General features: G+C 39.0%; 29 protein-coding genes, 1 pseudogene and 2 riboswitches. Of the genes and pseudogenes, 28 read left to right on the top strand and 2 right to left on the bottom strand.

What is annotated here, in order from left to right; genetic code table 11:
- The 15 genes from E7276_RS12140 to E7276_RS12070 form a co-directional block, all read left to right on the top strand.
- The coding region (locus E7276_RS12140; RefSeq protein ID WP_294218012.1) for a valine--tRNA ligase at nt 1–2157 on the top strand (2157 nt) is incomplete at its 5' end.
- 300 nt (nt 2158–2457) lie between these two features.
- On the top strand, nt 2458–3135 hold the full coding sequence (deoC, locus tag E7276_RS12135) for a deoxyribose-phosphate aldolase (protein ID WP_294218009.1): 678 nt from the start codon (nt 2458–2460) through the stop codon (nt 3133–3135).
- Between the two features lie 141 nt (nt 3136–3276).
- The gene (locus tag E7276_RS12130; RefSeq protein ID WP_294218006.1) at nt 3277–4689 is read left to right on the top strand and encodes a DUF342 domain-containing protein; all 1413 of its coding nucleotides are present in this window, start codon (nt 3277–3279) and stop codon (nt 4687–4689) included.
- Nucleotides 4686–4832, top strand: coding sequence for a hypothetical protein (locus tag E7276_RS12125; RefSeq protein WP_294218003.1), 147 nt, complete (start codon nt 4686–4688; stop codon nt 4830–4832). The genes E7276_RS12130 and E7276_RS12125 overlap by 4 nt, the downstream gene beginning before the upstream one ends.
- Before the next feature lie 24 nt (nt 4833–4856).
- Nucleotides 4857–6254 carry a tetratricopeptide repeat protein gene (locus E7276_RS12120; protein ID WP_294218000.1) on the top strand — a complete coding sequence of 466 codons (1398 nt, stop codon included), beginning with the start codon at nt 4857–4859 and terminating at the stop codon, nt 6252–6254.
- A gap of 14 nt (nt 6255–6268) precedes the next feature.
- Entirely contained in the window at nt 6269–7366 is a 1098-nt protein-coding gene (locus tag E7276_RS12115; RefSeq protein WP_294217997.1) for an HD-GYP domain-containing protein, read from the top strand.
- Between the two features lie 200 nt (nt 7367–7566).
- Nucleotides 7567–8652, top strand: a complete 1086-nt coding sequence (locus E7276_RS12110; RefSeq protein ID WP_294217994.1) for a BMP family lipoprotein — start codon at nt 7567–7569, stop codon at nt 8650–8652.
- A gap of 102 nt (nt 8653–8754) precedes the next feature.
- Nucleotides 8755–10305: a YjjI family glycine radical enzyme gene (locus E7276_RS12105; RefSeq protein WP_294217991.1), complete on the top strand. Its 1551-nt coding sequence runs from the start codon at nt 8755–8757 to the stop codon at nt 10303–10305.
- 1 nt (nt 10306) lies between these two features.
- Nucleotides 10307–11146 (top strand): YjjW family glycine radical enzyme activase, encoded by an 840-nt coding sequence (locus E7276_RS12100; protein WP_294217988.1) that lies wholly within the window; start codon nt 10307–10309, stop codon nt 11144–11146.
- Between the two features lie 34 nt (nt 11147–11180).
- Nucleotides 11181–12716, top strand: coding sequence for an ABC transporter ATP-binding protein (locus E7276_RS12095; RefSeq protein ID WP_330599002.1), 1536 nt, complete (start codon nt 11181–11183; stop codon nt 12714–12716).
- Entirely contained in the window at nt 12709–13746 is a 1038-nt protein-coding gene (locus E7276_RS12090; protein ID WP_294217985.1) for an ABC transporter permease, read from the top strand. The genes E7276_RS12095 and E7276_RS12090 overlap by 8 nt, the downstream gene beginning before the upstream one ends.
- Before the next feature lie 2 nt (nt 13747–13748).
- Entirely contained in the window at nt 13749–14681 is a 933-nt protein-coding gene (locus tag E7276_RS12085; protein WP_294217982.1) for an ABC transporter permease, read from the top strand.
- Between the two features lie 12 nt (nt 14682–14693).
- Entirely contained in the window at nt 14694–15116 is a 423-nt protein-coding gene (locus E7276_RS12080; RefSeq protein ID WP_294217979.1) for a cytidine deaminase, read from the top strand.
- A 26-nt stretch (nt 15117–15142) separates the two neighbouring features.
- Nucleotides 15143–16135, top strand: coding sequence for an adenosine deaminase (gene add / locus E7276_RS12075; protein ID WP_294217977.1), 993 nt, complete (start codon nt 15143–15145; stop codon nt 16133–16135).
- A 1-nt stretch (nt 16136) separates the two neighbouring features.
- Nucleotides 16137–16880 carry a Crp/Fnr family transcriptional regulator gene (locus E7276_RS12070; protein WP_294217974.1) on the top strand — a complete coding sequence of 248 codons (744 nt, stop codon included), beginning with the start codon at nt 16137–16139 and terminating at the stop codon, nt 16878–16880.
- Between the two features lie 176 nt (nt 16881–17056).
- Here the strand turns inward: E7276_RS12070 and E7276_RS12065 are convergent, their stop codons facing one another.
- On the bottom strand, nt 17057–17803 hold the full coding sequence (locus E7276_RS12065) for a hypothetical protein (protein WP_294217971.1): 747 nt from the start codon (nt 17801–17803) through the stop codon (nt 17057–17059).
- Nucleotides 17804–18011: 208 nt separating this feature from the next.
- Here E7276_RS12065 and ispE point away from each other — a divergent pair, with 208 nt between their 5' ends.
- Genes ispE through E7276_RS12040 form a run of 5 tightly spaced genes read left to right on the top strand, consistent with a single transcriptional unit; the run spans nt 18012 to nt 22652 of the window.
- Entirely contained in the window at nt 18012–18887 is an 876-nt protein-coding gene (ispE, locus tag E7276_RS12060; protein ID WP_294217968.1) for a 4-(cytidine 5'-diphospho)-2-C-methyl-D-erythritol kinase, read from the top strand.
- A 21-nt stretch (nt 18888–18908) separates the two neighbouring features.
- A complete protein-coding gene (locus E7276_RS12055; RefSeq protein ID WP_294217965.1) occupies nt 18909–19583 on the top strand; it encodes a GntR family transcriptional regulator in 675 nt (224 codons plus the stop codon).
- 12 nt (nt 19584–19595) lie between these two features.
- Complete coding sequence (locus tag E7276_RS12050) at nt 19596–20009, top strand: DUF1934 domain-containing protein (RefSeq protein WP_294217962.1); 414 nt, start codon at nt 19596–19598, stop codon at nt 20007–20009.
- Between the two features lie 30 nt (nt 20010–20039).
- Entirely contained in the window at nt 20040–21215 is a 1176-nt protein-coding gene (locus E7276_RS12045; RefSeq protein ID WP_294217959.1) for an SPFH domain-containing protein, read from the top strand.
- Between the two features lie 12 nt (nt 21216–21227).
- Complete coding sequence (locus E7276_RS12040; protein ID WP_294217958.1) at nt 21228–22652, top strand: TFIIB-type zinc ribbon-containing protein; 1425 nt, start codon at nt 21228–21230, stop codon at nt 22650–22652.
- Nucleotides 22653–22691: 39 nt separating this feature from the next.
- Here E7276_RS12040 and thiT read toward each other — a convergent pair whose 3' ends face one another.
- Nucleotides 22692–23261: an energy-coupled thiamine transporter ThiT gene (gene thiT, locus E7276_RS12035; RefSeq protein WP_294217955.1), complete on the bottom strand. Its 570-nt coding sequence runs from the start codon at nt 23259–23261 to the stop codon at nt 22692–22694.
- A gap of 35 nt (nt 23262–23296) precedes the next feature.
- A riboswitch (TPP riboswitch) is annotated at nt 23297–23393 on the bottom strand.
- 307 nt (nt 23394–23700) lie between these two features.
- Here thiT and E7276_RS12030 point away from each other — a divergent pair.
- From E7276_RS12030 to E7276_RS11995, 8 genes and pseudogenes are all read left to right on the top strand, one after another.
- A complete protein-coding gene (locus E7276_RS12030) occupies nt 23701–28998 on the top strand; it encodes a hypothetical protein (RefSeq protein ID WP_294217952.1) in 5298 nt (1765 codons plus the stop codon).
- A 234-nt stretch (nt 28999–29232) separates the two neighbouring features.
- Complete coding sequence (locus E7276_RS12025; RefSeq protein WP_294217950.1) at nt 29233–32793, top strand: choice-of-anchor L domain-containing protein; 3561 nt, start codon at nt 29233–29235, stop codon at nt 32791–32793.
- Between the two features lie 161 nt (nt 32794–32954).
- Nucleotides 32955–34187, top strand: a complete 1233-nt coding sequence (gene hflX, locus E7276_RS12020) for a GTPase HflX (RefSeq protein ID WP_294217947.1) — start codon at nt 32955–32957, stop codon at nt 34185–34187.
- Nucleotides 34188–34314: 127 nt separating this feature from the next.
- The gene (locus tag E7276_RS12015) at nt 34315–35934 is read left to right on the top strand and encodes a Na/Pi cotransporter family protein (protein ID WP_294217944.1); all 1620 of its coding nucleotides are present in this window, start codon (nt 34315–34317) and stop codon (nt 35932–35934) included.
- Nucleotides 35935–36695: 761 nt separating this feature from the next.
- A riboswitch (THF riboswitch) is annotated at nt 36696–36791 on the top strand.
- 69 nt (nt 36792–36860) lie between these two features.
- Nucleotides 36861–37376 (top strand): folate family ECF transporter S component, encoded by a 516-nt coding sequence (locus E7276_RS12010; protein WP_294217943.1) that lies wholly within the window; start codon nt 36861–36863, stop codon nt 37374–37376.
- Nucleotides 37363–38685, top strand: a complete 1323-nt coding sequence (locus tag E7276_RS12005) for a bifunctional folylpolyglutamate synthase/dihydrofolate synthase (RefSeq protein WP_294217940.1) — start codon at nt 37363–37365, stop codon at nt 38683–38685. The genes E7276_RS12010 and E7276_RS12005 overlap by 14 nt, the downstream gene beginning before the upstream one ends.
- Before the next feature lie 38 nt (nt 38686–38723).
- The gene (locus E7276_RS12000; RefSeq protein ID WP_294217938.1) at nt 38724–40457 is read left to right on the top strand and encodes a GGDEF and EAL domain-containing protein; all 1734 of its coding nucleotides are present in this window, start codon (nt 38724–38726) and stop codon (nt 40455–40457) included.
- A 175-nt stretch (nt 40458–40632) separates the two neighbouring features.
- Nucleotides 40633–40934: pseudogene (locus E7276_RS11995) on the top strand (elongation factor P); the annotation flags it as partial.

Below are 40934 nucleotides of genomic sequence, written 5' to 3'. Positions count from 1 at the left end.
GAAGGCTACATTTACAAGGGAAACCGTATTATTAACTGGTGTCCAGTTTGCCAGACTTCTATTTCAGATGCTGAGGTTGAGCATGAGGAGCAGGCAGGACATTTCTGGCACATGAAGTACGAAATCGTAGGCGAGCCGGGTCGTTTCGTTACATTTGCTACAACACGTCCAGAGACAATGCTTGGTGATACAGCTGTTGCTGTAAACCCTAAGGATACCCGCTATCAGGATATCATCGGAAAGACTGTAATGCTTCCATTTGTAAATCGTGAGATTCCAGTTGTTGCTGATGAATATGTTGATATGGAATTCGGTACTGGTGTTGTTAAGATTACTCCAGCACATGACCCTAACGATTTCGAGGTAGGTAAGAGACATAACCTTCCTGTAATCAATATCCTTAACGATGATGCTACTATCAACGCAAACGGTGGCGAGTTCGAGGGTATGGATAGATATGAGGCTCGTAAGCTTATCGTACAAAAGATGGATGAGATGGGTCTCCTTGTTAAAATTGAAGACCATACACACAATGTTGGAACACATGATAGATGTAAGACTACTGTAGAGCCTATGGTTAAGCCACAGTGGTTCGTAGCAATGGAAGAGCTTGCAAAGCCAGCTATCGAGGCTATCAAGACAGGTGAGCTTCAGTTCGTTCCTAAGAACTACGACAAGACATATTTACACTGGCTTGAGAATATTCGTGACTGGTGTATTTCACGTCAGTTATGGTGGGGACACAGAATCCCAGCATACTACTGCGAAAAGTGTGGTGAGACAGTTGTTTGTAAGTCAGAAGACGCTCCAACAGTTTGTCCTAAGTGCGGATGCAACCACATGAAGCAGGATGAGGATACACTTGATACATGGTTCTCATCAGCACTTTGGCCATTCTCAACACTTGGTTGGCCAAACAACACAGAGGAGCTTGATTACTTCTATCCAACAGACGTACTTGTTACTGGATACGATATCATCTTCTTCTGGGTAATCAGAATGGTATTCTCAGGATATGCTCACACAGGAAAGAGCCCATTCCATACAGTACTTATTCATGGTCTTGTTCGTGATTCACAGGGACGTAAGATGTCTAAGTCTTTAGGAAATGGTATTGATCCACTTGAGATTATTGATAACTATGGTGCAGATGCACTTCGTCTTACACTTATCACAGGTAATGCACCTGGTAACGATATGCGTTTCTACAACGAGCGTGTTGAAAATAGCCGTAACTTTGCAAACAAGGTATGGAACGCTTCGAGATTTATCATGATGAATCTTGCTGACAATGAGGTTACAAAGCCTGCTGATGCAGACCTTGCAACAGAGGATAAGTGGATTATCTCTAAGGTAAACAGCCTTGCAAAGGATGTTACTGAGAACATGGATAAATACGAGCTTGGTATTGCTGTTCAGAAGGTTTATGATTTCATTTGGGATGAGTTCTGTGACTGGTACATCGAAATTGTAAAGCCAAGAATGTACTCAGAGGAATATACAGCTAGCAAGAAAGCAGCACTTTGGACAGCTAAGTTTGCACTTACAAATGCCCTCAAGATGCTTCACCCATTCATGCCATTCATCACAGAAGAAATCTTCTGCACACTTCAGAGCGAAGAGGAAACAATCATGCTTTCAGCTTGGCCTGTATTTGATGAGGCAATGAACTTCCCAGTAGAGGAAGCAAAGGTAGAGCGTGCTAAGGACGTAGTTCGTGGCATGAGACAGCTTCGTACAGATATGGATGTTCCACCATCAAAGAAGGCAGCTATCCATATCGTAGCTGATGCAGCAGATGTAAGAGCAACATTTGATGAGATTACACCAATCTTCAAGACTCTTGCTGGTGCAACAGAAGTATTTATTCAGTCAGACAAGGCAGGCATTTCAGATGACGCTGTTTCTGCAGTTATACCAGATGCAACACTTTTTGTTCCACTTGAAGACCTTGTAGACTTTGAGAAGGAAAAGGAGCGTCTTACAAAAGAAAAAGAAAAGCTTGAGAAAGAGCTTGCTCGTTCTCGTGGAATGCTTTCAAATGAAAAATTCATGAGCAAGGCTCCAGAGGCAAAGGTTGCTGAAGAGCGCGAAAAGCTTGCAAAATATGAGGCAATGATGGCTCAGGTTGAGGCACGCCTCGCATCAATGCGCTAGTGGCTAGCCTGCGCCAGTTACGGCTACAAGCATTATATTACTTCGCTCAACAACACGTTTCGCTTAAGTAATATAATAGCTTGATGCCTACTGGCTTATTCTACGAATTGTTTGAGCCTATACACTTACGTTACGATAAAAAGAGACAGCTACTCAAACTTGGAAAGCGCGAGCAGGGAAGTATCATGCCGAGCTAGGAGGGCGCCGCGAAGCGGAAAGTTGCCTAGCGAAGGTGTGAGGGGTGCCCTGCGGGAGCACGGAGTATTATAAGGGCTGTCTCATATATAGGAGGATACGAAAATGGATATTAAGAATATTTTAAGCAAATGTGATCACACTTTACTTGGTGTGGACGCAACATGGAATGACATTAAGGGCATCGTAGACGATGGAATGAAGTATGAGACTGCTTCAGTTTGTATTCCAGCAAGCTTTGTAAAGCAGGCTGCTGAGTACGTTAAGGAGCAGGGTGGACATCTTCCAATTTGTACAGTAATTGGTTTCCCAAATGGTTATGCTACAACAGCTTCAAAGTGCTTTATGGCAAGCGATGCTGTCGATAACGGTGCTGAGGAAGTAGATATGGTTATCAACGTAGGCTGGGTTAAGGAAGGCCGTTTTGATGACGTTCTTGCAGAGATTAATGCAATCAAGGCTGCGTGCAAGGGTAAGCTCCTTAAGGTTATTATCGAGTGCTGCCTTCTTACAGATGAAGAGAAGATTAAGATGTGTGAAGTTGTATCAAAATCTGATGCAGATTACATTAAGACATCTACAGGCTTCTCTACAGGCGGAGCAACATTTGATGATGTCAAGCTTATGGCAGACCACATGACAAATGGCAAGCTTATCAAGGCTGCAGGTGGAATTGCTTCACTTGAGGATGCTCAGAAATTTATTGATCTTGGCGCAAGCAGACTTGGCACAAGCCGTGTTGTAAAGGCCGTTAAGGGACTTCCAAACGACGGAAAATACTAAAATATTTGTTCAAATTGTGCCTAATAATGAAAATTTAATGAAAAATACGTTATTGTTCGAAAATTCAATGACAAACTGCAAATAAACTAATATAATTATTATGATACTTTATGTTATTTACTAGTTGCTTGTGGGGGACTTATGGCAGAACCAATCAGTGCATTTGCGCCAAAAGTTCAGGTTTCATCTAATGGATTAGAGGCGACAATGACGTTTAAAATTCCTGATGGAAAAAATGAAGTACCCAAGTTTACTGCAGCGCAGTTGCTTGGGTTCTTGAGTAATGCCAATATTTCCTTTGGAATAGATCAAGACATGCTTTCTCGACTGGCTGATAGTCCTATTTATGGTCGCCCAATTAAAGTGGCTGAGGGAACGGCTCAGGTTCAGGGAACTCCAGGATATTTTGAATATTGTTTCGATACGGAATTTAATCGCAAACCTACCATCAGACCAGATGGAACGGCAGATTATATGAGTATAAAAACAATCGAAACTGTTCAGGCTGGGGATGTTATTGCAATTTATCATCCAGCAGTTCAGGGCTCTCGAGGTATGTCTGTTAGAGGCCAAATTTTAGAGCCAAAACCAGTAAGAGATTTGCCACCTCTTATCGGACGTGGCTTTGATCGTTCTGCTGATAATCTTACATACACAGCAAAAATTGATGGCAAGATAGAAGTAAACCAGGGCAAAATATCTGTATCCCCAGTGCATGAGATAAATGGAGATGTAGGTATTGAAACAGGTAATATTAAGTTTAATGGTGATGTCATTGTCCACGGCGGAGTCCATGACGGGGCAATTATTGATGCTGCTGGAAATGTTGTTATTGATGGCTTAATTGAGGATTGCGACATTAGAGCCGGCAAGGATTTGTTCCTGCTTTCTGGTGTAAAAGGAAATGAAAAAACTGTAATTAGCTGCAATGGCTCTATTACAGCGCAGTTTGTTGAATATGCAATTATTAGTTGCGCAGGAAATATTACTGCTGATTATTTCTTTAAGAGCAGAATTAAATGTGATGGTAAAATCGAGCTTAATGGAAATAATGCGTCTATAATTGGTGGATATGTTTCTGCGGTGCAGGGCATAGAGGCCAATGATATAGGCAATTCATTTGGAACAATAACAAATGTTGCGGTAGGTGTAGATGTTGAACGTTTGGCTGAATTTGATATTCTAGCCAAAAAGATTGAGGCTATCGCATCAAATGTTCAAAAGATAAAAAAAGGTATAGAAGACTTTGATCGCTTAGGCGAGGAACGTGGCATTAACGTCAGGGAAGATCCTAGACGTATGCAATTGCTTCGAGTTAGAATACGAGATGAGGCAGTTGTACAGGAAGAGACGAAAAAACTTGCAAAAATGAAGGAAGTAATCGTCGCTGGTAAGAATGCTACGATTAAAGTTTATAGACGTGTATACGCTGGAAGTAATATTTCAATAGATGATCGTCATGTGGCAATCAATGATACTCATGAGCGTGTTGAAATATCAAAAACTGAAGAAGGCGTCAGACTAACAAAGATAGTAGGCGAGGTACAGAAGTGATAGATTTTGAAGAAGAGTTAAAAAAATATGAGCCTGCCATTGAGGTTGAGCAGGCAGAGGCTGATATTAAAGCAAGGGATCTTACAGATTTAACTGATCTTTTATTTAATATGACCTCACAGCAGAGTAACGGGACAAAATAAGAATAATTAGACGGAGAATAATAGATGCAATGCTTTATGTGTGGTACTGAAGTTGGCAACGACAAGGTTTGCTATAATTGCGGTGCCGATATTTTGTTATATAAACAAATCATATACACATCTTATGTGTTCTATAATCAGGGACTGGAAAAGGCGAAGGTTCATGATTTATCTGGAGCAATTGATGCGCTGAAGTCATCTCTTCAATATTATAAATACAATACAAAGGCTAGAAATTTGCTTGGATTGTGTTATTACCAGGTGGGAGAATTGGTTCGCGCTATCAATGAATGGGTATTATCAAAGAATCTACAAGAGGATGATAATCCAGATGCAGATAGATATTTGGCTGAAATCGAAAATGATCCAGGTTTATTAAGCAAGGTTAATTCCACAATTAAAAAGTATAATCAGGCAATCGATTATTGTAAGGCTGGCAGCAGGGATTTAGCAATGATTCAGCTAAAAAAGGTTATTAGCCAGAATCCTAATTTGGTTAAGGCACATCAACTGTTAGCTCTTTTGTATATACAGGAAAAGAAATATGCAGACGCAAGGAAAATTTTGGCATCTGCTGCGAAGATTGATAGTAACAATACTACTACAATTAGATATATCCATGAGGTAAAGGAACGTCTAAAGGAAGAAAACACAGGACATCGTAAAAAGAAAAACGATGTAGTAACATTCGCTGATGGCAATGATACTATCATAATGTCAGAGAATTCCTTTCGTAGTATGTTGGACAATTCCAAATCAAGCTTTATGAATATCCTTTTGGGACTTGTTGTGGGATTGCTAATTTGCTTTTTCTTGGTTGTACCAACTGTTAGACAAAACATCACTCAAGGTGAAAACGATACTGTACTTGCTTTAGACAATTCTCTTGCCGAAGCAAAGAATCAGAATGCGGCTCTTCAGGATGAAATTGATAGTCTAAAAAATGAATTAAGCGCATATGACGACAAGCAAGATGTTGCTACATCATACGATAATCTTCTTGCCGCAAAGAATTATTATGAAGCTGGTGATGCAGTCACAGCTAGTGATTACATTCAGCTAGTTACAAAGGATGTATTAGGAGAGCAGGGGCAGACAGCCTACGATAATTTATATACTCTGCTTTCACCAACTATCATTCAGGGATATTATGATGATGGTAATACTTTCTATACAGAAGAAAATTATGATAGTGCAATCGTAAACTTTAAAACCGTTGTAGATATAGATGAAACCTATAATACAGGTGCGGCACTTTTCTTGCTAGGAGACTGCTACAGACTTACTGGAGATACAGAATCAGCCCTTGAATGTTTCAACAGAGTAGTTGAATTGTATCCAAGTAACAAATGGGGCAAGCAGGCTGCAGTATACATAGCAGCAGATGACACAGAGCTTAGTGCTGCTGAGGTAGGCCAGTAATAGAGGACACTATAATGAAAAGTATTCCTATTGATGAAATTAAACCAGGAATGATTCTGGCGGAAAGAATTGTCAGCCCAAGAGGTCAGGTACTTGCCGAGGCTGATACGCCAGTTACTGCGCAGCAATTACTTCATTTTACTTATTATGGCATTTCTCAACTGTTCATTCAGGATGAAGAGGATGCTATTAATAAATATGATTTTGATGCGCCAGATGAGTTCATTGGTGAGACTCAATCTTGGAGAATTCAAAATAGCGAAGAATTTCATGAATTCAAGCGTGCATACAATAAATGCACCAGTGAATTAGAAAAAATAATAGATGATTTTGTGACGAAACAGACACCGTTAAATGATGATGAATTGATTAATGATCTTAAGTCTGTTTTTGACAAGCATTCAACAGGTCTTGGAATAATGGCAATGATGCTGAATATTCAAGAGATTGATGCATCCACATTTAGACATTCAGTAAACGTGGCTATAATTTCAAGGGTTTGTGGACTGTGGCTTGGAATCAAAGATGAAAATGAATTAGATGTATTGACAATGTGTGGTTTGTACCATGACATTGGCAAGGCTATGATTCCACAAGAAATCCTTACAAAAGCTGGTAAGTTAACAGGAGAGGAGTTTGGTCGAATGGCTGAGCATCCTTTACTGGGTTACAATATGTTGGTTGGAGAACCGATGGACAGGCGAATTAAGTTAGCGGCGCTGCAGCATCATGAGCGTAATGATGGAACAGGGTATCCATATGGTTTGTCCAAAGATTTTATTAATGATTTTTCCAAAATAGTTGCAATTACAGATGTTTATGATGCAATGACAGCTGATAGATGTTACAGAGCTGGCATTTGTCCTTTTGAGGTAATTGCGCAATTTCAAAGGCAAGATAAATCTAAATATGATCAAAGAGTACTCCAGGTGTTCTTGGAAAATATAGCAGATGCCTATATAGGCACAGGCGTACTTTTATCAGATAATTCCAGAGGGATTATAGCAATGATACAGGAAAATGCATTGTCTAGCCCTTTGGTAAAGCTAGATGATGGCAGCTTTGTTGATTTGAGAGAAAGAACAGACCTGTATATTCGAGCCTGCATTTAAAACTAAATATTATAGAATAGTTGGTCATTTGTCTCTTTCGACATCCTTAAAACGGACAAAATACTTTTTAATTTGTTTCAAAAGGTGTAGAATCTTATCGAAAGAGGACATATGACCTTTTTTAATTGTGCGATACAGTATATATTTATGCTGTTATTGTAAATAAACAATAAACAAAGTTATAAGAGAAGGAGAAATCTATGAAAAAGAAGTTATTATCAGTACTTCTATGCGCTGCTATGGCAGTATCAATGATCGCTTGTGGCAGCTCATCAAGCGATTCAGCTAGCAACTCAGGTTCAGAATCAACTGGCACAACAACATCTGAGGGAGAGGATAACTCAGAAATCAAGATTGGTCTTGTAACAGACGTTGGTGGTGTTAATGACCAGTCATTCAACCAGTCAGCTTGGAAGGGACTTCAGAAGGCTCAGCAGGATTTCGGGGTTACAGTTAACTACCTTGAGTCAGCTACAGACGCTGATTACAATGCAAACATCGAAAGTTTCATCGATGAAGACTATGACTTAATTATTTGTGTAGGTTACATGCTCGCAGACGCTACAAGAGAGGCTGCAGAGGCTAACCCAGACGTTAAATTTGCTATTATTGATGACTCAACAAATGCAGATCTTGACAATGTAACATGCCTTACATTCAAGGCTGAGCAGTCATCTTACCTTGTTGGTTATGTAGCAGGTCTTACAACACAGAAGAACAACGTAGGTCTTGTTCTTGGTATGGCTTCAGAGACAATGCACGGATTTGGTTACGGTTATGTAGCAGGTGTTCTTGATGCTAACCCAGATTGCAAGGTTCAGCAGATCAATGCTAACACATTCTCTGATTCAGCAGTTGGTAAGACATCAGCTAACACAATGATTACAAACGGCGCTGACATCATCTTCCAGGCAGCTGGTGCTACTGGTATCGGTGTTATCGAGGCTTGTAACGAAGCAGGCGATGGCGTATACGCTATCGGTGTTGACCAGGATCAGGCTTACCTTGCTCCAGATTCAGTTCTTACATCAGCTATGAAGTCAGTTGACGTTTCAGTTTATGACACAGTTTCTAACTTATTAGATGGCACAATCGAAGGTGGAAACAAGGTATATGATCTTGCAGCAGGCGGTGTTGATATCGCTCCTACACAGGACCTTCTTTCAGATGATGTTAAGGCAGCAGTTGAAGAAGTTAAGACAAAGATCATTAGCGGAGAAATCGTTGTTCCTGCAACACAGGAAGAGTTCGAAGCACAGTATGGCGATGTTTACGAATTAGACTAATCTTTATACACACAATTTAAATATTAAGTGACAAAGGCCACTATACTAGAATACCGAATCAGGGCTTCCTGGTTCGGTATTCTTAATCAAGGAGGAGAAATCATGATTAGACCGATTTCTAATGAAAGAGTTGAAAAGACTCGTGAAGAAATTTTAGATATTATTAAGAGTGCAACTCTTACACATGAACAAAAGGTTACATGTCTTGCAAACAAGGCAGATTCCTTATTGGAAGTTCTAGACGAAGTTCCTGGACTTGATGAGCTATTGAATTGTCCTCAGGAGGACAGATGCATTTGTGATTTAAGTGAGGGACATGCTCCACTTAGACCTAGATATATTGCACCAGATTATCAGAAGCTCATGAAGGAAGGCTGCAAGTATTTGAATTTGGAACCTCCTACAGATTTATATGAAGCATTAAACACTCTTTTAATCTTCTATAAACATGTGCCTAGTGTCACAAACTATCCAGTATATTTAGGACAGCTTGATGATTTATTGGAGCCATTCATCGACACTGTTGATGAAGCTACAGCTGCAAAGTTAATCAAGCTATTCTTATTAAATGTAGACAGAACAGTTTTGGATTCATTTGCGCATGCAGATATTGGACCAAAACCATCAAAGACAGCACATTATATTTTTGAGGCGGAGAAGGTTTTAGAGGATGCAGTTCCAAACCTTTCACTTAAATACGAAGAGGGCGTTAGCTCAGATGAATATTTAAAAGAAGCTGTAGAATGTGCTCTTGTGTCTGCTAAGCCAAGCTTTGCAAATCACAAGATGTTTGCTAAGGAATTCAAGGGCAATAATTACGTTATCGCAAGCTGCTACAATGGTTTAAATTTAGGTGGCGGTTCATATACACTTTGCCGTTTGATTCTTGGTAACATAGCAAAACGTTCTTCATCAATCGAAGATTTCAAAGAAAAACAGTTGCCATATGTTATGGACGTAATGGCAAAATATATGGATGCCAGAATAAAATTCGAGGTAGAGGAAAGTGGCTTCTTTGAGAACAATTTCCTTGCACGAGAAGGCTTTATTCAGCGTGAGAAATTCACTGCAATGTTTGGCTTAGTTGGCATGGCTGATGCTGTTAACTACTTTATGGGAAAGGCTGGTAAAACTGGTCGTTATGGTAGTGACGAAGAAGCAAATCAGTTGGGCGTTGAAATTATGGAGATTATTGATAAATTCAATCAGTCTCATACTAATAAATATTGCGAAGGTACAGATGGCCATTTCTTACTTCATGCACAGGTAGGTTTGGCAGAGGATATAGGTGTTACACCTGGTACACGTATTCCAATTGGAGAAGAACCAGAGGAGCTTATAGACCAGCTTAATGTACTTTCAAAGTTCCATAAGTATTTCCCATCTGGAACAGGAGACATATTCCCTATTGACGTAACTGTTCACAGAAATCCAGAGTATGTAATGGATATTATAAAAGGAGCATTTGTAAAAGATCTTCGTTACATGTCTTTCTATTCAAGTAACAGTGATGTTATCAGAGTAACAGGTTATCTTGTTAAGCGTTCTGAAATGGAAAAGCTTGATGCAGGAAACAATGTTATTCAAGATACTACTGCTCTTGGACTTGGGGCTGCGAAGAATGGCCATATCTTAGAAAGAAAGGTTAGATAAAATGCAGGGGATTGTTACAAAAATAATTCCTTTTAGTTCGGTTGATGGACCGGGAAACCGAACGGCTATCTTTTTACAAGGCTGCAATATTAATTGCAAATATTGCCACAATCCAGAAACAAGAAAACAGTGTATTAACTGTGGCGTGTGTGTAGAGCACTGTCCTGAAAAGGCACTTTCCTTTGAAGAAGGGAAGGTGTCTTTTGATGCGTCTAAATGTATTTCTTGTGATACTTGTATAAAGGTTTGTCCAAACGACAGTACACCAAAGAGCAAATATATGACTGCAGAAGAGGTAATGTCAGTTGTTAAAAAACAAATTCCTTTTATTAGGGGCATTACAGTATCTGGCGGTGAATGTATGCTCCAACCGGATTTTATAAAAGAATTATTTATATTAGCGAAAAAAGAAAATCTTGGGACATTAATTGACAGTAATGGTACAATAGATTTTAGAGAGTATCCTGAGTTACTTGCAGTCTCCGACGGAGTGATGCTTGATATCAAGGCTTTCTTTAATGAAGACCACAGAAACGTCACTGGTGCGGATAATTATAAAATACTTGAAAATGCACAGTATTTAGGAGAAAATAGTAAATTGTGTGAAGTGCGGGCTGTGATAGCTCCGGACTTATACGATCCTATTAAAAACCTTAAAGCTATGGGAGAATTTCTAATCCCATTATATAGAATAAATCCATTTCGCATTAAAATCATAGCTTATAGACCAATGGGAGTGAGAAAAGAATATTCTAGCATGAGAGTGCCTACCAAAGAAGAGCTAGAAAAATTAAAGAATATTCTTTCGGATATGGGTTTTGAGGAAATAATAATCATCTAAATCTAAATCAAGGGAGGTACAAAGATTGGAAAAGATGAGCCACATGGATCCAAACACTGTAGTTGTCGAAATGAAAGAAATCGTTAAACGATTTGGCAACTTTACAGCTAATGATCACATCAACTTGAAGGTGCATAAGGGTGAGGTACATGCCATCTTAGGCGAAAACGGTGCCGGAAAAAGTACACTTATGAATGTTCTTTACGGCCTTTACAAGCCTACAGAGGGAACAATAGCAATTAACGGAAAAGTAACTGACATTCACAGTCCTAAGCATGCAATTGAGCTTGGAATTGGTATGGTACACCAGCATTTCATGTTGATTCAGCCATTTACAGTTACAGAAAATATTATCTTGGGAGTTGAGCCTCGCAAGGGTATTGTTGTAGATAAAAAGCTTGCAAGAAAAAAGGTTCTTGAAATTTCTGAGAAATATGGAATGGCAGTTGATCCAGATGCCAAAATCGAAGATATTTCAGTTGGTATGCAGCAGAGAGTAGAAATCCTCAAGGTTTTATACAGAGGTGCAGATACTCTTATTCTCGATGAGCCAACGGCCTCTCTTACTCCTCAGGAGATTGATGAGCTTATGGAAATCATCAGAAATCTTACAGCTGATGGAAAGAGCATTATTCTTATTACTCATAAGCTTAAAGAAATCAAGGCTTGTGCAGATAATTGTACTATTATTCGTTTAGGTAAATATATTGATACTGTTAAGGTTGGAGAGGTTACAGAGAATGATCTCGCAGCCATGATGGTAGGTAGAAATGTAAACTTTAAGGTTGAGAAGAAAGAGCAGGAGCCTGGAAAGGTAGCGCTTTCTGTAAAGAATCTTAAAGCAAAGGATTACCGTGGTGTAGATATCCTTAAGGGACTTAGCCTTGATGTTCACGAAGGCGAAATCGTAGGTTTGGCCGGTGTTGATGGAAACGGACAGACTGAGTTAGTAGAGATCCTTACAGGACTTAAAAAGGCTGAGAGTGGAGATATCACTATTAATGAAGTAGATATCTTCAACAAAACACCAAAGGATACATTTAATGCAGGTGTTTCTTCAATCCCAGCTGATAGACAAAAGCATGGATTGGTTCTTGATTTTTCTGTAGCGGACAACCTTATTTTACAGCATTTCAATGAGGCTCCTTATTCAAAGAAGGGCTTCCTTGATAAAAAGGCAATTGCTGACAATGCAGAAGAGCTTATTGAAAAGTTTGATATCAGACCACCACATTGCGAAAACCGTCCAGCAAAGACTCTTTCAGGTGGTAATCAGCAAAAGGTTATCATCGCTCGTGAGGTTAAAAATGATAAGCAGTTACTTATTGCCGTTAACCCAACACGTGGTCTTGATGTAGGTGCGATTGAGTTCGTACATAAATATATTGTTGAGCAGAGAAACAAAGGTAGAGCAGTTCTTCTTGTTTCATTCGAGCTTGATGAAATTATGAGCTTGTCAGATCGTATCGAAGTTATATTTGATGGTCAAATTACAGGAAGCGTTTCAGGTAAAGATGCTAATGAAAAAGAGCTGGGCTTCTTGATGGCAGGAGGTAAGAACCATGAATAAGAAAACCAGTATTTTACATAGCAATTTCCTTTATACAGTAATTGCAATTATTATCGGATTTTTAATTGGTGCTATTTTCCTTGTAATAGCAGGGGTTAGCCCAATGGAGGCTTACGCAAAGATTATCGACAGTGTAATCAGCAAGCCAAAGAATATTATGACAACACTTGCATACGCCAGCCCAGTAATGCTTACAGGTCTTTCTGTAGCATTCTCATTCCGTACTGGTGTATTCAATATCGGTGCTGAAGGACAGTTTGTTGTTGGAACACTTGCAGCTACTATTGTTGGTATTTTTGTAGATGTTCCAGCTATTATCCACATTCCTCTTTGTATTATTGCAGCAGCTGCTGCTGGAGCTTTCTGGTCACTTGTTTGTGGTGTAATGAAGGTAAAGCGTGGTATTCACGAAGTTCTTTCCTTCATCATGTTCAACTGGATCGCATATTACCTTTCAAACTACATGGTAAACACTACCTTCTTAAAGAGAGAGGGTGGCGGTGAGGCTACAAAGGATTTATTAGAGTCAGCTAGAATTGAAAGTGGCGATTTTAACTATGCTATTGTTATAGCAGTTATACTTGCAGTAATTACTTGGATTGTTATTGAAAAGACAACACTTGGTTATAAGCTTAAGGCTGTTGGTTTCAACAAGTTCTCTGCTGAGTATGCAGGTATTGACTCAGGAAAGTCTATCCTTACAGCCCTTGCAATTTCTGGCGCTTTAGCTGGTATTGGTGGTGCTGTTCAGGTAATGGGTATGGGCGGACGTCTTGCTCAGTTTGCTAGCCAGGAAGGATACGGTTTCGAAGGAATCACAGTTGCACTTATTGGTTCATCTAATCCACTTGGTGTTATTTTTGCAGGTATTTTCTACGGTGCAATGAAGTACGGCGGAACAAAGCTTACAATGGTTCATGCCCCTTCAGAAATTATCAATATTATCATGGGTTGCGTAGTTATCTTTATTGCTATTGCTCATGTTTTCAAGGCACTATTCTTAAGCATTGGTAAAAAGAAGGAGGCATAGTGATGGATACAATTATTTCGAATTTAGGATTATTAATAAATGCAGCATTGATTGCTACACCTCCACTTTTATTTGCAGCTCTTGGCTCATGTTTCTCTGAGCGTTGTGGTGTTGTAAATATCGGTATCGAGGGTATGATGACAATCGGTGCAGTTACAGGTGCTATTACAGCGCTTACTACTGGAAATGGTTTACTTGCATTCTTGTGCGGTGGATTGGCCGGAGCCTTATTTGGACTTATCCATGCTATAGTTTGTGTTTCTTTACATGCAGACCAGACAATCGCTGGTACAGCAATTAACTTTATTGGACCTGGTATTGCAGTATTCCTCTGCAGAATTCTTTACAATTCTTCAGATACACCTGCAATCGATTCATCAGCAAAGCTTCCAAAAATCTTCAACGGAATTTTTGAAACAGGTAGCTTTGGTAGCAATGTTCTTAATGTATATTCAATGGCATACCTAGTATTCGTTGTTGCATGGGTTTGCTGGTTCGTATTCTATAAGACAAAGTTTGGTGCTCATTTAAGAGCGTGCGGCGAGCATCCAGAGGCTTGCGAGTCACTTGGTATTGATGTATACAAAGTTCGTTACATTTGCGTTATCCTTTCAGGATTTTTAGCAGGTTTAGGCGGAGCTTTTGTTACACTTGCAACTGTTTCACAGTTCAGACCTACAGTTATCGTTGGACAAGGTTTCATTGCTATTGCAGCAGTTATCTTTGGTAAGTTCTCTCCAGAGGGCGCTTTAAAGGGATGTTTAATCTTTGGTGTATGTAATGGTATCAAGGCGCTTGTTGGTCAGGGAAACTATGTATCACCAAATATTATTTCAATGATTCCTTATGTGGTTACAATCATTGCTCTTATTGCATTTGTTGGACGAGCTAATGCACCAGCAGCAAATGGTAAGCCATACATCAAATCTCGTTAGGAGGCTTACTTAATGGTTACCTATGAAGAATTAATACAAATGGCATTAGAAGCACGCAAGTTTGCTTATACACCATATTCAAAGCACAAGGTTGGTGCTGCACTTCTTACAAAAGACGGCAAGGTTTATACTGGCTGTAATGTGGAAAATGCTGGATATACACCAAGCAATTGTGCAGAACGTACAGCTATTTTTAAGGCTGTAAGTGAGGGGTATAAAGAGTTTTCAGCAATCGCAGTTGTTGGAGGCTTTGATTCTACAGAAAAGTTACCTATCTGTGCGCCTTGTGGTGTTTGCAGACAGGTTTTGATGGAATTTTGTGATCCTAAAACCTTCGATGTTATTTTAGGCACGGATGTTCCAGGCGAGGAAAAGGTCATGAAGCTAGAGGAATTACTTCCTCTAGGCTTTGGCCCATCAAATTTAGAGGTTTAGTTTTTACTTAAAGGAGAAGTGGCACAATGTCCCATTCAATTGAGCAGATGCCTAAAATAGAACTACACTGTCATTTGGACGGTTCATTGGATTTGGCAAATACAAGAGAGCTCTTAGCTGAGCGCGGAGAAGAATATGATATCAAGAGACTTGCACATTTAATGCAGGTTGATGATGATTGCCGAAGTTTGGCAGATTATTTAGAGAGATTTACATTGCCTAATCATTGCTTGCAGGATGCAGAGGGGCTCAAATCCTCAGCATATTGGCTAGCTAGAAATGCTGCTTCTGAGAATGTTAAATATTTAGAGGTTAGATTTGCACCTGCCTTTTCTATGGGGCAGGGCTTATCAACTAATCAGATAATCGAATCTGTTGAGGCAGGTTTGGCAAAGGCTAGAGCGGAATTTGACATTGAAACTGGCATTATAGTTTGCATGATGCGAGGATTTGTAGATGATGAGAATAATCTAAAAATGGTTCGCGCTGCTCGCGAGATGCTTGGCAGCGGAGTTGTTGCCTGTGATATTGCAGGTGATGAGGACGCTCATCCAATGGCATTGCAGACTGAATTATTTAATGAAGTTAAAAGGCTTGGAATGCCTTATACAATTCACGCAGGTGAAACTGGTAATATTCAAAATGTTCGCGATGCCATCGCCCTTGGAACTAAAAGATTAGGTCACGGTATTGCTATGGCAAATGATGTGGACCTTATGAATTATTGCAGCTCCCACAAAATAGGTGTTGAGCTTTGCCCAACCAGCAATATTCAGACAAGAGCCTATGATGATATTAAGGATTGTCCTATTTCTATTTTTATGGAAAGAGGTATTCCTGTATCACTAAATACAGATAACAGAACTGTTAGTAATACAAATCTCACGAAAGAATTTAATAAAGTTGTGGATGCTTTTGGTTTTGACGAAGAGCAACTAAGGACAATTTATATTAATTCCGTTGAGATGAGTTTTGCTTCAGATGAGGTTAAAAATAATCTAATAAATAAGTGGAGATAATATGTCATTAGAAGAGAACTTTAGTCGAATAATGGAATTACAAAATAGCTTGCCTAAGAAGCAATCAGATACCCTAAACAAGCTGTTGAGTAACGCACCACGATGGGTTCTTGAATCTACACAGGTTGTCACCAAAAAGAAAAATACTATTTTCGTGGAGGAAAATACGCCGGCGGACACTGTTTATATTTTAGTAGACGGCACTGTCAGAGCAATCGATTACCGCATACGAGGAGTTGTCTACGATTACATGTGGTTTCACGCTATAAAGGTTTTCGGCTCCATGGAAATATTCTTCGAAATTCCCCTTTACATGACCACATTAAAAACTGTTACGGATTGCACTATGTTAGTGATGTCCAGAGCAAGCTTTGATAGATGGATTTGGGATGATAAAAATGCTCTTCGAATGGAAGTAGCTAGAATAGGAGATTACCTTTTGGAGGAAAGTAGAAACGAGAGAGTGATACTTTTTCTTCAGGGAGTAGATCGAATCATTTATCTTCTTACCAAGAATTATGAGGCTGATGACCCTAAGGACGAGTATATAGTTGGAATTAGTCGTCAGGAATTAGCCGAACGAAGCGGCTTCTCTATTAAAACCGTCAATCGAGCAGTACAGAAGCTGCAGGAAGATGGCTTTATTGGCAGAAAAGGACGACGAATAGTAATCTCCAAGGAACAATACGTACAGATGAAGGATTACCTTACACCAATAGTCGCTAACGAGTGGGAAAAGCGCTAAGCAGGTGAGAAAAAATAAATGTTAGAACATTAAGTAAAATAAAATATACAGCAAATAAAAAGATGACCAAGTTGTAGTTCACAAGCTCTTAGGTTACTCAAGTGAGACATTTTAGTCGAACGGAGTAACACTAAGGCTTGTGAGCGTAACAGCTTGGTCATCTTTGAATTTAGTTTTTAGGTTTCGATGTACGTAGAAGAGCTTACAGTGGAAATGTTTTCCATGTAATTAAGTGAATAACCACCACCTAAGTTACCTAAATTGTTGATGGCATTGTTATTATTAGAGGATGTGTAGTCGCCATTTTTCCACTTATTGAATTTATCCTCTACTGCATCGTAGGTATCTTTAGAAATATCAGGTAATTCTTTACCCCAGGTTCCTGTAGCTTTTTCAAAGCCTTTTTTGAAAGCATCTAATAGTAAATCCGCCTTAGATGTATCGCCGCCAGAAAGAGCAATAGCGAAATCTACGATTCTATCAGAAGTTTTGTTTACACCCCAATATCCGTCTTCAGAAATATCTTCCTGAGCTTTCTTAACTGTTTCTTCATCTGCTGTGAATTTGCCCTCAGCAAGGAATTTCCACATATTATCCTGTGTTGCAATTGCAAATGTGCTTCCCTGCCCAGAAATGGATTTCATAACTATGTCCATAAGATTGTTAATCATCTTTTCCTGGTCAGCTTTTAGCTGCTGAATTAAAGCATTACGATCAGTCTTTTTGTAATTATCAGTGCCAAGGGTTTTGTCATTAGAAGATTTTTCATAAACTGCAGCGGCATCAGAAAATTTAGAAGCATTAACTTCTTCCTTTGATGCGCTGAATTCAAGAGATTCAGTTACAGAACCATCAGGGTTCGTAGTTTTAGTGTAAGTGCCAGCGATATTAGAAGAAACGCTGCTATAAGTACTAACATCCATATTATAACCTCCTTGTTACTGTGGCCAAATATAACAACCATACGGAAATCCTTTTCCTGTCTTTTTTATCGGTTTCTTAATGAGAAAAAATAACCTTTTGGATTGTATTTATTTTAATACAAAAAACTTGTAAAAGTGTGGCTACTTTGTTAAAATTTATAAAGATTGAATACAAAATACATTAGTGTGCAAAATACATGGAAATACAATGGATAATTTAGAAGTAAAAGCATTAGCAAAAATTAATATTGGATTAGATGTTACAGGGATTCGTGAGGATGGATATCATGAAGTAAAAATGATTATGCAGACTGTTAATCTCTTTGACATTATCAAGATTAAAAAGACTTCAGATGGTAGTATATCTATGACTACCAATCTCAAATTTCTTACAGTTGGAGATGATAATCTGTGCATCAAAGCAGCAAAGCTGCTTAAAGAAGAATTCCAGCTAAAAGAAGGTGTTAGCATTGAGCTTGAAAAGCATATTCCGGTTGCAGCAGGAATGGCTGGCGGTTCTACAGACGCAGCAGCTATTCTTTTTGGAATGAACAAAATGTTCAATCTTCAACTTAGTCGTAAGGCACTTATGGAACGAGGCGTAAAGCTAGGTGCAGATGTTCCGTATTGTTTGATGAGAGGAACAGCTCTTGCAGAAGGCATAGGGGAGATTCTTACACCGATAGATCCGATGGTGAAATGCCCAGTGCTCATTGCAAAGCCAGGCATATCGGTATCTACTAAGCAAGTATATGAGGCTTTGGACTCATGCTTTGATAAAGTGGTTCATCCGGATATTGACGGCCTTATTTCAGATATTAAGGCAAAGGATATTCAGGCAATATGTTCTCATATGGGAAATGTGCTTGAGGATGTTACTATACCGATGCATCCAATTATTGCAGATATCAAAAAGAACATGATGGATAATGGAGCAATTGGTGCCATGATGAGTGGTAGTGGTCCTACAGTGTTTGGATTTTTCCCAGATAACAAAACTGCTAGGGCAGCTAAGGAGGCTCTTACACAGACCAAAATGGTCAAACAGCTTTATTTAACGACTCTATACAATAATAGGAAATAACCTAGAAAAGGAGAGTATATAATGACAGAAAATCTTACACTTCAAATGGATGATTATTTACCACTTAGAGACGTGGTATTTAACACCCTTCGCGAGGCAATTTTGAAGGGTGAGCTTAAGCCAGGAGAGAGACTTATGGAAATGCACCTGGCAAACAAATTAGGGGTTAGCCGTACTCCAATCAGAGAGGCTATTAGAATGCTTGAGCAGGAGGGACTTGCAGTTACAATTCCTCGTAAGGGGGCTCAGGTTGCAAAAATGACAGAGAAGGATTTGCAGGATGTGCTAGAGGTTAGAGATGCTCTTGATGCTTTGGCAGTGACTTGTGCCTGTGAACGTATGACTGATGGTCAGTTTGTAGAATTAAAAGAAGCAATGAAAGCTTTTGAGGATGCTACTAAATCTGACGATGTTCGCAGAATAGTTGAAGCAGACGAGGCATTCCATGATGTGATTTATGCTGCAGCTGCCAATCCAAAGCTAGAGAATATTATTAATTCAGCTAGGGAGCAGATGTATCGTTATCGCTATGAATATGTAAAGAATCCTTCAGTTTATCAGCAGCTGATTGCTGAGCATAAAACTATAATCGAAGGCTTTGCTAGACGTGATGCAGAATACTTAAAGGATGTTATGCACACACATCTTTCAAACCAGATTAATGCTGTTCGAGAAGTAATTAGAGAACAAGTATAGATAGGAATTATAATGGCAGGAAATTCATGTAAAATCACACTCCGTTCAATACAAAAAATGGGTGGTGATAAAGAGGTGTCAGAGGAAAGCTATCTAGGTTCTTTTATGGACCGTGGTGGCAAAAAATATCTGACCTATCGCCGAACTACTGAGGATGGAGTGATAGAGTGCCTTATGGCATTTGATCGTAAGTCCTTTTCGATGACACAAAAGGGAGCGCTTAATTCTAAAATCGAATTGGTGCCGGGGAAAAAGACTCTTAACAAATACACAACACCATTAGGTAATCTTTCATTAGAAATTTTTACCCGACATTATCAGGTAATAGAAGAGGGAAATAATATTGCAATTGGCATTGAATATGACATTGTAACTGGCGCAGATGCAATACAGACATCAATGGAAATCAATGTTAAAAATATGTAAAGCTTTTTATAAAGCAAGAGGAGGAAAAAAATGGGTTTTATTAAAGCATTCGCAGGTGCAATTTCAGGAACATTTGCAGATCAGTGGATAGACGTGATTATGCCAGCAGACGCACCACCAACAGCCGGTGTTATACCAGCAGTTCAGAAAGGAAAGAACGCAGGCAGAGGCTCCAACACACATGGTTCAGAGGGAATCATTACAAATGGAAGTAAAATTATGGTTCCAGATGGCTATGCTCTTGTAACATTACAGGATAATGCTGTTACTGGTTTCATTTCTGAAGTAGGTGGCTATATTTTTAATACTGAGGATCTTAATGCACAGTCAATTTTCACAGGCGGTGGATTGATTGACGGCATTATTAAGCAGGCATTTGAACGCTTTAAATATGGTGGAATTCCTGGCTCAAGACAGGCCGCTGTTTATATTAATCTCAAAGAGATTCCTAATAATAAATTTGGTACACAGTCAGAGATATACTGGGATGATATGTACATTAATGCTCAGGTAGGAGCTATGGCTAGAGGTTCATATAGCCTTAAAATCGTAGATCCTATTACATTTTTAAAGGGATTCGTACCAGTTTCATACATTACATCAGGCAGAATATTTGATTTTGCTGATATGGATAATGATGCTTCAGAGCAGCTCTTTACAGAGGTTGTAGCTTCACTTGGTGCAGCATTCTCAGCATATTCAAATGATCCAGCTCGTGGTAATCGTATGGCAAAGATTCAGGGAGACCAGCTTGGCTTTGCTAAGACTCTTTCTGATGTAGTAGAGGAAAACTATCAGTGGAAATCAGATAGAGGTCTTGAAATCGCAAAAGTTGCCATTGCTTCTATTGAATATGATGAGGATAGCAAGGCATTACTTTCAGATGTTAAAAAGGCAGATGCTCTTTCAGGCGCAAGAGGCAATTCATTCATGCAGCAGGCTGTTGCACGTGGAATGCAAGCTGCTGGTGAAAATGGTGGAGGTGCCATGGGCATGGGCTTCATGGGTATGGGCATGAATATGGCAGGCTCTGGTATTGCAGGCTTACAGCAGCCAGTAAATGGACAGCCACAGATGATGGCAGGACAGGCAGCTGCTCCAGCTGAGGACCCAGTTACAAAGCTTAAACAAATGAAGGAATTGTTGGATGCAGGTGTAATCTCTCAGGAAGAATTTGATGCTGCAAAGGCAAAATTCTTAGGCTAAGGGAGATTTGTTATGTCAGATATAAATATAATTGACACTGCCGCTGGGGCTAAGGTTGGACAAACCAAATGCCCTAAGTGTGGTGCAACTGATATTAGCCTAAAGGAAAGCACTGGCGAGCTTAGATGTAATTTCTGCCGCTACGTGTTCAAGCCGGATGTTTTGGACGATATGAAATCAGGCGTTGGCGATTTATCAGGACAGCAAATAGGTAGCGGTGCGGTGGACATTGACAATTCTGCAGACACTACTGTTACCTTGAAATGTACCAGCTGTGGAGCCGAGGTAGTTGTGGATTTAAATGAAACTACACAGGCTCGCTGTCATTGGTGCCGTAATATGCTTTCTATTAATACAAAGGTACCAAATGGTGCAGTTCCAGATGTCATTCTTCCTTTTAAAATGAAAAGAGAAGAAGCTAGAGCTCGCATAGAACAGTTTGTTGGGAAAAGGCAGTTTTACGCAAACAAGAGATTTAAGTCAGAGTTTACTACAGAAAATATTATGGGAGTATATTTCCCATATATGCTTGTTGATATGAAAGGTCATGCCTCATTTACTGGTGTAGGTGAGCGCGAGGTTCGTAGATTCGAAAGAACTAGAGGACACGGAGACAAGGAGCACAAAGAAACAGTTTATGTAGTTGAAAAATACAGCGTAAATCGTGAGTGCGATGTGGAGATAGATGACTTGACTGTAGAGTCTAGCTCTAGACGTGCAGGTGCATCTACAGAGCATGAGACAAACAATATCATTAATGCAATATTACCCTTCGATACAGAAAATTGCGTGAAATACGATTCCAATTATTTAAAGGGATATACTTCTGAAAAGCGTGATGTAAACAAGGGTGATTTGCAGAATATAGTTGATAATCAAGAACATGAGGCTATTAAATTTGCTTTAAATGACAGCGTTCATAATTATGACCGTGGTGTTGAGTGGCAGCAGTCTAATGTTACCAAGGATGGCGAAAAATGGTTGGCTGCATATTTGCCAGTATGGCTTTACTCATACATAGAGAATCCAGGACCACATCAATTGATTCACTATGTTGCTGTTAATGCCAGAACAGCGGAAACTATAGGCAGTGTTCCTGTCAACAAAAGTAGAATTGCTTTAATGACTGGAGTTGTTTGGTTCGTAGCGTGGTTCTTAACATTAGTTATGTTTTTGGTAACATCTGATGAACCACTTGGTTCCCAGCGACCTCTTTATGCTATAGTTATAGCTACTTTGATAGCAATTGTATTTGGGCGAACAACCTATATGAAATACAGAAATACAGATGCTAGACATCGTTTCGAACGAGAAACAAAGATTAATATTAAAAATGTGGAATCCCACGATGTATTTCTTAATAAGTTTGAGACTGAGAATTCAGTATTTAATTTAGCAAACAATTTCAAGGTAGATATTCTTAAATTAGACAGATAATAAAATGACTGAGGTTTTTAGCCTCAGTCATTTTTAAATTTATTCTGTTGCCATGTTTTTAAGCAATGTCATAAGATCGCGAATAGGTGGAAGTAATAATACTACAATAGTAACAGCTGCTTCTGCAAAAATATAAATAGCATTGTAAGCTAATGAGTAAGCAAATGGATTCCAACCATCCCAAGCCCATTCGCCAAAGAAAATCCAACCAGAGATTACTGAAAATACATAACGTCCCAATACAGCAACAATATATCCCTTAATAAATGCATGCTTTGAATTTGAGAAGAAGCCTGATAATCCAAGGGCACCAAATGCAAGAACATAATCTACGATAACCTGTGCAGGAAATAGAATATAAGGATCAACAATCAGATTCAAAAGACCATATGCAACGCCTGAAACGATTCCGATTGCTGGGCCAAACCATAGACCTGGAAGGCATGCAACTAACATTGAAAAAGCTGTTATAGAACCACCAGTAGGGAATTTGAATACCTTGATATTTGAAAGAACAAAGGCAAGAGCAATTGAAACTGCACAAAATGCAAGTCTCTTTGCAGTAAATTTAACATTTTTGAATTCTTTTAAAGATGCGTGATTAATCATGAAAAAAATCTCCCTTCATACATATATATGCTAGGAGATCATATCAAATGCTTCCTTACGCTGGTATTATCCAGTTCAAGTGATAAGGGTCGGTGTACACCTCTCAGCAATAATGCGCCCCTAGCTAATTATTAAATTCGTAAATAAGATAGCACAATAAGTTTTTTGTTTCAATAATAAATTACATCTAAATTCAAGCCATGATGTTATAAAAATGAACCAAATTGCGCTACATGTGGGTAATAAGTTAGCAGAAAACGTTATAGAGAAATTATAACACTATAATATAACAGTGCATGAAAACGCACCAAAACAGGGCACTCTGTTACCGAAAACACAAAATTTCCAAAATTAGTTCACAATTTAGCGTTATATAATCGGTTATATATACACATTTACTCTGTAATATAACACTAACACATTTACAGGGGGTGTGATTATGGGTAGAGGAAATATTTCAAACAAAGACATTCTTAGATGCGCTGGAAAGGCATTAGTATCTAGCACAAAGAAAATGGTTGCACGTAACCGTATGTTATATCGTGCGACTGCACTTCTCGTGGCATTCGCTACAGTATTCACAATGGGATTTGGTTCTCCTGTACTTTATGCAGAGAACACAGTTGGAGAGCGTTATATAACTGCAATAGGCAGTATTGATGAAGAAGTTGCTGTACAGCACTTGGCATTTGGCGCTTCTGAATCTGATATCGTATTCCCAGACTCAATTAATGCTACAGTTGAAACTTATAAGGAAGTATTAATTGAAGAAGAGGTTCTTGAGGAAGAAACTCTTGAGGAGGAGATGATTGAGGAAACAGTAGAGGTTGAATCAGACGCTCCTACAATAGAAGAAGTAGTTGAATCAGAAGAGAATCCTGAGAATGAAGAAGTTGAGGAAGTACTCGTACCAGAATCAGACCAGGAAGTAGTAGAAGAAAACGTTGATGGTGAGACAACAGAGGCTACTGAGGAAACAGTTGTTGAGGAAGTAACAGAGACGACCGAGACTACAGAAGCAGCTGAACCTACAGTAGATTCAACAGAGTCTACACCTGTAGAATCAGCACCAGCAGCAGAGTCTACACCAGCAGCAGAGTCAGCTGCACCTTCAGAGGATAACGGAAGTGATCCTGTTGCATTTGTAGTAGATTTATTATTCCCAGCAATGGTTGCACAGGCAGCAGAGGACGAGCAGGCTGAAGAATCAGCACCAGCAGCAGAAGAGTCTACATCCACAGCTGAGCCTACATACAGAGTAGAGACAGTTTCGACTTCTACAGAAATTACACTTTCAGGGATTTCATGGACAATCGATGCTGAGAGAAGCACATCAGCAACATTTGATTCATCTATCGAAGGCGCGAAGTACGTATACGTACCAAGCATTCCTGGAGAATACAAGGTAAATACAAACCTTCCTACAATCACAGTTATTATTGGCACTGCAGAGCTTTCTCCTGAGTTCGAGCAGAGCGTAGTAGTTGACGGTGTACTTATTACAGTAAAGGCTGATGCAGGTGTATTCCCTGAGGGAGCACAGCTTTCAGCATCAAGAGCTTCTGAAGAAGTAGCAGAAATAGCAGAGAATGCAGTTGACGAATTAGAAGAAGAAACAAACGTAATTACATCATACGTATTTGATATTTCGGTATTGGATCAATCTGGAAACGAAATCCAGCCTGATACAAGCAAGGGTCAGGTTATAGTTTCATTTTCAGTGGAATCTGTAGCAGACGAAGAGACAACAGCAGAAGTTTACCACATCCCTGATATTAACAATGCAAGCGAAGTAGTAGAAAAACTTGAGACAAAGGAAAACGGACTTACCGCAGAGGCTGAGACAACAAGCTTCTCTCCATATGTTTTAAGATTAACAGGTATAGGTGGAATCGTAGATATTGGAAATAATGGTTATCCATATGGAAAGAGATCTACAGGAAATAGCATTACATTCGTAGTAGATATTGAAAATGCTTCAGCAGGTACATATCAGTGGTACGTTTCAGATAATGGAACAACTAATTACACAGCTGTAGCAGGTGCTAGTGGTGATATTACATCAGAGACTACAATAATTGAGACTACATTTACAACAAATCAGACTAATAACAGACTAGAAGATGGAAAATGGTATAAGGTCAGATTTAACAATAACGAAGAATGTGAAACAATTCCTGTTCAGGCGTTCTACAATAATGATAGTAAGGCTGAAAGATATTATGTTTCTAATGGACAGATGGCATATGCAATCATAGATGATTTCACTTTTGACGTAATTGGAAAATATCAAGGCAGATGGGTGAAGAGAACTAGTTATGATGGATATTGGAATTGGTATACATCTAGTTCAGCTAATCCAAATCCTATTACAATTGATGATGTAACCCCAGAACATGAAAATGCGTCAATAAAGGACAATAGAAGTTATTTCCTAGAAAATGATTACGATGGAAGCCAGGATAATAGCACTACATCAGGTGCCCATGCACTATTCTTCCAGACAACAATAAATGATTCAGAGCATGCATTTGGATACAGCTGTGATGTTATGATTCAGAGCAATGACGATGCTCCTTGCATGGGCGTTTTTTCACAAGGAAAACTCAAGCAGATTCAGTTAGTAGATGCGCCAGCAATTAATGAGCATACTGACCCTAATAGTGCAGCTTTAGTAGTTAGAACAGATGTTGATGGCGATTTCCCTTCTAAATACTATATTGGTTATTGGTGCGGTAGACAGATTTTTGAATATGCAACAAGGTCAAATGGTAATGCATACGGTACTGCATACAACTCATCTGTATGCACATTTGATGCCGCAGGACATGGAACTATGATTTCAGGAGCAGATTCGGGTATATCAGTTTCTTGGAATGAATTATCAGCAGGCGCAACAATTAATTATGCATTTAACCTTGGTACAGTAGCACAGACTGGTGCTGTAACAGGTAAAGTTGATTATGAGAAAGAGCAGGTAAAGGTAGATAAGGCCAATACTACATATACAGTTACAGTAATTAACGAAGATGGTAGCGAAGGCAGAAAATATGACATCATTTCAGATAATGAAAAAGGTATTCCTTTAAGTGGAACAGACAACACAGGCAATCCTTACGATTTCTGCGGAGAGAAAATTGAAATTACAGAATATGGCTCAAATAATCAGCCAGCAGTACTTGATATTCAGCCAAGACCATTAGCAGAGGATGCAGACACAGATGGAACAGATGATACTTCAGATGCTAGAAGACCTGTAGAAGTTGGTGAAGATAATATTGTTACTACAGAAACTACTATTACACTTAATATCGACCCATCGTATACAGGAAGAATGCTTCAGGAATATCGTGTTTACGATACAACTGGAACAAACCCAATTTCTGGATGGGTAAAGCCAGCTACAAATGGCAAGGTTACATTTACAGGATTAACTCCAGATACAGATTATGTTATTAAGGCAAGAGTACCTGCAAACGTTAATACACCAGCATCAGCTGTTACATCAGGCGTTCATGCTAGAACAAAGGGTTCAGTAACATACACATTACCTGCAGCAAATGACACTATGTCATACAATGCAGGAACAAATACATATCAGCTTACATATGATGGAATAGCAAGAAAACTTCAGATTACAGCAGAACCATCAGATGCAATTGTATCTTATAGTTTAGATGAGAATACTGAGTATTCAAGCAATGTACCAGCACTTGTAAACGCAGGTGAGTACACAGTATATTTCAAGGCAACAAAGGAAAACTTTAGAACAGCATACGGTAGCTTCAATGTACAGATTGGTAAGCAGGCATCAGAGTCATATATGGTTTATGCAGATGAGCCATTAAAGATTAATGCAGCAGCAACACAGAATGGCCAGGCTATATTAACATCTCAGATTGAAGGTCTTAGAGCAGATGATACTGTAGCATTATTAAATGATGGATATAATCTTCCATACTCAGAAGAGTTTGACAACATTATTACTGACATTACTGTAAATAGCGACACTGTTTATTACTCTGTAAATGACAGTGCAGCAGGAACAACAGGCTATATTTATTTAGTAGTTGAAAACGACAATTACTCTGAGTACATTTTGGTAGTACCAGTAGTAACTGTTGAGGATTATGAAGTAACAGTTCCAACAGTAGAGGATACAACAATTACATATGATGGTCAGGACCATGAATTCCCTGTAACAGTTGATGTTGAGAATGCAGTAATCACCTATAGTGTTGGTTCTGATGATGAGTACACAGAGAAAACTCCTGTATTTACAGAGGAAGGCGAATATGAGGTATTCTACAAGGTTGAAAAGAATGGAGTAGTTTACGAAGAAGGTAGCTTTATAGTTACAATCAAGGCTCAGGATCCAATCGAAGTAGTAGAGCCAGTAGAAGAAACAGCAGAAGCTGTATACGATGGTGAGGAGCACAGCTTCCCAGTTATCATCGAGGATAAGGATGCAGTAGTTAAATACAGTGACACTGAGGATGGAGTATATACAGAAGAGGCTCCTAAATTCAAAGAAGTTGGTGAGTACACAGTATTCTACTTAGTAGAAAAAAACGGCAAAGAAATTCAGCATTCAAATTATGCTGTAAGGATTGTAAACCCTATACAGTCTTCATCTAGCCGTAAGCACTATGGACCAGCAGCACCTCAGACAACAGAAGCAGCACCTCAGGCATCTGGATTTATTACAGAGGCACCAGCAGAGGTAGTAGAAAATGCAACAAATGCACAGACAACTGCACTTGCTGATATGATTGAAACAGAAGGTATTGGTCTTGGAAACATTATCGACCGTGGAGACATCTGGGGCAATATGTCAGATAATACTAAGCAGAAATTATTAGATAAGCTTAACGAAACAGGCGGTGAAATTATTCAGGCAGATGACCTTGAAAATATGGATGCAGTTACTGTAAAGGATACTCCAGTAGCATTCGTAATTGGCGAAGGTTCAGTTATTGTAAAGCTTGAGTACAAGGGCGATACATCTACTACAAATGCAAGTCTTGCAGATGCAACAGCAGTAGCAAACTCTATCCTTACAGCAGAGCAGCGTGCAGCAGTTGCAGCAGGAAGCATTCTTGAAATCAAGGTTGAGGTAACACCACTCGACAAGAAAGCTGTACCAGAAGCAGATAGAAAGGTCATCGATGACGGAGCAAATTCTTATAAAGAAGAATTACCAGACCTTACAATGGCAGACTATCTTGACATAAGTATGTTCTTTAGAATTGACGAGGAGGATTGGAACAGAATTACAGATACAGACCCTATCGATATCGTAATTGATATTCCACAGAATTACTTAGGATTATCAGATGATTACTACATCATGAGAGCTCATCAGGGCGCAAGCACATTACTTAGTGATATAGATGAAGATCCTAATACAATTACTATTTCAACAGGTCAGTTCTCTACATATGCGCTTATGTACAATCAGCCACAGGCAGTAGGCACAACATTAGAAATAGGTCATGTTTGCCACGTTCATTGGATGATTCTTGTAGTAGCAGTAGTAGGAGTTGCTGGAATATATGTAGGACGTAGAAGACGTCGCGTAGTATATGCAATTGACCTTGCAGATTCTGCAGCAATGATTATTCTCTCAGGACTTGGTACATGCTACCTTGACTTTGCAGCACTGATTATCGGAGTTGCAGCACTAGCTGTAATGACTCATCAGTCAAAAGAAACTGCAGAGCAGAGAAACAAATAGTCTCCCCGAAAAATTTATATATTACCCCCCTTGGCAGGTGCCTCCCTTTATGGGAGGTACCTGCATTTTGTATATATTAATTATAAAAAATGGTAAACGCACCAAAACAGAGGTGGTGTTACTGAACTCACAAACATTACATAATTAATTCATGATATATATATACATATAAATATAATATTTCACATTTGCACTCTAGTATGAGAGCAGGTTATTTTTTTACAGGGGGTGCTTATGGGTAAAGGAAATATATCAAAAAAAGACCTTCTTAGATGCGCTGGAAAGGCTTTATTAAAAAGCGCAAAGAAAATGGTTGTACGTGATAATATAATTTATCGTACAATCGCACTTCTCGTAGCGTTTGCTACAGTTTTCACATTAGGATTTAGTTCTCCTGCGCTTTATGCAGAGAACACAGTTGGAGAGCGTTACATTACTGCAATAGGCAGTATTGATGAAGAAGTTGCTGTACAGCACTTGACATTTGGCGCTTCTGAATCAGATATCGTATTCCCAGATTCAATTAATGCTACAGTTGAAACATATAAGGAAGTATTAATTGAAGAAGAAGTCCTTGAGGAAGAAATTCTTGAAGAAGAGATGGTTGAGGAGACAGTAGATGTTGAATCAGACGCTCCTACTACAGAGGAAGTAGTTGAATCAGAAGAGAATCCTGAGAATGAAGAAGTTGAGGAAGTACTCGTACCAGAATCAGACCAGGAAGTAGTAGAAGAAAACGTTGATGGTGAGACAACAGAGGCTACTGAGGAAACAGTTGTTGAGAAAGTAACAGAGACAACCGATACTACAGAAGCAGCTGAACCTACAGTAGATTCAACAGAGGCTACACCAGTAGAAGCAGCACCATCAGCAGAGTCAGCTGCACCTTCAGAGGATAACGGAAGTGATCCTGTGGCATTTGTAGTAGATTTATTATTTCCAGCAATGGTTGCACAGGCTGCAGAGATTGAAGATGCAGAAGAATTAGCTCCAACAGCAGAGCCTACATATAGGGTAGAGACAATTACAACTTCAGCAGAAGTTATGATTTCGGGAATCTCATGGTCATTAGATCCTGAGAGAAGTACAGGAAGTACATTTGATTCTTCTATCGAAGGTGCAAAGTATGTTTATGTACCAAATATTCCTGGAGAATATAAAGTTAATGCTAGTCTCCCAGTAATTACAGTAATTATTGGCACAGCAGATGAGACTTCTGAATTTGTGCAGAGTGTAGTAGTCGATGGAGTCCTTATTACAGTAAAGGCTGACAAGGGAGTATTCCCTGAGGGAGCAACACTTTCAGCAAGAAGTGCAACTGAGGTCGAGACAGCTATAGCAGAAGAAGCAGTTGAGTCAGAGCGCGAATCAGAGGACGTAGCAGCTTCTTATACATTTGACATTAAGGTTGTTGACGCAGCAGGAAACGAGATTCAGCCAGATACAACAAAGGGCACGGTAACTGTTTCTTTCGCACTTGAAGAGGCAAATAACGAACTTTTAGAGGCTGATATTTATCATATTACTGATGAAAATCCAGATAATCCTGAAGCTGAAAAGTTAGATACACAGAATATAAACAATACTGTAGAAGCAGAAACCACAGGCTTCTCATTCTATACAGTTGAGTTCACATATAATGACAAACAGTACGTACTGGATGGAAATTCAGAAGTTTATTTATCTGAAATACTTGAAACATTTGGCATAGACGGTGAAGTAACTGAAGCATATAGCAGTAATCCTGATTTGTTCAATGTTTACTATATAAGAAACAACTGGAGAGTAGCAGCAGTTAATCCATTTACATCACTTGAAACACTAACAGTAGTTGTCGATGGAGTTACGCATGAAATTCCTGTTACAGATAGCCAGGTGGATGTTCAAGATGGTTCGTTAAAATATGACGATGATAATGGCAAGAGTGCAGAGTCATTAGTAAATCTTGTATTAAGTGATGGCATTACAGCAACAAATGCTAAGAAAACAGGAACAGTATATACATTTTCTAATGGTGATGATGATATAGGCATTTCTCAAGGTATCGTATTAGATACAAGTGGCCAGGTTGCAAACAATGAACAAGACCCACAGCTGTCAGCTGATGTAGCGTCTTGGAATTATGATTATGGCGGAGATACATCCTCACTTGAATTTGAGATGGTGGCGGAGGGAAATCTCCTTAATTTCAATTATGCATTTGCATCAAGAGAGTTTGACCAGTCTTCTAATTTTAACGATGCATTTGGATTATATGTAAAGGTTAACAATGAACCATATAAAAATATTGCTCAGCTTACAAGAACAGATGGATCACAAGTACCAGTAACAATAGTAAACTTACGAGCAGGTGAATCTGGAACAGAAATGAGTAATGGTGGTAGTACAGATATAGATTCATGCCAACATACATTCTTCCATAAAACATCAATTGTAATGACTGGGAAAGAATCATCGGCTTTGAATGGTATATCAAATGTTTTTAATGCGCAAATACCAGTAAATATAGGTGATCATGTAATATTAAAATTTGTTATTTGTGACTGTGGAGATACAGGGTATAACTCATATGTATTTATTGAGGGTGGATCACTTAGTTTTAATCCAAACAATGAAGGAAAAAAACAAGAGGATCAATCAAATCCAACACCAAATACACCATCAGGTGGTGGAGGTTCAACTCATAAGTATTATCCTCCAATTACAACAACAGAGCCTACAGATGAAATCGTTCCTACAGAAGAACCAACAGATTTAACAGTTCGCACCGAAGAGGAGCCTGTAAGGGATAGAGAACCTGAACCAAAACCAACAGAAAAAGACGATGTGATAGAAGATGACAATGCAATAGGCCTTGGAAATATTATCGATCGTGGCGATATCTGGGGTAATGTGTCAGATGAAACCAAGCAGAAGTTGCTAGATAAACTTAACGAATCAGGTGGTGAAATTATCCAGGCTGAAAGCCTTGATAATATGGAATCAGTTCCAGTTACAGATAGACCTATAGCATATGTCATTGGCGAAGGTTCAGTTATCGTAACGCTTGAGTATAAGGGTAATGAAGAGAGAAGTGCAAGTCTTGCAGATGCAGCAGCAGTAGCAAACTCAATTCTTACACCGGAGCAGAGAGCAGCAGTTGCAGCGGGCAGCATTCTTGAGATCAAGGTAGAAGTTACACCTATAGATACGGAAACTGTTCCGGAACTTGATAGACAGGTTATCGATGATGGTGTTGTGTCTTATTCAGAAGAGTTGCCAGCTCTTACAATGGCAGATTATCTCGATATAAGCATGTTCTTCAGACTTGATGAAGAAGATTGGAACCAAGTAACAGATACAGACCCTATCGATATTGTAATTAGTATTCCTGAGCAGTACTTAGGATTATCTGATACATATTACATCATGAGAGCCCACGAAGGCAAAAGCACATTACTTTATGATACAGATGATGACCCTAATACAATAACTATTTCAACAGGTCAGTTCTCAACATATGCCTTATTATATGAGGACCCACAGGCAGTGGTTTCAACAGTAGAACTCGATCATGTATGCTACATCCATTGGATTATTCTTTTTGTAGCAATTGTTGGAGTTGCAGGAATTTATGTTGGACGTAGAAAACGTGGTGCAGTTTATGCAGTAGATGCAGTAGATGCGGTAGCTATGTTTATCCTTTCAAGATTTGGAACATGTAGCTTCGATTTAATAGCATTGGTAATTGGTATTATTGCTCTTGCTATTATGACATATACGGTAAAAGATGCTGCAGGACAAGAGACTAAATAGTCTCCTCTGAAGTATAAATAAATTTAATTCTAAACAACAGGTGCCTCCCTTTATGGGAGGCACTTGCACTTTGTTCATAGATATTTTGACAAAATTATGGGAAATAATGTTATTATAAAAATGGTAGGGCATGCCCTAGATTAAAATTAGGAAATAGATACATGGTAAATACAGAAAAAATTATAGAAAAAGTTATATTAGTTGCAGTAAACGAAGGGGATGAAGCTGAAGCATGGGATTCACTGCATGAGCTGGAAGAACTTTGTGAGACAGCAGGTGCTCAGGTGGTTGGACAGATTATGCAAAATCTTGAGAGAAGAAATCCCGGTACATATGTTGGTACTGGAAAGGTAGATGAGATTGCAGATTTGATATGGGAGACAGGGGCAACAGGCATTGTTTGCGATGATGAGCTCACTCCTGCTCAGATGCGAAATCTTGCTGATGCATTAGATACAAAGGTAATGGATAGGACGCTTATTATCCTTGATATTTTTGCAGCTAGAGCAGGTACTGCTGAGGGAAAGATTCAGGTAGAGCTGGCTCAGTTGCGTTATGAGATGACTCGTCTTACTGGTTTTGGTAAAAATATGTCCCGTGTTGGTGGTACTGCAGCAGGAGGCGGTGGTGCTATCGGTACTAGAGGTCCAGGTGAGAAAAAGCTGGAGATGGATAAACGTCTTATATCTGGACGTATTACACAGCTGAAAAAAGAGCTTGCAGATGTGGTAAGCCATCGTGAAATCACCAGAAGTAAAAGACAGCGAAACGGAGTTCCTGTTGCTGCCATAGTAGGATATACAAATGCAGGTAAATCTTCGTTTTTAAATAAAATGACAGATGCCAATATTCTAGAGTGGGATGCATTGTTTGCAACACTTGATCCTACCACTAGAGAATTACTTTTGGATAATGATCAAAAGATTTTGCTTACAGATACAGTAGGCTTCATTAGAAAGCTTCCTCATCATTTGGTAGATGCATTTAAGAGCACGCTTGAGGAAGCAAAATATGCTGATTTCATAATTCATGTGGTTGATGTTAGCAATCCACAAATGGACCGCCAGATGGAAATCGTATATGAGACCTTGGACAAGCTTGGCGTTTGTAACAAGCCTGTTGTTACTATATTTAACAAGGTTGACAAGGTGGCTGACGAACATGATTATCATGATTTGCGAGCCGACTACACGGTACATACATCGGTTAAAAATGGAAAGGGGCTTGATAGAGTACGTGAGATTCTCGCAGAATTATTACGAGATGGCAAAGAGTACATTGAGAAGCTTGTGCCTTATTCAGAAGCAGGTAGTATTGCAAAAATTCGTGAAAATGGTGAGTTAATATCAGAAGAATATCGTGAAGATGGCATTTTTATTAAGGCATACATATAAAATACATAGAAATTTACGAAAAACTTAGACATTCTTTACTTGTCATGTTAAACTATCTTCGGACAAAAGTGAAAAGGAAAAGAATTTTACTTCTCATGAAGGGGAAGTACGGTAGAAGGAGAATGAAATGACAATTGCACAATTCTTATCACTGCTAGGTGGAGTGGGCTTATTCTTGTTTGGTATGTCTATTATGTCCACAGGCCTTAAAAATAGTTGCGGTGACAATCTTCAGATAATCTTAGAAAAGGCTACTACAAACAAATTAGTAGCTGTTCTTGTGGGAATCGCAATGACGGTTCTCGTTCAGAGCTCATCAGCCACTGACGTTATGGTTATTGGTTTCGTTAATTCCGGAATGATGACCTTAGCTCAGGCTATTGGAGTTATCCTTGGTGCCAATATTGGTACTACAATCACAGCACAGATTACAGCTTTTAATATTGCTACATTTACACCATTATTACTTTTTGCTGGTGCAGTAATGTACTTGTTCATGAAGAACAATTTAGTAAAGCATATTGGTTCTGTAGTTATGGGATTTGGTATGCTCTTTCAGGGTATTACCATTATGAAGGCTGCTATTGCACCGCTTTCAAAATCAGAGGTATTTGTAAATTTCCTTACAACTTTACGTAATCCATTTTTAGCACTTTTATTTGGTATAGCATTTACTGCATTACTTCAGTCGTCATCATCTTCAACAGTTATCTTCCAGGCATTTGTTGTTCAGGGAATCCTTGATTATGACATTGCTGTATACTTGGTAATTGGTGCTGCCATCGGTTCTGTTACACCTAACCTTTTGGCTGCACTTACAGCTAATAGAAATGGTAAACGTTCAGCGATTCTAAACTTACTATTTAACATTACGAGAGCAATACTTATCGTAATAATTATAAATGTTACACCGCTATTAGATTGGATTCAGTCTACATCTACTGATCCAGGACGTCAGATAGCTAACACACATACAATTTTTGCTATAATCGCAGTATGCTTGATTTTCCCTATCACAGATTACATTATCAAGCTTACATATACATTCATTCCTGAGCTCCCAGAGGAGACAAGAGCAGCAGAGGATCGTCAGCTTGTATTTATGACTCAGGTAAACAATGTACCACCAAACATGGCTATTCATCAGGCTCAGCTTGAGGCAGCTAGAATGGGTGCCATTGCAGCAGAAAACTTCGAAAAGGCAATCGACTGCTTCTTTGATTACTCACCTGAAAAGGTCGAGGATGTAGAGGAGCGTGAAGAAACCGTAAACATCCTTAATCATGCAATTCAGGATGCAATGGTAAAGCTCCAAACATTGAACTTATCTGCTGAGAATCTTCGTAGAATATCTGCAATCACAATTGCAGTTACTGATATAGAACGTATCTCAGATCATGCGGAAAACATCATTGAATATGCAACACGTATGAAAAACAAAAAGACTAAGCTTTCCAAAAAGGCAGCCAAGGAACTTAAGGAAATGGCTGAAAACTCAATGGAAGAGGTTGAACTTGCCATCGACATCTTTACCTCTGAAAACTACGAGAATCTTCCAAAAATCGAAAAGCTTGAGTCCAAGGTTGACAAACAAGAGAAACAGCTCATCAATCACCACGTTGAGAGACTCATGGAAAATAAATGCGAACCAATCGCAGGTGTCATCTTCTCCGATATGGTCACTGACCTAGAGCGATGCGCCGACCACGCTATCAATATTGCATACGCACTCAAAGAGCACCCATAACAGGGTGCTCTTTTTCTGCCTCCAGCCCTTATGTTTGAAATACCCTTGCCCGCCCCATCTATGTAAAATTTCCACTGCGCATCTAGCCCCTGCCCGCCGCCTGCCCCATCACCTCCATGGAATACAATTTCGCGAATATTGTAGTTTTCCAATATGCAAAAGGGAGCATCCGCATGTGTCTTTCTATGGATGAACTATTTTGAAAAATGTATTTTTGCTGGGCGGACATTTTAGTTATTCTCAATTGGTACAACTCAGGTCTCAAGGGGGAATTGGGCTCATAATACATTCACCAAGAAAAATTACAAAGCTGGATTATCATATATTGGCACCGTGCTTTATACGACATCGTGTCGCGTGTCGCACTTGCGTCGCCGTCCTAGCGACGCATGCCAATATATTGATAATTCAGCTTTTATTTTTCTAGGTTCATTCCAAAATCGCCCAATTCCCCCTGAGCCTGAGTTGCACTAAATATAGTTTCTGGTGTCCGCCCATAAAATACCTTTTTCAAAATTGTACAGACATGAGAAAGACACATGCTAATAAAGATGCGACACTTGCATATTTGGAAAACAAAATATTCTTGCGAAGTATTCCATGGAGGTGATGGGGCAGGCGGCGGGCAGGGGCTAGATGCGCAGGGAACAAGTGGGAGAAGATGGAGCGGGCAAGGGTAAAAGTAGAGGAGGGGGGAGGCAGGAATAAAATGGGGGTTGTTATGGGTGCTACTATGATGTATAATGATGCAAATTTAGAAATGCAGAGTAGACTGTAAAGCGTAAAGTGCTTGGTGAACAGGGAGTTGTCATCAGGACGAAGGTTATGCCGCGGTTTTATGGTCGCATCCCGCTGCTACATAGGAAATGTATATATAATTACACCTTCTTTGTAAGCAATAGGGACTGCAAAGGAGGTGTATTTTTATGAATAAATTACGAGACACAAAGACACTTACAGTTGCAGCCATGCTAACAGCAATCGGAATAGTACTTGGATATTTCAAGTTGCCTATTAATCAATTTATTGAGATCCGATTTGCGTTCATACCATTGTGTGTGGCAGGTATGTTGCTGGGACCAGGTATTGCAGGAATTATGGGTATTCTTGTGGATGTAGGAGGATTTTTCCTTTACCCTACAGGTCCATTTTTCCCTGGGTTTACATTCAGTAGTATGATGACTGGTGTGATATTTGGAGTGATTCTCTATAAGCACAGACCTACATTGCAGAGAATCGTTGTATCGCAGGTCGTTAATACTGTAGTTGTAGGCATTTTATTGAATAGTATTTGGCTTAATATGCTTTATCTTAAGTTAGGCTATGTGAATACTATTTTGTATCGTCTACCAAAAGAATTGATTATGTTGGTAGTTAATACTGTTATGATCTACACATTGTTAAAGGCTTTTGAGAGAGTTAGACTTTATGAAAAAATATAGTTATTTAGAGGCAATTTCTTTTTTTGAGGAATTGCCTCATTTTGCACCACCGATAAATACAGGGGTTCCTCTAAAGGATATGTTTTCGCTAGATGCTGAGCAGGCTCTTTTGGAAAAATTAGGAAACCCTCATAATGATTTGAAATATGTTCATGTGGCAGGAACCAATGGTAAGGGCTCTACTGTGGCATATATTTCATCTGTATTGGATAAGGCAGGGATTAAAGTGGGAACATTTGCTTCGCCTTTTTTGTTTCGATATAACGAGATGTTTGTTGTGAATGGTAAAGAAATATCAGATGATGAGTTTGCAAAAATTTTCTCGGAGGTGAAGCCTGCCTATGATGAGCTTGCTTCAAAAGGGATTTACCCTAGTGAATATGAAATTCTTACTGTGATGGGCTTTGTTTATTTCAAGGAGATGAAATGTGATTTGGTTGTTCTTGAAGTGAGCATGGGCGGAAGAGTTGATACTACCAATGTTATACCGGCACCTATTGTGACAGTAATTACCCCTATAAGCTATGATCACATGTCTATATTGGGAAATACCTTGGCAGAGATTGCTGCTGAAAAAGCAGGAATAATTAAGGCAGGCACAGTGGTTGTTTCTGCAAGTCAGGAAAAAGAAGTTTCCACTGTGTTAGAAGAGGCTGCCGCGAGAATAGGGGTGGACTTAATTTATGGGCAAAAGCCAAAAGTTTTAAGTAGAAGTCTTAAGGGTCAAGTGTTTGAATTAGATGAAAAATATGAGACCTCGCTACTTGGAACATACCAGGTGGATAATGCAGCTCTTGCTATTCTTGCTGTAAAACAGCTTAGAAAAAGAGGGTATGCTATTTCTGATGCTGCCATAGCAGAGGGAATTAGGGGTACTAAATGGTTTGGCAGATTTTCTCTTACAGGTGAAAATCCATATGTAATTGTGGATGGTGGCCATAACAGGCAAGGAGCTGAGGTGCTGAGACAATCCTTAGAGCAATATTTTCCAAATCAAAAAATTGTTTTTCTTATGGGAATCCTTAAGGATAAAGAGGTAGATATAATATTAGAAAAGCTTATGCCTATTGCGAAGCGCTGCTATGTGGAAGAGGTTCCTAATAAACGAACTATGACCCAAAAAGAGTTAGTGGATAAAATACGCCAATATGGGATAGATGCAGTAGCACTTGAAAAAGGGGCTAATATAAAAGATTTAGTCCGAAAAGATGAGGTGCTTTGTATTTGCGGCTCGCTTTATTTAATAGAAAAATACTATTCGTATAATAATTTTTCACATTTAAATGGTACAATCAACAAGAATAGGTGAATTGTGTAATTGTAGCTATCCAATAAATGGGGGTATCTATGAGCGATAAGTTTTACCAAAGTGAAGCAAGTGGTCGGATTCCAAGGGGATTACCTGGTGGTTTCTTCATATATGAGGCCTATGGAGATGAAAAAATAATCTATGCAGGTCCAAACATTATTGAGATGTTTGGCTGTGATTCTTTTGAGGATTTTTTGGAGTTTACTGGTGGAAACTTTAAAGGGATGATTCATCCTGATGATTTCTTCAAGATAGAAAATCAGATTGAAGCTCAGACTAAGTATGCTGAAAAAAGGCATGATTATGTTAGATACAGAATTATTACCAAAAAGGGTGAGACTAAATATATCGAGGATTTTGGACATTTACTACATTCGCCAAGTGGAAAAAGCTATTATTTTGTTTTCATCGTTGACGTAGATGAGAATGAATATGTAAATAAAAACAGAAATTCCTATGCTGAAGCTGAAGTTTTGGCAACAAATAGAGAGACAGATGAATTAACTGGTTTACTTACGATGGCCTATTTTTATAACAAGGTGCAGGCTCTGCTTGAAACACCAGATGTAAGACGCCAAGAAGTAACCTTTATTCATTTTGATATCCCTAATTTCAAGTTATACAATGAGCGTCAAGGATTTAAAATGGGCGATGAATTGTTGAAGGAATTAGGCAAAACCATACGTGAAGTATTTATCGGTGCAACAGTTGCCAGATTTTCGGATGACCATTTTGTTGTATTTACGACTATTCCTAGACATGAAGTAAAGGAAAAGGTTGAAGAAGTCTATCGATCAATGCTTCTTACAGAGGATTTAAGTAAGAAGGTAAAAATAAAAGCTGGAATCTATTACATGGATGATCCTAGAGGCGAGATAGGATTGGCATGCGACCATGCAAGACTTGCATGTAACAGCATTAAAACCAGACATGATGTCAATTATTGCGTCTATGATGATATTATAAGAGATAATCTTCGCAGGCAGCAGTTTGTTGTAGACCATATAGATGAGGCAATTGCCAAGGATTATATTAAAGTTTTTTATCAACCAATTATTCGTGTAGCTACAGGAGATATTTGTGGCTACGAGGCTTTGGTTAGATGGATTGATCCTAAAGATGGAATCCTTGCTCCGGCGTACTTTATAGAGACCTTGGAGTATTTCCATTTAATGCATTTTGTGGATGAGTATGTGGTAAAAAGAGTATGTCAGGATTATCGTGCACTTAAGGATTCTGGAGAGGTTGTGGTTCCTGTATCAGTCAATATATCCCGCCTCGATTTTGAGGTTTGCGATGTATTTAAGCTGTTAGAGGATTTCACCGAGATTTATGATGTGCCTCGAAATATGATTGAAATAGAGATTACCGAGAGCGCATTTGATGATAATACTGGATTAATCAAGGAAGCGGTTAAAAAGATTCGAAATGCTGGATATGAAATTTGGATAGACGATTTTGGAAGCGGATATTCATCACTTAATTCTATCGCAAATTATGAATTTGATGTATTGAAGCTTGATATGGCATTTCTTCGTAGCATCGACAATAGTCCTAAGGCCAAGCCACTTGTTAAATATGTGGTTGGAGCAGCTAATGAGATGGGAATATCTCCACTATGTGAGGGTGTTGAGAGCGAAGAAAACTATGAGTTCTTAAAGGAGATTGGTTGTGACAGAGCTCAAGGCTATTACTTTGGAAAACCAATGCCTCTTGATGAACTATTAGATACTATGTATCAAAAGGGTTATCGTTGGGAAGTTCCAGAATAAATCTAAAACTTACGGACCGGGACTTTATTAGTCCCGGTTCTTTTGGGTTAGAAAATCTTGAAATATGTTTTATTTTATTATATAATCATGAATACGAGTGGCTATATGCCCAATATTAGTTTGTATTAAATGTATGAGGCAGCGGTGCCTTGTACCTGTTAAGGAGGATTTTATAATGATTACAGCCGGTGATTTTAGAAACGGTATGACAATCGAGATGGACAACAAAGTTTATCAGATTATCGAGTTCCAGCATGTAAAGCCAGGTAAGGGTGCAGCTTTCGTTCGTACAAAGCTTAAGGATATCAAGGGTGGCGGTGTTACAGAAACATCTTTCCGTCCTACAGAGAAGTTCCCAGCAGCACGTATCGATCGTAAGGATATGCAGTATCTTTACAACGATGGTGAGCTTTACAACTTCATGGATGTTGAGACATATGATCAGGTAGCTCTTACATCTGACCAGATTGGTGATGC

Origin of the sequence: Pseudobutyrivibrio sp. (assembly GCF_015057185.1) — a bacterium.
Taxonomy (GTDB): domain Bacteria; phylum Bacillota; class Clostridia; order Lachnospirales; family Lachnospiraceae; genus Pseudobutyrivibrio.
This window is presented reverse-complemented; position numbering and strand designations above follow the sequence as displayed.

Bases quoted from the DNA above. Each gene is read 5' to 3' on its own strand.
- hflX (WP_294217947.1), top strand. From the start codon at position 32,955: ATGGTAAATACAGAAAAAATTATAGAAAAAGTTATATTAGTTGCAGTA.
- E7276_RS12005 (WP_294217940.1), top strand. From the start codon at position 37,363: ATGAAAAAATATAGTTATTTAGAGGCAATTTCTTTTTTTGAGGAATTG.
- E7276_RS12085 (WP_294217982.1), top strand. From the start codon at position 13,749: ATGGATACAATTATTTCGAATTTAGGATTATTAATAAATGCAGCATTG.
- E7276_RS12120 (WP_294218000.1), top strand. From the start codon at position 4,857: ATGCAATGCTTTATGTGTGGTACTGAAGTTGGCAACGACAAGGTTTGC.
- E7276_RS12110 (WP_294217994.1), top strand. From the start codon at position 7,567: ATGAAAAAGAAGTTATTATCAGTACTTCTATGCGCTGCTATGGCAGTA.
- E7276_RS12115 (WP_294217997.1), top strand. From the start codon at position 6,269: ATGAAAAGTATTCCTATTGATGAAATTAAACCAGGAATGATTCTGGCG.
- E7276_RS12055 (WP_294217965.1), top strand. From the start codon at position 18,909: ATGACAGAAAATCTTACACTTCAAATGGATGATTATTTACCACTTAGA.
- E7276_RS12050 (WP_294217962.1), top strand. From the start codon at position 19,596: ATGGCAGGAAATTCATGTAAAATCACACTCCGTTCAATACAAAAAATG.
- E7276_RS12030 (WP_294217952.1), top strand. From the start codon at position 23,701: ATGGGTAGAGGAAATATTTCAAACAAAGACATTCTTAGATGCGCTGGA.
- E7276_RS12105 (WP_294217991.1), top strand. From the start codon at position 8,755: ATGATTAGACCGATTTCTAATGAAAGAGTTGAAAAGACTCGTGAAGAA.
- E7276_RS12045 (WP_294217959.1), top strand. From the start codon at position 20,040: ATGGGTTTTATTAAAGCATTCGCAGGTGCAATTTCAGGAACATTTGCA.
- E7276_RS12025 (WP_294217950.1), top strand. From the start codon at position 29,233: ATGGGTAAAGGAAATATATCAAAAAAAGACCTTCTTAGATGCGCTGGA.
- E7276_RS12015 (WP_294217944.1), top strand. From the start codon at position 34,315: ATGACAATTGCACAATTCTTATCACTGCTAGGTGGAGTGGGCTTATTC.
- E7276_RS12000 (WP_294217938.1), top strand. From the start codon at position 38,724: ATGAGCGATAAGTTTTACCAAAGTGAAGCAAGTGGTCGGATTCCAAGG.
- E7276_RS12010 (WP_294217943.1), top strand. From the start codon at position 36,861: ATGAATAAATTACGAGACACAAAGACACTTACAGTTGCAGCCATGCTA.
- ispE (WP_294217968.1), top strand. From the start codon at position 18,012: ATGGATAATTTAGAAGTAAAAGCATTAGCAAAAATTAATATTGGATTA.
- deoC (WP_294218009.1), top strand. From the start codon at position 2,458: ATGGATATTAAGAATATTTTAAGCAAATGTGATCACACTTTACTTGGT.
- E7276_RS12100 (WP_294217988.1), top strand. From the start codon at position 10,307: ATGCAGGGGATTGTTACAAAAATAATTCCTTTTAGTTCGGTTGATGGA.
- E7276_RS12070 (WP_294217974.1), top strand. From the start codon at position 16,137: ATGTCATTAGAAGAGAACTTTAGTCGAATAATGGAATTACAAAATAGC.
- E7276_RS12090 (WP_294217985.1), top strand. From the start codon at position 12,709: ATGAATAAGAAAACCAGTATTTTACATAGCAATTTCCTTTATACAGTA.
- E7276_RS12080 (WP_294217979.1), top strand. From the start codon at position 14,694: ATGGTTACCTATGAAGAATTAATACAAATGGCATTAGAAGCACGCAAG.
- thiT (WP_294217955.1), bottom strand. From the start codon at position 23,261: ATGATTAATCACGCATCTTTAAAAGAATTCAAAAATGTTAAATTTACT.
- E7276_RS12065 (WP_294217971.1), bottom strand. From the start codon at position 17,803: ATGGATGTTAGTACTTATAGCAGCGTTTCTTCTAATATCGCTGGCACT.
- E7276_RS12095 (WP_330599002.1), top strand. From the start codon at position 11,181: ATGAGCCACATGGATCCAAACACTGTAGTTGTCGAAATGAAAGAAATC.
- add (WP_294217977.1), top strand. From the start codon at position 15,143: ATGTCCCATTCAATTGAGCAGATGCCTAAAATAGAACTACACTGTCAT.
- E7276_RS12130 (WP_294218006.1), top strand. From the start codon at position 3,277: ATGGCAGAACCAATCAGTGCATTTGCGCCAAAAGTTCAGGTTTCATCT.
- E7276_RS12040 (WP_294217958.1), top strand. From the start codon at position 21,228: ATGTCAGATATAAATATAATTGACACTGCCGCTGGGGCTAAGGTTGGA.